The 55,481-nt window shown below is 72.2% G+C and carries 53 protein-coding genes (1 of these 53 only partly in view); 18 read left to right on the forward strand and 35 right to left on the reverse strand.

Annotated features, from left to right (window positions below):
- Positions 1–1,175: the start of a penicillin acylase family protein gene (locus tag ACIP5M_RS31090; protein WP_401202886.1), read on the reverse strand. 1,681 nt of this gene lie to the left of the window's left edge; the window shows 1,175 of its 2,856 coding nt (coding positions 1–1,175); the start codon lies at positions 1,173–1,175; the stop codon falls past the left edge of the window.
- Between the two features lie 278 nt (positions 1,176–1,453).
- Here ACIP5M_RS31090 and ACIP5M_RS31095 point away from each other — a divergent pair, with 278 nt between their 5' ends.
- The 4 genes from ACIP5M_RS31095 (at position 1,454) to ACIP5M_RS31110 (ending at position 6,006) form a co-directional block, all read left to right on the forward strand.
- Positions 1,454–2,926, forward strand: a complete 1,473-nt coding sequence (locus tag ACIP5M_RS31095; RefSeq protein ID WP_401202889.1) for a potassium/proton antiporter — start codon at positions 1,454–1,456, stop codon at positions 2,924–2,926.
- Positions 2,927–3,377: 451 nt separating this feature from the next.
- On the forward strand, positions 3,378–4,712 hold the full coding sequence (locus ACIP5M_RS31100) for an MFS transporter (protein WP_401202892.1): 1,335 nt from the start codon (positions 3,378–3,380) through the stop codon (positions 4,710–4,712).
- A gap of 67 nt (positions 4,713–4,779) precedes the next feature.
- Positions 4,780–5,097, forward strand: coding sequence for an FmdB family zinc ribbon protein (locus tag ACIP5M_RS31105; protein WP_401202894.1), 318 nt, complete (start codon positions 4,780–4,782; stop codon positions 5,095–5,097).
- Between the two features lie 75 nt (positions 5,098–5,172).
- Positions 5,173–6,006: an S-methyl-5'-thioadenosine phosphorylase gene (locus tag ACIP5M_RS31110; RefSeq protein ID WP_401202895.1), complete on the forward strand. Its 834-nt coding sequence runs from the start codon at positions 5,173–5,175 to the stop codon at positions 6,004–6,006.
- A gap of 490 nt (positions 6,007–6,496) precedes the next feature.
- Here the strand turns inward: ACIP5M_RS31110 and ACIP5M_RS31115 are convergent, their stop codons facing one another.
- Positions 6,497–6,727 (reverse strand): hypothetical protein, encoded by a 231-nt coding sequence (locus ACIP5M_RS31115; protein ID WP_401202897.1) that lies wholly within the window; start codon positions 6,725–6,727, stop codon positions 6,497–6,499.
- On the opposite strand from ACIP5M_RS31115, the gene ACIP5M_RS31120 reads away from it, so the two are divergent.
- Positions 6,720–6,965 (forward strand): hypothetical protein, encoded by a 246-nt coding sequence (locus ACIP5M_RS31120; protein ID WP_401202900.1) that lies wholly within the window; start codon positions 6,720–6,722, stop codon positions 6,963–6,965. The two genes, ACIP5M_RS31115 and ACIP5M_RS31120, sit on opposite strands and share 8 nt — an antisense overlap.
- 120 nt (positions 6,966–7,085) lie before the next feature.
- The gene (gene mscL, locus ACIP5M_RS31125; protein WP_401202903.1) at positions 7,086–7,583 is read left to right on the forward strand and encodes a large conductance mechanosensitive channel protein MscL; all 498 of its coding nucleotides are present in this window, start codon (positions 7,086–7,088) and stop codon (positions 7,581–7,583) included.
- Positions 7,584–7,626: 43 nt separating this feature from the next.
- On the opposite strand, the gene ACIP5M_RS31130 is transcribed toward mscL, so the two are convergent.
- The 10 genes from ACIP5M_RS31130 to ACIP5M_RS31175 all read right to left on the reverse strand — a co-directional run bounded on the left by ACIP5M_RS31130 (position 7,627) and on the right by ACIP5M_RS31175 (position 19,187).
- The gene (locus ACIP5M_RS31130) at positions 7,627–7,842 is read right to left on the reverse strand and encodes a hypothetical protein (RefSeq protein WP_401202906.1); all 216 of its coding nucleotides are present in this window, start codon (positions 7,840–7,842) and stop codon (positions 7,627–7,629) included.
- 37 nt (positions 7,843–7,879) lie between these two features.
- A complete protein-coding gene (locus ACIP5M_RS31135; protein ID WP_401202909.1) occupies positions 7,880–9,307 on the reverse strand; it encodes a NarK family nitrate/nitrite MFS transporter in 1,428 nt (475 codons plus the stop codon).
- A gap of 2 nt (positions 9,308–9,309) precedes the next feature.
- On the reverse strand, positions 9,310–9,678 hold the full coding sequence (locus tag ACIP5M_RS31140; RefSeq protein WP_401202911.1) for a hypothetical protein: 369 nt from the start codon (positions 9,676–9,678) through the stop codon (positions 9,310–9,312).
- Positions 9,675–10,334 carry a ubiquinol-cytochrome c reductase iron-sulfur subunit gene (locus ACIP5M_RS31145; protein WP_401202914.1) on the reverse strand — a complete coding sequence of 220 codons (660 nt, stop codon included), beginning with the start codon at positions 10,332–10,334 and terminating at the stop codon, positions 9,675–9,677. The genes ACIP5M_RS31140 and ACIP5M_RS31145 overlap by 4 nt, the downstream gene beginning before the upstream one ends.
- Complete coding sequence (locus ACIP5M_RS31150; protein WP_401202915.1) at positions 10,331–10,930, reverse strand: 4Fe-4S dicluster domain-containing protein; 600 nt, start codon at positions 10,928–10,930, stop codon at positions 10,331–10,333. The genes ACIP5M_RS31145 and ACIP5M_RS31150 overlap by 4 nt, the downstream gene beginning before the upstream one ends.
- 6 nt (positions 10,931–10,936) lie before the next feature.
- Positions 10,937–13,267 carry a molybdopterin oxidoreductase family protein gene (locus ACIP5M_RS31155; protein ID WP_401202918.1) on the reverse strand — a complete coding sequence of 777 codons (2,331 nt, stop codon included), beginning with the start codon at positions 13,265–13,267 and terminating at the stop codon, positions 10,937–10,939.
- The gene (locus ACIP5M_RS31160; protein WP_401202921.1) at positions 13,264–14,412 is read right to left on the reverse strand and encodes an MFS transporter; all 1,149 of its coding nucleotides are present in this window, start codon (positions 14,410–14,412) and stop codon (positions 13,264–13,266) included. Before ACIP5M_RS31160 ends, ACIP5M_RS31155 begins: the two co-directional genes overlap by 4 nt.
- A gap of 68 nt (positions 14,413–14,480) precedes the next feature.
- Positions 14,481–15,278 (reverse strand): pyruvate formate-lyase-activating protein, encoded by a 798-nt coding sequence (pflA, locus tag ACIP5M_RS31165; RefSeq protein WP_401203128.1) that lies wholly within the window; start codon positions 15,276–15,278, stop codon positions 14,481–14,483.
- An 18-nt stretch (positions 15,279–15,296) separates the two neighbouring features.
- Complete coding sequence (pflB, locus tag ACIP5M_RS31170) at positions 15,297–17,567, reverse strand: formate C-acetyltransferase (protein WP_401202924.1); 2,271 nt, start codon at positions 17,565–17,567, stop codon at positions 15,297–15,299.
- Positions 17,568–17,777: 210 nt separating this feature from the next.
- A complete protein-coding gene (locus ACIP5M_RS31175; protein ID WP_401202927.1) occupies positions 17,778–19,187 on the reverse strand; it encodes an MFS transporter in 1,410 nt (469 codons plus the stop codon).
- A 245-nt stretch (positions 19,188–19,432) separates the two neighbouring features.
- Between ACIP5M_RS31175 and ACIP5M_RS31180 the strand changes: the two genes are divergently transcribed.
- Positions 19,433–20,614: a low temperature requirement protein A gene (locus ACIP5M_RS31180; RefSeq protein ID WP_401202930.1), complete on the forward strand. Its 1,182-nt coding sequence runs from the start codon at positions 19,433–19,435 to the stop codon at positions 20,612–20,614.
- Positions 20,615–20,725: 111 nt separating this feature from the next.
- Positions 20,726–21,979 (forward strand): cytochrome P450, encoded by a 1,254-nt coding sequence (locus ACIP5M_RS31185; RefSeq protein ID WP_401202933.1) that lies wholly within the window; start codon positions 20,726–20,728, stop codon positions 21,977–21,979.
- Between the two features lie 99 nt (positions 21,980–22,078).
- Here the strand turns inward: ACIP5M_RS31185 and ACIP5M_RS31190 are convergent, their stop codons facing one another.
- Both ACIP5M_RS31190 and ACIP5M_RS31195 read right to left on the reverse strand, forming a co-directional pair.
- A complete protein-coding gene (locus ACIP5M_RS31190; protein ID WP_401202936.1) occupies positions 22,079–22,573 on the reverse strand; it encodes a DUF5949 family protein in 495 nt (164 codons plus the stop codon).
- 67 nt (positions 22,574–22,640) lie between these two features.
- On the reverse strand, positions 22,641–23,243 hold the full coding sequence (locus tag ACIP5M_RS31195; RefSeq protein ID WP_401202939.1) for a DUF4352 domain-containing protein: 603 nt from the start codon (positions 23,241–23,243) through the stop codon (positions 22,641–22,643).
- A gap of 167 nt (positions 23,244–23,410) precedes the next feature.
- Here ACIP5M_RS31195 and ACIP5M_RS31200 point away from each other — a divergent pair, with 167 nt between their 5' ends.
- Positions 23,411–23,857, forward strand: coding sequence for a DUF6299 family protein (locus ACIP5M_RS31200; protein WP_401202942.1), 447 nt, complete (start codon positions 23,411–23,413; stop codon positions 23,855–23,857).
- A 117-nt stretch (positions 23,858–23,974) separates the two neighbouring features.
- Here the strand turns inward: ACIP5M_RS31200 and ACIP5M_RS31205 are convergent, their stop codons facing one another.
- The 5 genes from ACIP5M_RS31205 to ACIP5M_RS31225 all read right to left on the reverse strand — a co-directional run bounded on the left by ACIP5M_RS31205 (position 23,975) and on the right by ACIP5M_RS31225 (position 29,434).
- Positions 23,975–24,142 carry a hypothetical protein gene (locus tag ACIP5M_RS31205; protein WP_401202944.1) on the reverse strand — a complete coding sequence of 56 codons (168 nt, stop codon included), beginning with the start codon at positions 24,140–24,142 and terminating at the stop codon, positions 23,975–23,977.
- Between the two features lie 71 nt (positions 24,143–24,213).
- Positions 24,214–26,301 (reverse strand): SpoIIE family protein phosphatase, encoded by a 2,088-nt coding sequence (locus tag ACIP5M_RS31210; RefSeq protein WP_401202947.1) that lies wholly within the window; start codon positions 26,299–26,301, stop codon positions 24,214–24,216.
- A 12-nt stretch (positions 26,302–26,313) separates the two neighbouring features.
- Complete coding sequence (locus tag ACIP5M_RS31215) at positions 26,314–26,652, reverse strand: hypothetical protein (protein WP_401202950.1); 339 nt, start codon at positions 26,650–26,652, stop codon at positions 26,314–26,316.
- A 12-nt stretch (positions 26,653–26,664) separates the two neighbouring features.
- On the reverse strand, positions 26,665–27,933 hold the full coding sequence (locus ACIP5M_RS31220; RefSeq protein WP_401203131.1) for an NAD(P)-binding domain-containing protein: 1,269 nt from the start codon (positions 27,931–27,933) through the stop codon (positions 26,665–26,667).
- Positions 27,934–27,991: 58 nt separating this feature from the next.
- Positions 27,992–29,434 carry an ATP-grasp domain-containing protein gene (locus ACIP5M_RS31225; RefSeq protein WP_401202952.1) on the reverse strand — a complete coding sequence of 481 codons (1,443 nt, stop codon included), beginning with the start codon at positions 29,432–29,434 and terminating at the stop codon, positions 27,992–27,994.
- A 295-nt stretch (positions 29,435–29,729) separates the two neighbouring features.
- Between ACIP5M_RS31225 and ACIP5M_RS31230 the strand changes: the two genes are divergently transcribed.
- Positions 29,730–31,439 carry a glycosyl hydrolase gene (locus tag ACIP5M_RS31230; protein ID WP_401202955.1) on the forward strand — a complete coding sequence of 570 codons (1,710 nt, stop codon included), beginning with the start codon at positions 29,730–29,732 and terminating at the stop codon, positions 31,437–31,439.
- A 5-nt stretch (positions 31,440–31,444) separates the two neighbouring features.
- On the opposite strand, the gene ACIP5M_RS31235 is transcribed toward ACIP5M_RS31230, so the two are convergent.
- The 9 genes from ACIP5M_RS31235 to ACIP5M_RS31275 form a co-directional block, all read right to left on the reverse strand.
- A complete protein-coding gene (locus ACIP5M_RS31235) occupies positions 31,445–32,587 on the reverse strand; it encodes a GNAT family N-acetyltransferase (protein ID WP_401202957.1) in 1,143 nt (380 codons plus the stop codon).
- Positions 32,584–33,402: a lipopolysaccharide biosynthesis protein gene (locus ACIP5M_RS31240; protein ID WP_401202959.1), complete on the reverse strand. Its 819-nt coding sequence runs from the start codon at positions 33,400–33,402 to the stop codon at positions 32,584–32,586. Before ACIP5M_RS31240 ends, ACIP5M_RS31235 begins: the two co-directional genes overlap by 4 nt.
- Positions 33,395–34,627: a glycosyltransferase gene (locus ACIP5M_RS31245; RefSeq protein WP_401202962.1), complete on the reverse strand. Its 1,233-nt coding sequence runs from the start codon at positions 34,625–34,627 to the stop codon at positions 33,395–33,397. Before ACIP5M_RS31245 ends, ACIP5M_RS31240 begins: the two co-directional genes overlap by 8 nt.
- Entirely contained in the window at positions 34,624–35,400 is a 777-nt protein-coding gene (locus ACIP5M_RS31250) for a polysaccharide deacetylase family protein (RefSeq protein ID WP_401202964.1), read from the reverse strand. The genes ACIP5M_RS31245 and ACIP5M_RS31250 overlap by 4 nt, the downstream gene beginning before the upstream one ends.
- The gene (gene murJ, locus ACIP5M_RS31255) at positions 35,390–37,279 is read right to left on the reverse strand and encodes a murein biosynthesis integral membrane protein MurJ (RefSeq protein ID WP_401203133.1); all 1,890 of its coding nucleotides are present in this window, start codon (positions 37,277–37,279) and stop codon (positions 35,390–35,392) included. The genes ACIP5M_RS31250 and murJ overlap by 11 nt, the downstream gene beginning before the upstream one ends.
- A gap of 242 nt (positions 37,280–37,521) precedes the next feature.
- Positions 37,522–38,982 carry an O-antigen ligase family protein gene (locus ACIP5M_RS31260; protein WP_401202967.1) on the reverse strand — a complete coding sequence of 487 codons (1,461 nt, stop codon included), beginning with the start codon at positions 38,980–38,982 and terminating at the stop codon, positions 37,522–37,524.
- Positions 38,982–40,508: an exopolysaccharide biosynthesis polyprenyl glycosylphosphotransferase gene (locus ACIP5M_RS31265; RefSeq protein WP_401202970.1), complete on the reverse strand. Its 1,527-nt coding sequence runs from the start codon at positions 40,506–40,508 to the stop codon at positions 38,982–38,984. Before ACIP5M_RS31265 ends, ACIP5M_RS31260 begins: the two co-directional genes overlap by 1 nt.
- Positions 40,505–41,701, reverse strand: coding sequence for a glycosyltransferase (locus tag ACIP5M_RS31270; protein ID WP_401202972.1), 1,197 nt, complete (start codon positions 41,699–41,701; stop codon positions 40,505–40,507). The genes ACIP5M_RS31265 and ACIP5M_RS31270 overlap by 4 nt, the downstream gene beginning before the upstream one ends.
- A 19-nt stretch (positions 41,702–41,720) precedes the next feature.
- Positions 41,721–42,821 carry a DUF3344 domain-containing protein gene (locus ACIP5M_RS31275; RefSeq protein WP_401202975.1) on the reverse strand — a complete coding sequence of 367 codons (1,101 nt, stop codon included), beginning with the start codon at positions 42,819–42,821 and terminating at the stop codon, positions 41,721–41,723.
- 174 nt (positions 42,822–42,995) lie between these two features.
- Between ACIP5M_RS31275 and ACIP5M_RS31280 the strand changes: the two genes are divergently transcribed.
- The 5 genes from ACIP5M_RS31280 to ACIP5M_RS31300 all read left to right on the forward strand — a co-directional run bounded on the left by ACIP5M_RS31280 (position 42,996) and on the right by ACIP5M_RS31300 (position 46,105).
- A complete protein-coding gene (locus ACIP5M_RS31280; RefSeq protein ID WP_401202977.1) occupies positions 42,996–43,238 on the forward strand; it encodes a chaplin in 243 nt (80 codons plus the stop codon).
- Positions 43,239–43,356: 118 nt separating this feature from the next.
- Positions 43,357–43,767 carry a rodlin gene (locus tag ACIP5M_RS31285; protein WP_401202978.1) on the forward strand — a complete coding sequence of 137 codons (411 nt, stop codon included), beginning with the start codon at positions 43,357–43,359 and terminating at the stop codon, positions 43,765–43,767.
- Positions 43,768–44,007: 240 nt separating this feature from the next.
- Positions 44,008–44,241, forward strand: a complete 234-nt coding sequence (locus tag ACIP5M_RS31290; protein WP_401202982.1) for a chaplin — start codon at positions 44,008–44,010, stop codon at positions 44,239–44,241.
- Between the two features lie 121 nt (positions 44,242–44,362).
- Complete coding sequence (locus ACIP5M_RS31295; protein WP_401202984.1) at positions 44,363–45,562, forward strand: chaplin; 1,200 nt, start codon at positions 44,363–44,365, stop codon at positions 45,560–45,562.
- Between the two features lie 192 nt (positions 45,563–45,754).
- A complete protein-coding gene (locus ACIP5M_RS31300) occupies positions 45,755–46,105 on the forward strand; it encodes a hypothetical protein (RefSeq protein WP_401202986.1) in 351 nt (116 codons plus the stop codon).
- A gap of 86 nt (positions 46,106–46,191) precedes the next feature.
- Here ACIP5M_RS31300 and ACIP5M_RS31305 read toward each other — a convergent pair whose 3' ends face one another.
- Both ACIP5M_RS31305 and ACIP5M_RS31310 read right to left on the reverse strand, forming a co-directional pair.
- Positions 46,192–46,431 (reverse strand): chaplin, encoded by a 240-nt coding sequence (locus ACIP5M_RS31305; protein WP_401202989.1) that lies wholly within the window; start codon positions 46,429–46,431, stop codon positions 46,192–46,194.
- Positions 46,432–46,576: 145 nt separating this feature from the next.
- On the reverse strand, positions 46,577–47,029 hold the full coding sequence (locus tag ACIP5M_RS31310; RefSeq protein ID WP_401202991.1) for a hypothetical protein: 453 nt from the start codon (positions 47,027–47,029) through the stop codon (positions 46,577–46,579).
- Positions 47,030–47,298: 269 nt separating this feature from the next.
- On the opposite strand from ACIP5M_RS31310, the gene ACIP5M_RS31315 reads away from it, so the two are divergent.
- Entirely contained in the window at positions 47,299–47,709 is a 411-nt protein-coding gene (locus ACIP5M_RS31315; RefSeq protein WP_401202994.1) for a rodlin, read from the forward strand.
- Positions 47,710–47,806: 97 nt separating this feature from the next.
- Here ACIP5M_RS31315 and ACIP5M_RS31320 read toward each other — a convergent pair whose 3' ends face one another.
- Entirely contained in the window at positions 47,807–48,448 is a 642-nt protein-coding gene (locus ACIP5M_RS31320; protein WP_401202995.1) for a vitamin K epoxide reductase family protein, read from the reverse strand.
- 192 nt (positions 48,449–48,640) lie between these two features.
- Between ACIP5M_RS31320 and ACIP5M_RS31325 the strand changes: the two genes are divergently transcribed.
- Entirely contained in the window at positions 48,641–49,414 is a 774-nt protein-coding gene (locus ACIP5M_RS31325; protein ID WP_401202998.1) for a DUF6227 family protein, read from the forward strand.
- A 58-nt stretch (positions 49,415–49,472) separates the two neighbouring features.
- On the opposite strand, the gene pfkB is transcribed toward ACIP5M_RS31325, so the two are convergent.
- The 3 genes from pfkB to ACIP5M_RS31340 form a co-directional block, all read right to left on the reverse strand.
- On the reverse strand, positions 49,473–50,444 hold the full coding sequence (gene pfkB, locus ACIP5M_RS31330) for a 1-phosphofructokinase (protein ID WP_401203001.1): 972 nt from the start codon (positions 50,442–50,444) through the stop codon (positions 49,473–49,475).
- Positions 50,441–51,202 carry a DeoR/GlpR family DNA-binding transcription regulator gene (locus ACIP5M_RS31335; protein WP_401203003.1) on the reverse strand — a complete coding sequence of 254 codons (762 nt, stop codon included), beginning with the start codon at positions 51,200–51,202 and terminating at the stop codon, positions 50,441–50,443. Before ACIP5M_RS31335 ends, pfkB begins: the two co-directional genes overlap by 4 nt.
- A 135-nt stretch (positions 51,203–51,337) precedes the next feature.
- A complete protein-coding gene (locus ACIP5M_RS31340) occupies positions 51,338–52,912 on the reverse strand; it encodes an MFS transporter (protein WP_401203005.1) in 1,575 nt (524 codons plus the stop codon).
- Between the two features lie 62 nt (positions 52,913–52,974).
- On the opposite strand from ACIP5M_RS31340, the gene ACIP5M_RS31345 reads away from it, so the two are divergent.
- Positions 52,975–53,913 (forward strand): helix-turn-helix transcriptional regulator, encoded by a 939-nt coding sequence (locus ACIP5M_RS31345; RefSeq protein WP_401203008.1) that lies wholly within the window; start codon positions 52,975–52,977, stop codon positions 53,911–53,913.
- Between the two features lie 446 nt (positions 53,914–54,359).
- Here the strand turns inward: ACIP5M_RS31345 and ACIP5M_RS31350 are convergent, their stop codons facing one another.
- A complete protein-coding gene (locus ACIP5M_RS31350; protein ID WP_401203010.1) occupies positions 54,360–55,337 on the reverse strand; it encodes an RNA polymerase sigma factor RpoD/SigA in 978 nt (325 codons plus the stop codon).
- Positions 55,338–55,481 lie beyond the last annotated feature (144 nt).

Raw genomic sequence — 55,481 nt, forward strand, 5'->3', positions numbered from 1 at the left:
ACGCCGGGCATGCCGGAGAAGGTGTAGCCGGCCACGTCGTACTGGCACTGCGCCGAGGCGGCGCGGCAGTGCAGGCCCATCTGGTACCAGACCGAGGGCAGCTGCGGGGACAGGTGCGGGTCGTTCGCGAGGAGCGGCTTGCCGGTGGTCGTGTACTTGCCGGAGACGACCCAGGAGTTCGAGCCGATGCCGCTGCCGTTGGGGCCGAGGATCGCGGGGATCTCGTCCAGGGTCGCGGCGAGGGAGGTCAGCTTGCCGCGCAGGCCCACGGTCGCGCCCTGGGCGCTCGCGTTGTCGGCGAGGCCGGTGACGGTGGGGGTGCCGGGACCGGTGTTCACGGAGGTCTGGGATCCGACGGCGCCGCCGGAGCCGGTGCCCCCGCCCGCGGAACCCGAACCGCCGGCGGCGGCGCCCTGCGGCGTGTACTTGCCGCCGTCGGTCTTGCCGCCCTCGACGATCGGCTTGTTCCGGTCGAAGGGGTACGGCGGGTAGAGCTCGTCGATCTGCGCCGGCGAGAGCTTGCCCGACATCAGCGCACGGTCGATCTCGTCCTGCATGTTGCCGCGCAGGTCCCAGGCCATCGCCTTCAGCCAGGCCACCGAGTCCACGGGCGACCACTGCTCGGGCTGGTAGTCACCGCTGAGCTTGAGGGCGGCGTGCTCGACGGAGAGGTCCTTGCCGGACTTGCCCTTCAGGTACGCGTTGACCCCGTCGGCGTAGGCCTGGAGGTACTTCTTCGTCTCGGGGGACAGCTTGGTGTCGTACTCGGCCTGCGCGACCTGGCGCCAGCCCAGCGTGCGCAGGAAGGCGTCGGTCTCGACCTGACCGGCCCCGAACATCTCCGAGAGCCGCCCGGAGGTCATGTGGCGGCGTACGTCCATCTCCCAGAAGCGGTCCTGCGCGTGGACGAAGCCCTGGGCGCGGAAGAGGTCCTCGTCGTTGTCGGCGTAGAGCTGGGGGATGCCGTGGGCATCGCGCTTGACGTCGACGGTCCCGGTCAGGCCCGGCACCTTGAGGGAGCCGGTCGTCTGGGGGAAGGAGGCGCGCACGCTGTCCACGCTCCAGTACGCCCCGTAGCCGAGGCCCGCGAAGAGGGCCAGGACCAGCACGAGCACGATCAGACGGGCGCGTCGTCCCTTCTTCTTGACGGGAGGAGCGGTTTCGTTGGCGGGCATCGCTGTCCTTAGAGGGGCAGGGTGGTCCTGGGAGTGCTGGGAGCAACCATAGGCGCAGGACCGCCTTCGTTGATCCGCCAGGGGTCGAGGTCCGAAGGACAGGGACGAACAGGCGTTTCACAATGTGGTTATCGCGTAAAGGGAGCGTCAACTATTAGGTAAGGTAACGAAGTACTTGCCGAACTTGTCGCCAGGAGGAACGATCCGCCAGGCGCGTTGAGGAGGGCCGCCCGCTGACCGTCCACACGCTCAATGAGCTTCTGCTGGTCTGCTCGCTCGTGCTGCTCGTCGCCGTCGCGGCGGTACGCATCTCTTCACGCAGCGGCCTCCCCAGCCTGCTCATCTACCTCGGCATAGGCATCGCGATAGGCCAGGACGGCATCGGCAACGTCGTATTCGACAACGCCGAGCTGACGCAGGTCATCGGTTATGCCGCACTCGTCGTGATCCTCGCCGAGGGTGGTCTGGGCACCAAGTGGAAAGAGATCAAGCCGGCCCTGCCGGCGGCCATCGTGCTGTCGCTGGTGGGTGTCGCCGTCAGCGTGGGGGTGACGGCGGCGGGGGCGCACTACCTGGTCGGACTGGAATGGCGGCAGGCCCTGCTGATCGGCGCGGTCGTCTCCTCGACCGACGCAGCGGCCGTCTTCTCCGTCCTGCGCAAGGTCCCGCTCCCCGCCCGGATCACGGGCGTCCTGGAGGCGGAGTCCGGCTTCAACGACGCACCCGTCGTCATCCTCGTCGTCGCCTTCGCGACCGTCGGCCCGGTCGACGACTGGTACGTCCTGCTCGGCAAGATCGCCCTGGAGCTCGCCATCGGCGTCGCGATCGGCCTGACGGTGGGCTTCCTCGGGGCCTACGGGCTGCGGCACGTGGCACTGCCCGCCTCCGGCCTCTACCCGATCGCCGTGATGGCCATCGCCGTCGTGGCGTACGCGGCCGGCGCGCTCGCGCACGGCTCCGGCTTCCTCGCCGTGTACCTGGCGGCGATGGTGCTCGGCAACGCGAAGCTCCCGCACTGGCCGGCCACCCGGGGCTTCGCCGACGGACTCGGCTGGATCGCCCAGATCGGCATGTTCGTGCTGCTGGGCCTGCTGGTGACCCCGCACGAGCTGGCCCAGGACTTCTGGCCGGCCGTGATCATCGGGCTGGTGCTCACGATGGTGGCGCGGCCGCTGGAGGTCCTGGTCAGCCTGCTGCCCTTCCGGATCCCGTGGCAGGAGCAGGCCCTGATGTCGTGGGCCGGCCTGCGCGGAGCCGTGCCCATCATCCTGGCGACCATCCCGATGGTGTCCGGAATCGAGGGCAGCGACCGCGTCTTCAACATCGTCTTCGTACTGGTCGTCGTCTACACCCTGGTGCAGGGGCCGACCCTGCCGTGGCTGGCGCGCAAGTTGAACCTCGGGGACTCCTCCGAGGCGGCCTCGGACCTCGGCATCGAGTCGGCGCCGCTGGAGAAACTGCGCGGGCACCTGCTGTCCTTCTCCATACCGCCGGCCTCGCGGATGCACGGCGTCGAGGTGAGCGAGCTGCGGCTGCCGCCGGGGGCCTCGGTGACGCTGGTGGTCCGGGACGCGAAGAGCTTCGTACCGGCGCCCTCGACCGTGCTGCGGCACGGCGACGACCTGCTGGTGGTCGCGACGGACCAGGTACGGGACGCGGCCGAGGCGCGGCTGCGTGCGGTGGCCCGGGGCGGCAAGCTGGCGGGGTGGCTGGGTACCGGCGGGAACGGGTCGACCCGGCTCCACCGGTGAGGGGCCGACGACCTGCCGACCTGACCTGACGACCTGACGCATCTGGGCGTCGAAAATCGGACGCCGAGTGGCCGAAACCGGTTAGAGCAGCGTTCTAATTCGGCATTTTCGGTGTCGTATGTCCAGATTCGAACGGATTTATGTGAGCCTCGAATGCGAAGCTCCCGTTAATCACAGGTGAAGACACATCTTGTCGTCGTAATCACAGGGCGTAGTAGCACACATCCCTGTATGATGAAGGCACACCAGATCGAACCAACTCTGCCTGACGCAGAGCTGGCGCGACCGCAAAGCGGCCGTGGCACCCTCCCGCAGTGGGCGCCCAGGTATCACTCGGTTCTGCGCAAGAGGACAGCTCTCGGGGCTCCCACATGTACGGGTGCGGTCGCTCACAAGGCGAAGCACCGTCCGCAGACGGGGACGCTCTACCAGGCAGCGGAAAGGCCAGGCCGTGACATCCGCGGTCACGACCGACAAGTCCGCCCGCCCCGGCTACGGGCAGCTCCTGCGCACGCCCGGCGCCCTCAGTTTCGTGCTCCCCGGCTTCGCCGCCCGGCAGCCCTTCGCGATGCTGACGATCAGCATCGTCCTGCTCGTCCAGCACACCACCGGATCCTTCGGCAGCGCCGGCATCGTCGCCGCCGTCACCGGCGTCTCCATGGCGCTCTTCGCCCCCCAGATGGGCAAGCTCGCCGACCGGCTCGGCCAGAGCCGCGTCCTGGTGCCGGTCGTCCTCGCGCACGCCGCCGCAGTGAGCGCCCTGACCGCGCTCGCCCTGCTCGGCGCACCGCTGTGGGCGCTCGCGCTCGCCGCGATCCCCGCCGGCGCCTCCGTCCCGCAGGTCGGACCCATGGTCCGGTCGCGCTGGGCCGCCAAGCTGGAGGGCTCCCCGCTGCTGCCGACCGCGGCCGCGTTCGAGTCCGTCACCGACGAGTTCACCTTCGTGGTGGGCCCGGTGCTGGCGACCTTCCTGTGCACCGCGATCCACCCGTCGGCCGGCCTCATCACCGAGGCGACGCTGACGATCGTCGGCGGCCTGCTCTTCGCCGCCCAGCGCGGCACGCAGCCCAAGCCCGTCGCCCGCGCGGCGAACGGCGAGAAGCACGCCTCCGCCCTGTCCTTCCCGGGCCTGCGCGTCCTGATCGTCGCCTTCATCGGCATCGGCGCCGTCTTCGGCGGCATGCAGGTCTCGCTCGCCGCCTTCTCGGAGGAGATCGGCAACCCGGGCGCCAACGGCCTGCTCTACGGCATCTTCGCGGCCGGCAACATGATCGCCGGCATCGCCATGGGCGCCATCGCCTGGAAGATCGGCCCGCGCCGCCGCCTGCTGCTCGGCTACGTCGGCCTCACCGCCGCGGCCTCGGTCCTGTGGGCCGTGCACTCGGCGATCGTGCTGGGCGCGCTCGGCCTCGTCGTCGGCCTGTGCATCGCCCCCGCGCTGATCACCGGCTACACGATGATCGAGCAGCTGGTCCCCGCCGCCTCCCGCACCGAGGCCTTCACCTGGCTCACCGGAGCGGTCGCCTTCGGGCAGGCCGGCGCCGTGACCCTGGCGGGCCGTCTGACGGACGCGCACGGGTCCTCGTACGGCTTCCTGGTGCCCATGGCGGCCACCGCGCTCGCGCTGGTCACCCTGGTGGTCCTGCGCGCGAAGCTGGCGCCGAAGGCCCCGAGCCGGATCGTGAACTCCTCCGCCCCGGCCGCCGCCCCGGCGGCCCCGCCCGCCGCCCGTACCCGGGTGAACGAGCGTGGGATCGGTCACCGAGTGCCGGTGACGGTGGACTGATCGGCCGGAATACGTCACCATGGAGCGTCGTTAGCACTCATTGAGTGAGAGTGCCAGGAGGAAATTCGTGCCGACCTACCAGTACCAGTGCACCGAGTGCGGTGAGGGCCTTGAGGCCGTGCAGAAGTTCACCGACGACGCGCTGACCGTGTGCCCGAGCTGCGACGGACGCCTGAAGAAGGTGTTCTCCGCGGTCGGCATCGTCTTCAAGGGCTCCGGTTTCTACCGGAACGACAGCCGTGGCGCCTCGTCGAGCAGCACCCCCGCCTCGAAGCCGGCCGCAAGTTCTTCGTCGTCCACGACGTCGACCGCTGCCGCCGCCCCGGCCGCTTCGTCCTCCTCGACCTCGTCGAGCGCGGGCAGCAGCTCCACGTCGGCCGCCTGACAGCTTCCCCCCGAGGCCCCGCCCGCCCCTGACCGGGCAGCGGGGCCTTCGGCATGCGCGGATAGTCTGGGCGGCATGGTGAACGCAGAGATCGGTGTCATCGGCGGTTCGGGCTTCTACTCCTTCCTCGAGGACGTCTCCGAGATACAGGTGCAGACCCCGTACGGGCCCCCCAGCGACTCGCTGTACGTGGGCGAGCTGGGCGGCCGCCAGGTGGCCTTCCTGCCGCGGCACGGGCGCAGCCACACCGTCCCGCCCCACAAGATCAACTACCGGGCCAACCTGTGGGCGCTGCGCTCGGTCGGCGTCCGCCAGGTGCTGGGTCCCTGCGCGGTGGGCGGCCTGCGGGCGGAGTACGGTCCGGGCACGCTGCTGGTGCCCGACCAGCTGGTCGACCGTACGAAGTCCCGGGCGCAGACCTACTTCGACGGGGAGCCGCTGCCCGACGGGAGCGTGCCGAACGTCGTGCACACCACCTTCGCCGACCCGTACTGCCCGGTGGGGCGGTCGGTGGCGCTGGCCGCGGCGCGGGGGCGGGACTGGGAGCCGGTGGACGGCGGCACCATGGTCGTCGTGGAGGGGCCGCGCTTCTCGACGCGCGCCGAGTCGCGGTGGCATGCGGCGGCCGGCTGGTCGGTCGTCGGGATGACGGGGCACCCGGAGGCGGTCCTCGCGCGTGAGCTGGGGCTCTGCTACACGTCGATGGCGCTGGTCACGGACCTGGACGCGGGAGCCGAGACCGGCGAGGGCGTGTCCCACACCGAGGTCCTGAAGGTGTTCGGCGAGAACGTCGGCCGACTGCGCGAGGTGCTCTTCGACGCGGTGGCGGCCCTGCCCGCGACGGACTCGCGCGACTGCCTGTGCACCCACGCGCACTACGGCTGGGACCTGGGCATCGAACTGCCGTAGCGGCTGCCGCCGTCGTTGTCCGTGGCACCTCCTCACCTGCGGCGATGGGAGATTTCGGGGGGATGGCCGTGGCGCGCTCCACGGTGGCGGACCGGGGCGCCGGTGTTCACGGTGGCGTACCTGGACAGCGAAGTCGGCTTCGTCGAGGCCGTCACCCCGGCCGGAGGCCGCTGGCATGCCCTGCTGAACCGGGACACGGCCGAGGACTACGGGATACCGCTCGACCGTTACCCCGTGGAGCCGGCTGTCCCTTCCGCACCCACGCCTTCGGTTCACGTGCCGCAGGGCGCGGATCCCCGTGAGGGTGACGCGGTTGTCCACAAGGCCGGGTCCGTCCACAGGCGGGAGCGGGATTCCGCGGGAGGCCGGATCGTGGGGTGTGTCCGGGCGTCGGGTCCGGGCGGCTCTGCTGATTCGGTCTGGTGGTGGTTCCCATGTCCCGTACGTGCTCGTCCCCTTCGCCCCTCTCCTCTACGTGTCCCCCCGCGCGTCATGTCCCCTCGTTTCCGCCGCTGCGCGTCGGGAGGGGCGGGGGCCGGCTGCGCAGGGCGCTGCGGCGCAGGCGGCGGGCCGCCGCGGCCGGGCTGGCCGTGGTGGCCGCGGCGCTGGTCGTGGGCGGCACGGAGGCGCAGGCCTCGCGGGGCTCCGCGCCGCCGGAGGTGAGGGCGGTCCGGGCCGCACCGCCCGCGGTGGTGCGGATGGTGTCGGCCCCGGTGCGCATCGCGGACGCGGCCACGGTGCGGCTGCTGCGGCCCGGGGACCGGGTCGATGTGGTCGCGGCGGAGCGGGCCGGGGAGCCCCGGGTGGTGGCCGCGGGGGCCCGGGTCGCCCACGTGCCCGCCGCCGAGCAGGACGTGGGGGACGGCGGGGCACTGGTGGTGCTGTCGGTGCCCCGGGAGACGGCGCGGGCCCTGGTGGGAGCCGGTACGACGGCCCGACTGGCGGTGACGTTGTGTTGATTCGCACGCACGAGCAGTCAAGTCACCGCTATGTGGGCGCCAATTGGACACGCCGGGCCCGGACTGCCGTAGCTTTCGGAAGCGTTGGCTCCGTGTTCTGCACATGCGACGAAAGGCTCAGTGGTGAGCAAGAAGAAGGACAGCGTCCTGGCGGGCTTCAAGGCCTTCCTGATGCGCGGCAACGTGGTCGACCTCGCGGTCGCCGTCGTCATCGGCGCCGCGTTCACGAACATCGTGAACTCGGTGGTCAAGGGCATCATCAGCCCGGTGATCGGCGCCGTCGGCACGAAGAACCTGGACGTCTACAAGACCTGCATCAAGGAGCCCTGCGGCCTCGGCCCGGACGGTCAGCCGACGGGCGTGGAGATCCTCTGGGGTTCCGTTCTCAACGCCGCGCTGACCTTCCTGATCACGGCCGCGGTCGTGTACTTCCTGATGGTGCTGCCGATGGCGAAGTACCTCGCCAGGATGGAGGCCCGCCGCAAGGCCCGGGAGGGCGTCCAGGAGACCATCGAGATCACCGAGCTGGAGGTGCTCAAGGAGATCCGCGACCACCTGGTCGCGCAGCGGACCCCGGGCGGCACCGTCGGACAGCCCGGTTCGCGCGACGCCTTCTAGCCGGAGACCCCCTGGCTGCGGCGGGGTGGGCGGGGCCCGCCGCTCAGATGTGGTGCGGGGGCTTCTCGTCGAGGAAGCGGGCCAGGTCGGCCGCGCTTCCGCCGGCGGTCGGCCGCTCGCCCCAGCCGCGGTCGGTGTCGTCCGAGGACTGCTGGTCCAGCGGGTCGTCGAAGACCAGCCTGGGCTTGGGCTTGGGCTTGGGCTTGGGCTTCGCGGCGGGCTCGGGCTGCGGGTCGTCGGAGGCGGGGGCGCTGCTCATGCCTCCAGGGTACGGCCCGGGCCGGACCGGACCCTGGTCAGCTGGGGGCCTCGGCGCCCGTGCGGGCGTAGAACCACCAGCACACCGCCAGACAGGTGGCGTAGAAGCCGATGAACATCCACAGGGCGTGCGTGACCGCCATGGCGGCGAACATCGCGGGGATGAAGAAGAAGCCGTAGGCGGCGATGGCGGAGGAGAAGCCGGTGACGGCGCCCGCCTCCATCTCCGACTGCTTCAGCGCGGCGGCCTGCGCTTCGGGGCCCAGGCCCCGGGCCTCCCGCATGTGCTGGTTCCGGAAGATCACCGGGATCTGACGGAAGGTCGAGCCGTTGCCGAGGCCGGAGAAGGCGAAGGCCACCAGGAAGCCGGTGAAGAAGGTCCAGAAGCTGCCCTGGTCGCCCTTGTGCGGCAGCGCGAAGATCACCACGATCAGGGCCGCGCCCATCCCGACGAACGACAGCAGGGTGACCTTCGCGCCGCCGATCCTGTCGGAGAGCCAGCCGCCGCCCCAGCGCATGATCGCGCCGATGAAGGGGCCGATCCACGCATAGGTGGTGGCCTGGTAGCCCTGCGTCTCGAAGTTGTTCTTGATGAGCAGGGGCAGGCCGGCGGCGAAGCCGATGAAGGACCCGAAGGTGCCGACGTACAGCCAGGTCATCAGCCAGTTGTGCTTGCGCTTGAAGATGATCTTCTGCTGGCTGAAGGGGGCCGCGGCCACCTTGAGGTCGTTCATCAGGAACCAGGCGAGCAGCGCCATGATCACCAGCAGCGGCACCCAGAGGAAGGCGCCGTTCTGGAGCCAGATGTCGGTGTTTTCCTTCGCGTCGTGCTGAGGACCGCCCGCCGGGGCGCCGAGGACGGCCGCGGTGACCACCAGCGGGGCGACCAGCTGGACCACGCTCACCCCGAGGTTGCCCAGGCCGCCGTTGAGGCCGTTGGCGCTGCCCTTCTCCCGCTTGGGGAAGAAGAAGCCGATGTTGGCCATGGAGGAGGCGAAGTTCGCGCCGCCGATCCCGCAGACGGCCGCGATCAGCGCCAGCTCCCAGTAGGGGGTGCCGGTGTCCTGGAGCGCGAAGCCCAGCCACAGCATCGGCACGACCAGGACGACGGTGCTGAAGGCGGTGAACTTCCGCTCGCCGAAGATCGGTCCGATGAAGGTGTACAGGATCCGGAAGGTGCCGCCGGTGATGCCGGGGATGGCGGTCAGCCAGAACAGCTGCGACTTGGAGAAGCCGAAGCCGACGTCGTTCAGCTTGACCACGGTGACCGACCAGACCTGCCAGACCACGAAGCCGAGCATCAGCGCCGGGATCGAGATCCAGAGGTTGCGCTGGGCGACCTTGCGGCCGGTGGACTGCCAGAAGCCGTCGTCCTCGGGACGCCAGTCGCCGATGGTCGCGCCGGGCTTGTAGGTCTCCGCCCGGTGCGAGCGCGCCGGGGAGTCGGTGTTCGTGCGCAGGGACATGGTCATCGGTCCTTCGGGTCGAGGAGCCACAGCGCGATCACGACGAGGAAGGACAGGAGCAGGAACCCCGCACCCCACCAGGCCGTGCCGGTATTGCCCTTCATCCACTCGTTGACGGTCACGGTCAGCGCCCAGAGCTGTCCGATGACCACGGTGAGGGCCAGGACCAGACGGGCGTTGAGCTTGGAGGACCGCTCCGGCTCCTGTTCGGTGCCGGCGCCCGGGCCGGGGCCCGTGTGCCGGATCCGCGGGTCTCCGTAGCCGCTGGTGGAGCGGATCTGCGGATAGCGCTCGTGCACCGGCCGGTTCAGCCGGGGCCGGGCACTGCCCGGGTGGTAGTCGGGGCGTGGAGGCAGCTGTGCGTCGCTCACGTCCGCCCGCTTTCGTTCGCGGTGGCGCGATTCGCTCCGGGGCAGCCCAGTTGGCGGGTCGTCTCGGGGCGGGAATCGCCGAACTGCCGGCACAGGGCGTCCTTGGCCGGCTCCCCCGACCGGGCGGTGGCGATGGCCCAGACACTGCCGTCGGCCTGCTCGGTCAGGAAGACCATGGGGAGTGGGCGGGGCGGCGGCCCCGCGGTCACCTCGCCGGTGCGGACGTCGAAGACGCCCTCGTGGCAGGGGCAGTACAGCTCTCCGTCCAGGCCGCGGTCCTCGCGCCAGAGCACGCCGCAGGCCAGGTGGGTGCAGACGGCGGAGTATCCGACGAGGGTGCCGTCGGCCAGCCGCACCGCCAGGGCCCGGTCGTCGTCGCCGGGGAAGCGGAAGGCCACGGACTGGCCCGGCGCCAGCCGGTCGGTGACCTTCTTCGGCGGGGGCAGGGTCTCGCTGTCGCCGTGCCGGTGCAGGATGCCGGCGGCGACGCCGACCCCGCCGATGGCCAGGCCGCCGGAGACGGTGGCGACGATCCGCAGGTAGTCACGGCGGGTGGTGAGGGAGTCGGCGCTGATCCGGTCGCGCAACCGGTCGGCTGCGGCGTCGGCGTCGGGGTCGGAGCCCGGTGCGGGAGCGGGCTGTTCGGTCACGCTCATCGGACGTCCACTCCGTTCACCTCGACGATGGGGAGGCCGCCCGGGACGGGCCACTGGACCTTGTCGGCGGGCACGACCATCGCCACGCCGGTGGAGACGACCACGTCGCCGAAGACGAAGGAGTCGGCGACCTGCACGCCGGGGCGCTCCGCCTGGAGCTCCTCGAGGGTTCCGTAGAAGAGGGCGCCGGTGGGGCAGACGGTGGCGCACATGGGGGCCAGGCCGTAGGCGGTGCGGTCGTAGCAGAGGTTGCACTTCATCTGCAGCTTCGCCTGGAGGTCGATCTTCGGGACACCGAAGGGGCAGGCGTTGACGCAGTTGGCGCAGCCGATGCAGCGGGTGGTGTCGGCCTGTTGGACGACGCCGTCGGCGGTCACCAGGATCGCGTCGGCGGGGCAGACCTCGGCGCAGGGGGCGACCGGGTCCTCACAGTGCATGCAGACGGTCGGGAGGGAGGCGACGGACGTACCGGGGTCGGTGTAGTCCAGGTGGATCATCGACTTGCCGCGGTGGGAGTCGCATTCGCGGCAGGCGGAGACACAGGCCTGGCAGCCGATGCAGCGACCCGGGTCGATGAAGATGGTGCGGCCCATCATGGCGGGTCAGCTCCTCTCCGCCGTGCCACGGCCCTGCGGGGACGTGGGGGGCAGGGGGTCGGTGCGGGAGACCTGGGTCTCCGGGTAGGCCTCGTGGCCCGGCGCGGTGGGCGGCGCGGGGACCTCGTCGATCCGTTCGGCGGCTTCGATCCGCGCGGCGCAGACCTTGTACTCGGGGATCTTCGAGCGGGGGTCGAGGGCGTCGATGGTCAGGGCGTTGGCGGCCGTCGGTACGGGCCAGTGGTACGGGGTGAAGACGGTGTCCGGGCGGATCGCCTCGGTGACCAGGGCCGGGAAGACCTCGCTGCCGCGGCGGGTGACGACCCGGACCGGGTCCCCGTCGCGGAAGCCGTGCGAGGGGTGGACCTCCACCCACGGACGCGGGGTCTGTTCGACGAGGGCGCCCAGACGGCGGGTCTGGTTGCCGGAGAGGAAGTGGGCGACGGTGCGGCCGGTGGTGAGGGAGAGGGGGTACTCCTCGGTGTAGGCGTCCATGGGCGGATGCCATTCCACGACCTGCAGGTGGATCTTTCCGTCGGGGTGGTAGGTCCGCCCGTCCTCGAACAGCCGGGGGGTGCCCGGATGCTCGGTGGAGGGGCAGGGCCAGGCGATCCCGCCGGTCTCCTCCAGCCGGTCGTAGGTGATGCCGTAGTAGTCGTTGACGGTGCCGGCGGAGGCGACGCGCAGCTCCTCGAACACCTCGCGGGAGCCGGGGAAGTCGAAGTGCCGCCCGGCGCCGAGGCGCTTGGCGAGCTCGCAGATGACCCAGGTGTCGGTGCGCACGCCGGCGGGGGGTTCCTGGGCCTTGTTGTGCTTGACGACGCGGGCTTCGGCGTTGGCCATCACGCCCTCGTCCTCGGCCCAGGTGGTGACGGGGAAGACGACGTGGGCGTTGGCCGCGGTCTCGGAGAGGAAGAAGTCGAACTGGGCGTGGAACTCGGCGGTGTCGTAGCCGTCCTTGACCACGGCGTAGTTGGGGAGGGAGACGAAGGGGTTGTTGCAGATGCCGATGAGCCCGCGGATCTCGCCCCGCTGCATCTGCCAGACCATTTCCATCATGGAGGTTCCGGCGCCGGGCAGTTCGGACTCCTCGATGCCCCAGATCCGGCAGATCTGGGCCCGGTGCTCGGGGTTGGTGATGGAGCGGCCGCCGGGGAGGAGGTCGGACTTCTGGCCGTGTTCGCGGCCGCCCTGGCCGTTGCCCTGGCCGGTGATGGTGCCGTAGCCGGCGCCGGGCTTGCCGATGTTGCCGGTGGCCACGCACAGGTTGATCACGGTGAGGCAGTTCTCGACGCCCTGGGAGTGGTGCTCGATGCCGCGGGCGTGCCAGGCCATGGCCTTGTCGGCGGCGGCGAAGACCCGGGCGACCTGGACGACCTGCTCGGCCGGGATCCCGCAGATCTCGGCGGCGCGCGTGGGCGGGTAGGCGGCGACGGTCTTCTTGACCTCCTCCCAGCCGGTGGTGTGGGCCGCGAGGTAGGCCTCGTCGGTGAGGCCTTCGGCGACGACCACGTTCAGGACGGCGTTGAAGAAGGCGGCGTCGGTGCCGGGCTTGAGCGCGACATGGATGTCGGCGGTGCGCGCCACTGCGGTCTCGCGCGGGTCGACGACGATCAGCGAGGCGCCCCGGTCCCGGGCGCCCCACAGGTACTGGGTCATGACGGGGAAGCACTCCCCCACGTTGGACCCGGCGATGAGCAGGCAGTCGGTGAGGAGGATGTCGGAGAAGGGGTTGCCGGCCCGGTCGATGCCGAAGGCGAGTTTGTTGGCGCCGGCGGCGCTGACCATGCACAGGCGGCCGTTGTAGTCGACGTGCTTGGTCTTCAGGGCGACGCGGGCGAACTTGCCGACCAGGTAGGTCTTCTCGGAGAACAGGCTGGCACCGCCGAGCAGCCCGAAGGCGTCGTTGCCGTGGGCGCCCTGGATGCGCTTGATCTCGGAGACGGTGAAGTCGAGGGCCTCCTCCCAGGAGGCCTCCCTGAACTCCTCGTCGCGCGAGCGGCGCATCAGCGGGGCGGTCAGCCGGTCGGGGTGGTTGACCTGCTGGTAGGCGTTGATGCCCTTGGGGCACAGCCGCATGCGGTTGATGTCGTGGTTGCGGGGCTCCACGCCGAAGACCTTGCCGTCCCTGGCCACGCGCAGGTACATCCCGCACTGCACACCGCAGAAACAGCAGTGGGTGGGGACGAGGGTCTCGCCGTTCTGGTCGGCGTGCCACTGGTCGGCCGGGATGCCGCCGGCGTCGCGGAAGTTGCGGGTGCCGGGCGGGGCGATGGAGGGGTCGAGGGGGAGGTGCACGGGCCGGGACGCGGCCTTGGCGGGGTCGGTCGCGGTCACTTGAAGCCCTTCTTGACGTGGGTCAGGTAGGCGTTGCCGCGCAGCACCCGCTTGCAGCGCGGGCAGTATTCGACGAAGGCGTTGAAGTCGAGCTTGAGGTCCTGCATGGTGCCGCGCAGGTTCTCGACGTACGGGGTGGTGTCGATCGGCTCGCCGCAGCGCTTGCAGGCGAAGACCTGGTCGTCCTGACGGGCCGTGTACTTGAAGAGCTGCATGCCGACGGCGGCCGGGCGCTGGACGATGTGGAAGAACTTCCCGAACGGGATGTAGATGAGGGTGAACACCACCGACACCATGTGCAGGATCGCGAGGAACTCGTATCCCCCGCCGTGCAGGAAGATCGACGAGAAGGTGAGCAGCAGCCCGGTCACGGAGATCACGATCAGGCAGATCAGCGGCAGCAGGTCGTAGGCGAAGCGCTGCCCGGTGATGGCGCCGCGGTCCTTCATCCGGCGCCACAAGAAGTAGGAGGCGCCGGGGATGACGAGCACGGCGGCGAGGTCCAGGCCGTGGAACATCAGCCAGCCCACGAGGTTGAGCGAGTTGAAGCCGAGGATCTTGAAGCCCCAGATCCGCATCTCGTAGCCGGGCCCCGAGCCGCTGTCGCCCGTGAAGGTGAACCAGCCCCAGGTCAGCGGGAAGGTGATCGCGGCGGCCAGCAGGCAGCCCCAGAAGATCAGCTGGTGGGCGGCCCAGCGGGAACGGGAGCGGGCACCGAGGAACTTCTGGAAGCCGAGGTAGGTGGCGATCATCTTCGGCAGGGCGGTGGGGGCCTTCTTGAAGTTCTCGGCGGAGAAGAAGCTGCCGAAGCCCTTCTTGAAGAGGCGGCGGGCGCCGGGCGCGGAGACCCAGACCGTGTACCGGTAGGCCACGCCGAAGGCCAGGAAGACGGTGGCGACGGCGTACGGCAGCAGCGCCGAGTCGAAGTCGCGCAGCAGCCGGCTGCCGAGCACGATCGCGGCGATGAGCAGCAGCGATACGACAGTGCCGGCCAGGGTCGCGCGTGCGGTGACGGACCGGTGGTGCTCCGGCGCGGTCGGCGCCGGTGCCGGTGCCGGTGGGCTCCCGGTGGCGGCATCGGCGGGCGCCCCCGACGCGCCGGCGGTCGGGGGCGAGGACGTGAGGGCTTCTGAGGGCTCGGGCACAGCCCCACGCTAGGTGGTCTGTGCCGTTTTAGCCCGCTGTGGGGGATTTACGGTTAGGCCGAACGGGTTCACACGGCAGTAAGGCCCTGCGCCGCGAAAACCGCTCTCGCCTCGGCCACCTGCTCCGCGCTGGGCGAGGGCGTCCCGTGCAGGGTGAACGGCATGCCCAGGGCGTCCCATTTGCCCTCCCCCAGCGTGTGGAAGGGCAGGACGTCAACGCGCGAAACGTTGCCGAGGCTCCCCGCGAACGCGGCCACCCCCTTGACGTTCTCCTGGGCGTCGGTCAGCCCCGGCACCAGCACGAAGCGCAGGTGCACCTCCTTGCCGAGGCCGGCGAGGCGCCGGGCGAAGTCCAGCGTCGGCTGCAGCGGGCGGCCCGTCACCTTCCGGTACGTCTCCCGGTCCCAGGACTTGATGTCGAGCAGGACCAGGTCCACATCGCGCAGCAGCGCGTCGGTGGCCCGTGCGCCGAGGAAGCCCGAGGTGTCCAGGGCGGTGTGCAGGCCCAGCTCGTGCTTCATCCGGTGCAGCAGTTCCCCGGCGAAGACGGGCTGGAGCAGCGGCTCCCCGCCCGAGACGGTGGCGCCGCCGCCGGATGCGGCGATGAACCTCCGGTACTTGGCGGCCTCGGCGATGACCTCGTCGGCCGAGGTGCGCTTGCCGCTGCGCATCTTCCACGTGTCGGGGTTGTGGCAGTACAGGCAGGTCAGCGGGCATCCGGAGAGGAAGGTGACGAAGCGCGTCCCCGGGCCGTCGACGCCGGTGGACAGGTCCCACGAGTGCACCGAGCCCTCGCTCGGCCGCCGGGTGGCGGCAGCCGCGGGAGTCGCGGCGCGGGCGGTGTTCGAGCCGAGCAGGACGGTCATGGCGGGCATCCCCGATCCCTAGAGCGAGCCGTGGAAGGTGCGGTTCAGCACGTCGAGCTGCTGGTCCCTCGTGAGGCGGACGAAGTTCACCGCGTAGCCGCTGACGCGGATGGTCAGCTGCGGGTGGTTCTCGGGGTGCTCCATGGCGTCCACGAGGGTGTCGCGGTCCAGGACGTTGACGTTCATGTGGAAGCCGCCGACCGCCGTGAAGCCGTCAAGTACGCCCGCCAGGTTCTCGATCCGCTCCTCGGGGGTGCGGCCCAGGCCGTCGGGGGTGACGGTGTTGGTCAGCGAGATGCCGTCCTCGGCGTCCTCGTACGGGAGCTTCGCGACCGACAGCGCCGAGGTGACGTAGCCGTGCGTGTCGCGGCCGTTCATCGGGTTGGCGCCCGGGGAGAACGGTTCGCCGGCGCGCCGCCCGTCCGGGGTGTTGCCGGTCTTCTTGCCGTAGACGACGTTCGAGGTGATGGTCAGCACGGACTGGGTGTGCTCGGCACCCCGGTACGTCTCGTGCGCCCGCACCTTCTTCATGAACTCCTCGACCAGCCGGACGGCGATGCCGTCGACGCGGTCGTCGTTGTTGCCGTACGCCGGGTAGTCGCCCTCGACGACGTAGTCGGTGGCCAGCCCGGTCTCGTCGCGCACCGCGGTGACCCTGGCGTGCTTGATGGCGGACAGCGAGTCGGCGGCCACCGCCAGGCCCGCGATGCCGCAGGCCATGGTGCGGCGCACGTCGCGGTCGTGCAGGGCCATCTCGATGCGCTCGTAGGCGTACCGGTCGTGCATGTAGTGGATGACGTTCAGGGCGTGGACGTAGGTGGCGGCGAGCCATTCCATCTGCGCGTCGAACTTGGCCATGACCTCGTCGTAGTCCAGCACCTCGGAGGTGAGGGCGCCCGTCTCGGGGCCGACCTGGTCTCCGGACTTCTCGTCCCGGCCGCCGTTGATCGCGTAGAGGAGGGTCTTGGCGAGGTTCACGCGGGCGCCGAAGAACTGCATCTGCTTCCCGACCGGCATCGCCGAGACGCAGCACGCGATGGCGGTGTCGTCGCCGAAGCGCGGGCGCATCAGCTCGTCGGACTCGTACTGCACCGAGGACGTGTCGATCGAGACGCGGGCGCAGAACTCCTTGAAGCCCCGGGGCAGCCGCGGCGACCAGAAGACCGTCATGTTCGGCTCGGGGGCCGGGCCGAGGTTGTAGAGGGTCTGGAGGTACCGGAAGGAGGTCTTGGTGACCAGCGGACGGCCGTCCTCGCCCATGCCGGCGATCGATTCGGTGACCCAGGTCGGGTCGCCGGAGAACAGCTCGTCGTACTCGGGCGTCCGCAGGAAGCGCACGATGCGGAGCTTGATGATGAAGTCGTCGACGAGTTCCTGCGCCTGCTCCTCCGTCAGCAGGCCCGCCTCGATGTCGCGCTGGAGGTAGACGTCGACGAAGGTGGAGGTGCGGCCGAGCGACATGGCCGCGCCGTTCTGCTCCTTCACGGCGGCCAGGTAGGCGAAGTACAGCCACTGGATGGCCTCGCGTCCGGTGGCGGCCGGGCGGGAGATGTCGTAACCGTAGGAGGCGGCCATCGCCTTGAGCTCGGCAAGGGCGCGGAGCTGTTCGGAGAGCTCCTCGCGCAGGCGGATCGTCTCCTCCAGCGAACGACGCCCCGCGGGGAGGGAGCCCAGCTCCGCCTTCTCCTGCTTCTTGGAGGCGATGAGGCGGTCGACACCGTAGAGGGCCACGCGGCGGTAGTCGCCGATGATGCGGCCGCGGCCGTACGCGTCCGGGAGGCCGGTCACGACCCCCGCCTTGCGTGCGGCGCGGATCTCGGGTGTGTAGGCGTCGAAGACACCGGCGTTGTGGGTCTTGCGGTACTCGGTGAAGACCTTCTCCAGGTCCGCGGAGACCGGGTAGCCGTAGGTCTCCAGCGCGCCGGCGACCATGCGCCAGCCGCCGTACGGCATGATCGCGCGCTTGAGCGGGGCATCGGTCTGGAGACCGACGATCAGGTCCTTGTCGCGGTCGATGTAGCCGGGGGCGTGCGCGGTGATCGACGAGGGAACGTCGTACGCGACGTCGTAGACGCCCTTCTCGCGCTCCTGCGGGAACTTGTCCGTGATGGCCTTCCACACGGCCGTGGTGCGCTCGGTGGGGCCGGCGAGGAAGGTGTCGTCACCCTCGTAGGGCGTGTAGTTCTGCTGGATGAAGTCGCGGACGTCGATGGCGTCGCGCCACAGCCCGCCCTTGAAGCCCCCCCAGGCTTCGCCGCTCCTCGTGGTCTCCGCAGCGGTGGCAGTCATCGCCCGCACCTTCCTCAGTCGCCTCGTTGCTTGTGTCCATTGCACGCCGTTTGATCGATCATTTGGCGCCGCGTTGGTCCCGAACCGGAGCCCGAAGGTCCCGCGACCTCTGCGCCTGCGCCTCACCTACCGGTCCTGACCTGGCGTTTTCGTCGGGCCGAAGGTCCTTCGTGCACTTGTGAAAACATTCACAAAATAGCCAACGGTTTTTTAACTGGGGGCTTCCGCGCCCTTGCGGGCGTAGAACCACCACGCCACCACCACGCACGAGGCGTAGAAGCCCACGAAGCCCCACATCGCGCTCGTCACGGCGAAGTTCGCGAACATCGCCGGGATGAAGAAGAAGCCGTAGGCGGCGATGGCGGCGGTGAAACCGGTGACCGCGCCCGATTCGATCTCCGCCTGCTTCAGCGCGGCCGCGTACTGCGGCGTGCCCTCCGTCAGGCCCTTCAGGTGCTGCCCCCGGAAGATGACGGGGATCTGCCGGAAGGTGGACCCGTTGCCGATGCCCGAGAAGAAGAAGGCCGACAGGAAGCAGAGGAAGAAGCCGGAGAACCGCCCCGGAGAGGAACCGGACGGGAGGAAGCCGATCACGCCGATGATCGAGAGCGCCATGCCCGCGAAGGACAGAATCGTCACCCGCGCGCCGCCCAGCTTGTCGGCGATCCAGCCGCCCGCCCACCGCGCCAGCGCGCCCAGCGCCGGGCCCATCCAGGCGTAGGTGGCCACCGAGTACGCGGGGAAGGTGGTCTTGATGAGCAGCGGGAGGGCCGCCGCGAAGCCGATGAACGAGCCGAAGGTGCCCACGTAGAGCCAGGTCATCAGCCAGTTGTGCTTGCGCTTGAAGATGATCTTCTGCTGGCTGAAGGGGGTGGAGGCCACCTTCAGGTCGTTCTGGCCGAACCAAGCGACCACGGCGAGGACCACCAGCACCGGGACCCACACGAAGGCGGCGTTCTGGAGGTGGATCTCCGAGCCGTCGGCCGTGCGCCGGCCCGCCCCGACGGCGAGGACCGAGGACGTGATCAGGATGGGCGTGAGCAGCTGGACCACCGAGACGCCCAGGTTGCCCAGGCCGCCGTTGATGCCGGTCGCGTTGCCCTTCTCCTGCTTCGGGTAGAAGAAGCCGATGTTGGCCAGCGAGGAGGAGAAGTTCGCGCCGCCGACGCCGCACAGCGCGGCGATCGCGATCATCGTGCCGTACGGGGTGTCCGGGTCCTGCACCGCGAAGCCGAGCCACAGCAGTGGTACGACCAGCACGACGGTCGAGATCGCCGTGAAGCGGCGCTGGCCGATCCTCGGGCCGAGGAAGGTGTAGAAGATCCGGGCCGTGCCGCCGGTGATGCCGGGGACCGCGGTCAGCCAGAACAGCTGGGACTGGCTGAAGGCGAAACCGACGTCCTTCAGGCTGGTCGCGGTGATGCTCCACACCTGCCAGACCACGAACGCCACCAGGAGGGCCGGCACCGCGATCCACAGATTGCGGGTCGCGACCCGCTTTCCGGTGGACCGCCAGAAGGCCGGGTCCTGCGGCGTCCAGTCCGTGATGGTGCGGCCCGGGCGGTACTGCGCCGGATCGGCGAGCACCTCCGGTGCCTGCGGCAAGGTGGCGGAACTCATGGCGTGGTCCTGAACGTTGGGAGAGCAGTGACCGCTCCAGACTCCGTCCCGGGGCCCACCCGGCGGCAGGGGCGAACGTCGTGCGGGCGACAGGACAAGGTCCCGTCCCGGAGCAGCCGGCCGGCCCTCCGCCGCCGGCCCGGCTCGTGCACGGAGCGCCCCGAACCCTCCGCGCGGGGCACCGGCGCCCGGAGGACCGCGCGCCTGGCCCGCCGGGCAGGGCATCCTCTGGTCTGCTTTCCGCCATGGCCTACTCCCCCATGACCGCCCGCAGCCGCGACGAGCAGCACCGCGCGGCCACGCCGCTGGAGCTGTTCTTCGACCTCTGTTTCGTCGTCGCGATCGCGCAGGCCGGCGCCCGGCTCGTGCACGCGCTGGCGGAGGGCCATCCCGGCACGGGGGTCCTCGGCTACTTCTTCGTCTTCTTCGGCGTGTGGTGGGCGTGGATGAACTTCACGTGGTTCGCCTCCGCCTACGACTGCGACGACGTTCCGTACCGGGTGGCGACCCTCGTCCAGATCGCCGGGGTCCTCGTCTACGCGGCCGGGGTGAGCCGGGCCTTCGACGGGAACGACTGGACCGTCGCCGTCATCGGCTACATCATCATGCGCGTCGCCCTGACGGCTCAGTGGCTCCGGGCCGCCGCCGGCGAGAGCGGCGCGGCCCGCACGGCGGCGCTGAAGTACGCGGCCGGGCTGGTGATCTGCCAGGCCGGCTGGGTGGGACTGCTGTTCGCACCCGAGTCCGCCAGGCGCTGGCTGTTCCTGGTGATGGTCGCGGCCGAGCTGATGGTCCCGCTGCTGGCCGAGCGCGGACACCAGACGCCCTGGCACGCCCACCACATCGTGGAGCGGTACGGGCTGTTCACCATCATCGTGCTCGGCGAGACGATCGCGGCGGCCACGGTGGCGGTCAAGTCGGCGATCGACGAGCACGAGGCGCTGGGCGAGCTGCTGCCCATCGCGGCGGGTGGGCTGCTGATCGTCTTCTCGGCGTGGTGGATCTACTTCGCGGTGCCGATGCACGAGCGGCTGAACACCAACCGGGAGGCCATCCCCTGGGGGTACGGCCACCTGGTGATCTTCGCCTCGGGCGCGGCGATCGGAGCGGGCATCGAGGTCGCGGTCGAGCACGCCGTCGGCAAGGCGCACCTCTCACAACTCGCCGCCAACGCCGCCGTGACCGTCCCGTCCGCGGTGTTCCTCCTGACGGTGTGGTTCCTGCACTCCCGCCACTTCAAGCGCGGCCTGGCCCAGCAGCTGACCCTCCCGCTCGCGGCCGTGGCCGTCCTAGCCTGCACGTGGGCGGGCCCGTACGCGGTCCTCTACGCGGGCGTGGTCACGGCGGCGACGGTGGCGATCGGCATGGCCCTGTCCGCGGGCACCTCCCGGCCTGCGCCGGCCGGACCCGGCCCCGCCGGCGTCTGAGGCCCGGGCTCCGGGGCGTAGCCCGGCAACGGTGCCGCGCCGAACCGTCACTCCCGCGCCCCCGCACCCGTTTTCACGCAGAACGCCCCCGCCGAAGGAAGAGGCACGGCCATGACACTCCCCGCACCACGCCCTGGCAAAGACCCCGGCAGGGAACTGGCCGAGCCCGGCTTCTGGCAGGCTCCCCCCGCCCACCGCCTGGAGGTGTTCGCCCGCCTCCGCGCCCTCGAGTCCCCCGTCTTCGTCCCCGAGGGGACCGCCGCCGGCCACTGGGCCCTCGTGCGCCACGCCCAGGTCCAGGAGGCGAGCCGCCTCCCCAAGGTGTTCGCGAGCGCCCCCGGCGTCACCACCCCCGAGCCGCCCCGCTGGGTCCGCGCGCTGTTCGGGGACTCCATGGTCAACCTCGACGGCCCCGACCACGCCCAGCTCCGCAAGATCGTGCAGCGGGCCTTCACCCCGCGCCTGCTGGCGGCCGCCGAGGAGGACATCCACACCGTCGCCGCCCGCATCGTCGACGACGTACTGGCCGACCGGCCCGACGAGTTCGTGTCGGCGGTGGCCTCCCGGCTGCCCCTGGAGGTCATCTGCAACATGATGGGCATCCCCGAGCGCCACCGCGCCGAGATCGCCGACCGCGTCAACCACGCCTCCGAGAACATCGGCGTCGAACGCGGCCTGGCGGCCCGGCTGCGGATGCCCGGGCGCGGCCTGCGGGCCCTGGCCCGTATGCAGCGGATGGTGGCCGGCATCGGGCGGGAGCGGCGCAAGAACCCCACCGACGACCTGATCTCGGCCCTGGTCTGCGCGAACGTGGACGGCCAGGCCCTCGGCGCCCGCCAACTCGGCGCCTTCTTCTCGCTCCTGATGGTCGCCGGGGTGGAAACCACCCGCAATGCGATCACGCACGGGCTGACCCTGCTGACCGACAACCCGGACCAGCGCGACCTGCTGCTCTCGGACTTCGAGACGTACGCGGACGGCGCGGTGGACGAGATGATCCGCCATTCGACGCCGATCATCCAGTTCCGCCGGACGGTGGCCGCCGAACACACCCTGGACGGGCACTTGTTCCGCCCGGGCGACAAGGTGGTCCTGTACTACGCCTCCGCCAACCGCGACGAGGCGGTCTTCCCCGACCCCGACGCCTTCGACATCACCCGCTCGCCCAATCCGCACCTCGGGTTCGGCGGCGGCGGCCCGCACTTCTGCCTCGGCGCGCACCTGGCCCGGGTGGAGATGAAGGCCCTCTTCCGGGAGCTGCTGACCCGCCCGGTCGGACTGCGCGCGGTGGGCCTGCCCGATCTGGCGGGCTCGAACTTCGACAACCGGGTCCGCTCGCTGAAGTTCGCGTTCGAACGGCCCTGACCGGCACGACCGGCCACCGGGCAGGCTGGGAGCCCGGCGGCCGGAGCTGTGCGTCGCCACGTGCCGCGGCGGCGGCCACCGCCGCGGCTCCCGCCGGGCCTACTGCAGGGTCTGCACCGCGAGGACGCAGTGGGCGCTGCTGGTGAGCACCTCTTCGTCGCCCGCGAACGCCTGGAGGACTTCCGCGGTCACCGGCTTGCCCGGAGCCGCTTCCGGCCAGGCGCGCGTGGCGAAGAGGAAGTAGGCCTGTCCGCTCTCGAGCGCGGCGGCGACCCACTCCTTGGGGGCGGTGCACGTGGCGTTCAGGCCGGGCATCGTCAGCGTGACCTGGTCGCCCGCCATGAGCACGATCTGCACCGCGAAGGTGCGCGGGCTGCGGGTGCCGTCCATGACGACGTCACCGATGGGCAGGCCGATCTCCTCCAGCAACCCGCGGGCCGCCGCCTCGCCGGCCTCCCGGCCCTGCGGGCCGTCCCCGAGGCTGTAGGCGAGGAGGTACGGGATGTCGTGGGCCTCGGAGGGGTCGCCGATCCAGGCGAGCACCGAAAGGGTGCCGAGCTGGGACCGGTCGATGTCGGCTTGAGTAGAAGTCATGCGCCGCACCCTAGTGGTCCCGCACCCGGCCCTTTCACGGCCTTTCACCCGGGCGGGCTAGACGCGTTTACACGGACCAGAATCCCTCTCCGGAATTCGCCTGGATGTTCGCGTCCTGGTACTGGAGCCGCTCGATGCGCGCGTTTTCCGGGACTTCGAACACCACCCATCCCTCGGCCCGCTCACCGACCGCGAGGGAATCGAAGACGAGCGTTTTGCCGGTCGTCAGTTCACCGGTCGGCACCACCGGATGGCGCTGCCCCGCGCTGTCGAGCGCCCACATGCGCCCGAGCGCCCCGTACGAGGCCCCGCCCACGTTGACGAAGGACATCGAGGCGGCCACCCAGCGCGTGCCCGCCTGCGGGGCGTAGTTCTTCTCGACGCCGACCGCCGGGTCGACGTACGCGTTCAGCACCACCTGCAGGTGGCGGCCGACCTGCTGCCCGTGCACGCGTACGGCATCACCCACACGGGCGCCCTTCGCCCCGGCCCGGGCCGGGGCCTCCTCGGCGCCGGGCGCCCCGTCGTCCACCGGGACCGCGGGCGCGGCGGCGGGGGCGAGCGCGGCCCCCTCGGGAGCGCTCTGGCAGGCCGTGACGCCGAAAAGGAGCAGGGGGAGTACGGCGGCGGCGAGGACGGGGACGTGGCGGCGGACGGCGGACTGACGCATTCGAAATCCCTTCGGGGATGTATTTCGGTCAGTCTCACGCCCCCGAGCGGGCAATTGCACTCACCGACACGGGTGCGCCGGGGGAGTGTGTGCGGCCGGTTGCGGCCAACTGCCAGCACAATGCGTTCCGGCGGATTACCGCCGGCACTCATCCACCCGGAGGAACAATGCGCATTCACGCGACCCGCATGGCCCTGGCAGCGCTCTCGGCAGTGGCCGGGGCGGCCGTTTTCACCGCCCCCGCCACCGCCACCTCTTTCGACCAGGGAATTTCCGTACAGCCATACGCTCACATTTCCGAGGACGGCACGATCACTCTTTCCGGGACGTACCACTGCACCGTCCCGTCACCCATGGGGGCGACGCTCCAGATCTCGGCGGGCGTGTACCAGGACGGCACGCGCATCGGCCTGGGCGGCGGCCAGGCGCAGTGTGACGGCGCCGAGCACGAGTGGCGGGCCAGCGGCTCGCTGCGGCTCACCCCGAACGTCCACCCGGGGCCGGCGCTGGCCGAGGCCCAGCTCAACGAGGTCCAGTTCTCGGGCCTGATGCCGCGCTCCATCGACACGGTCGCGGAGGACCGGCGGGAGATCCGACTCGTCGGGCAGGAGTAGGCCCGCGGGGCCCGTCGCGTCCCGGCCCATTCGCGTCCCGGCCCGCCCGCCCCCGGCCGCTCCGCCCGTACGGGCCACGACCTGCGGGCTGCGGGCCCACGGGTCCGGTAGCCGCCGCTACCGGCACTCGGGCGCGACGCCCGTCATCGACATGAACGCCACCGACTGGCACCCGGGGACCGCGTGCGGGCGCCCCGCCGTCCGGTCCACGACGGTCGGTACTCCGGCGGCCAGCAGGAGCAGGGCCAGGGCGCCCGTCACGGCGCCCCACCTCAGCCTGCGCACAGCACGTTCCGTTCCATGGTTCGCATCATCACTCCACCCCCGGAGCCCCACAACTCGGCGTGACCGCCGCGTCACGCCGTGCTCCGCGGGTTGCCCGCGGCGTCGAACTCGCACCACACCGCCTTGCCGTCGCCCCGGGACTCCACCCCCCAGTGCGAGGCCAGCGCGTCCACCAGCAGCAGCCCGCGCCCCGTGGTGGCCGCCTCACCCGGTGTGCGCCGCCGCGGCCACACGCTGGAGCGGTCCTTGACCCACAGCCGGATCCGCCGCACCGGCTCCGGCAGCACCTCCATGGTCAGCACCGCCCCGCCGTCGGTGTGCAGGAGGGCGTTGACCAGCAGTTCCCCGGCCGCCAGCTCCACGTCGTCGGCGAGTTCCGGCATGCCCCAGTCGCGCAGGGCCTGGCGCAGGGCGTAGCGGGCGTCGGAGAGGCCCTCGGGGTCCGCCTGGTGGACGTACTGGTGGATGCGCGGCGCCCGGTGGGTGCCCGGGTCGGGGGCCCGGCGCAGCACGAGCAGGGCCACGTCGTCCCCCGAGCCCCAGCGCTCCCAGAGCCGGTCCAGGAGGTGGTCGGCGAGCGCCCCGGCCCCCTGGGGGCCGCTGCGCACCGCGTGGGCCAGGGCCTCCATGCCCTGGCTGATGGCCGTTCCGGGCTCTTCCACCAGGCCGTCCGTGCACAGCACCAGCGTCTCCCCGGGGACCAGGTCGAGGCGGGTCTCGGGGAAGTCCTCCTGCTCGAACACGGAGGCCAGGCCGAGCGGCAGCCCGCCGCGCACGTTGGGCCAGCCCGTGCGCCCGTCCGTGTGCCGGATCAGCGGGCCGAGGTGGCCCGCGCGGACCGCCCGTACGCCTCCGGTCTCCAGGTCCACCTGCGCGTACATGCAGGTCGCGAAGCGCTCGGTGTCCAGCTCGGCGAGGAAGCGCGAGGCGCGCGCCAGCACGGTGGAGGGCGGATGGCCCTCGCCCGCGTACGCCCGCAGCGCGATCCGCAGCTGGCCCATGATGGCCGCCGCGTGCGTGTCGTGGCCCTGTACGTCGCCCACCACGATGCCGACCCGGTCGCGCGGCAGCGCGATCACGTCGTACCAGTCCCCACCGACCTCCCGCCCGCTCCACGCGGAGTGGTAGCGGACCGCGATCTCCCCGCCCGTGATCTCGGGGATCCGGCGGGGCAGCATGGCGGCCTGGAGGCCCGTGGCGAACTCGCGCTCCTGGTCGAAGAGGAGCGCCCGCTGGAGGGACTGCGCCACGATGCCCGCGAGGCCCAGGCAGAGGTTCTTCTCCTCCGGGCTGAACTCCGTGCGGTGCCGGTAGAAGAGGACGAGCCCGCCGATGGCCTTGGCCTGCGCGATCAGCGGCAGATAGGCGGCAGCGTCGTACCGGATGCGGCTCAGGTAGTCACTGAGCAGCGGGAATTCCTCGCCGAGCGCCGCGAGCGAGGTGACGAAACGTGCCTGCCGGGTGATCACCGCCTGCGACAGCGGCAGCGAGCCGTCCAGCCGGGTGAACCGCCGCTCGCTGAGGATCTCCAGCGACTCCCCGCTCAGCGCGATGATCTTGATCGTGCCGCCCTCGACCAGCCCCAGCGCCAGCCCCTCCGCGCCCAGGCGCTCCAGCGCGCCGGCTCCGGTCAGGGCCGCCGTGACGTCGTCGACCGTCACCGCCCGCGACAGGACCTCCGTGGTCCGCTGGACGATGGTCGTCTGCTTGGCGCGCGCCGACTCCAGCTTGCGCAGCTGGGTGGCCTGGGCGAGCTCCCCCGTCGCGTCCCGGACGATCCCCAGGATGCGGTGCGCCCGGCCCTCCTCGTCGCGAAGCACCCGGCCCTGCGTGTGCGTCCACTGGTCGCGGCCGTCGCGCCGCTGCACCATGAAGTACGCGCCGTACGTGTCCGCGCCGCGCTCCAGCACGTCCGAGACGGTCTCGCTCAGCCGGGCGGCGTCCGCGGCCGGGATCCGCAGCCCGAGCGCCTCCGGGGTTCCGTCGACCTCCTCCGGGTCGAGGTCGAAGACGGCCGCCCCGGCCTCGTCCAGCTCCAGCGTCCCCGCGCCCAGGTCCCAGTCGAAGCTGCCCATGCCGTTCAGCGCGAGCCGCTCCCCGGGGCCGGTCCCGGGGGGCTTGCGGCCCTGCTGCGACCACTCGTGCTCCGCCGCTGCCACGAGTCACACCACCTAACGCCCGGGCCAGCACGGCTGGGAGATCAGCCGCTCCCACTCCTCGTCAGGATGCCCCGGAAGAGTGCGCCCGGCCTCTCGCCAGCGTTTGACGAGGGTGAGGTAGATGGTGGGCTGGACGATGTGGGGGGCCGTCGCGTACGGGGCGTGGTCGTAGGCGGCGGACCTGGTGTCGTACCCCGTCGCCTTGTCGTACGCCGGCGCCTTGTCGTACCCCGACGTCCTGTCGTACCCGGACGTCCTGTCGTACCCCGCGGGTCTGGCCGTGGCGGGCTGTTCCCCGCGGCTGGCGGGAATGCGTACCCAGCCGCGGCCCTGTGCTCGCTCCGCGCTCATCGCGGACCCCTCTCACCGCAGATACGTCTGGGGTTGCCCGGCGGCAGCCCGGTCGTAGGTCGTGGTGGAACCCGGCAGCGGACCCCTGGCGCCGAGGCGCTTGCGGACTCCTCTCACCAGTCTCCCCGCCGTGAAGCCCGCACCGTGCACGAATCGCATGGAAGGGCCGAATGAGGGAGCCGTCAGCAGGCCCGCGAAGAACAGTCCCGGCCACGAGGACTCGAAGCCGGGGCTCAGCTCCGGCGTCCCGCTGTCGCCGACGGTCGCCAGCGCGGCCCGCAGCCCCGCGTCGAGCAGTTCCAGCCGGGCCAGGTCCGGGCTGAAGCCGGTGGCCGCGATCACGTGCGCGGTGTCCAGCACCACCGACTCCCCCGCCCTGGTGGTCAGCCCGAGCCGGGTCCGGCCGCCCACCGCGACGGCCCGTTGCAGGTGGTGGCCCAGCATCACGGGCACGCGCCGCTCGAAGCGGTCCCGCAGCCACCACGCCCCGGCGGGGCCCAGTGCGGTCGCCGCGATCCGCTCCCGGGTGGCGGCGGGCAGCCGGCGCACCGCCCAGGGCAGCTCCGACCACACCCAGCTGCGCCAGCCGGTGCCGAGCCCGCTGTGCGGTTCGCGCAGGGCGCGCAGCGGCGGCCGGCTCAGGGGCTGCGGCACGGTGTTCCAGTTCAGCCGGGAGCGCCGGGCCACCAGGCAGGGCCGGGCGCCCTGTTCGGCCAGCAGTGCGGCCGTCTCCAAGGCCGCCTGCCCGGCCCCGAGGACGGCGACCTCGCGGTCGGCGAAGCGGGCCAGGTCCCGGTGGCCGCTGCTGTGCGAGTAGTGGGTCGGCGGCAGGTCCCGCAGCGCAGCGGGGAGCTGGACGAAGGGCATCACCCCGACCGCGAGGGCGACCGTGCGCGCGAGCAGCGGCGGTCCCTCGGCGGTGCGGACGCGGAAGCCGTCGCCCTGCGGGGTCACCTCCGTGACGGTCACCTCCTCCACCTCGGGCGTCGCGTGCCGGGCGAACCACATCCCGTACGCGCTGAACGTGCCGATGGGCAGCGGAGTGCCGTGTTCCGCGACCAGACCGCGGGTGGCGCAGTAATCGGCCAGGGTGTAGCGGCCGTCCGGCGCGGACAGGTTGGAGGACCAGGGCTCCGACTTCAGGTACATGCCCACGGGCATGTGGTCGCGCCAGGAGGCCATGGGCCGCCCCAGCAGCCGTACGTCGAGCCCCGCGCCCGCAGCGTGCGCGGCGATCGACAGCCCGTACGGGCCCGCGCCGATCACCACGAGATCGTCCATCCGCGTCACGGCTGTCCCTTCAGCTCCATCGTCTGCGTACTCGGCCCGGTCGGTGTCGCTACCGGGTGACCAGCTCGTCCGGCGCCGCCGGGGCCTCCGGCGGGGCCGGACGGGAGGCCGTACCCCCCAGGGCGGCGGACGGCTGCTCCGCGCCGCGCTGGCGCGGAGTGTGCGCCGGCGCCTTGGCGGTGTGCCGCCCGTCTGCCTGGGCGGGGACGCCCCGCAGGGCGCGCGCGCCCTTGCCGAAACCGCGGCCGAGGAAGGCGCCGAGCATGGCCAGGAAGGGCAGCAGGTCGTCGGCCGCGAACCAGGCCGTCTCCACCCGGCCCCGCTCCCCCGCGGGCCCCCACCCGGCCCGGCCCCACCGGGTCGGCCCGGTCGGAGCGGCCTCGGCGGCACGGCCGCTCCCGGCCGCCTGGACGGGATCCGGGCCCGCGGTCGCCGCACCCGGCGCGCTGCGCTGGGCGGCCACGGCCGGGGCGGCCTGGGCGGTCCGGGGGGCCTGGGCGGTCCGGGACGGCGGAGCCACCGGGGCCGCAGCGTGTGCGGGGCCGGCCGCCGGGCGACGCGGCAAGGAACCGCCCCGTACCGCCGACAGGAGGGCGTAGTTCTCGGCGACGAACACCCGGCCCGGTCCCCCCGAGGACTCCGGGACCCGCTGGTCCGTCAGATCCAGGTACATCGCCTGTACGACGTCCAGCCCGGCGTCGTCCGTGAACAGCCGGAACTGCGCCCCCGGCCGGGGGTTGAAGTCCACCAGCCGGAAGGTGCCGCGCTCGTCGCGGCGGAAGTCCATGTCCAGGATCCCCTGGTAGCCGAGGCGTTCGGCCAGCCGCAGCCCCGCCTCCTCCACCGCCGGATCCGGCAGCCAGCGCCCCACCGCCGTCAGCCCCGTCCGCACCGGCCAGGAGAGCTCCTTGCGGCCCGACCCCGCGAGCAGCGGGCGCCCGCCGCGGCCGAAGGCGCCGTGGAAGAACCAGTCCGTGTCCGGCCCGGCCGGCAGGAACCGCTGGAGCAGCAGCCGGCTCCCGGCCTCGGCGGAGCGCTCGTACAGCCGGCGCGCCTCGGCGGCGGAGTCCACCAGCGTGGTGCTCCGCAGCCCGGCGCCCCCGGCCGGCAGCAGCCAGGGACGGCTCCACTTGGCGACCACGGGCAGGCCGAGCCGCCAGGCGGCCTCCGCCGCCTCGGCGCCGCTCGCCGGGACGACGGTCTCCGGATGCGGGACGTCCCAGCGCGCACACAGCCCGGCCAGCTCGGCCTTGTCCGCCACCCGGGCGGGCAGGTTGTCCGGCTGATGGGGGATCCGGTAACGGCCCATCAGCATCGGCGCGACCCGGGACACCGCGATCGCGCTCAGGTCGTCCATGGCGACGAGCACGGCCGGCCTGCCGATCCGCTCCGAGACCCCGGTCAGGCACTCCAGGAGGGCCTCCGGCGCCTCGGGGTCCAGCCCGCCGTCCGGCCCGGCATGCAGGGCGTGCAGATAGCGCGAGCGCCCCATGGGACCTCCCCCGGCCTCGACGACGGCATGGACCTCCACGCCCCTGCGGCCAAGGGATCTGACGGCGCCAAGGGTTCCGTGGTGGAACGGATTGCGATCGAGTCTGAGCAGAACTGCGGGCACATGGTTGAGATACGCGTGCATGGCAACGGCGTCTTTCACCTAGTCGGACCAAGCGGGTAAGGGTGCGCAGATGCGAATGGCCTAGGCAGCTGTCACCGGACAGGCCAATCGTCCGATCTGATGCCTAACGTCTTTGGTAAGCACACCGGTTCAGGAGAGCTCGGGAGACGCCATGCCCAGACAACACCGCCGACTGGCGAGCACCTGCATCGGTACGGTCGCGGCCGGACTGCTCGCGACCGGGGCCGCGATCGCGGCCCCCGAGAAGGACCCGCCCCAGGGCGCGGACATCGCCATGGGCGCCTATCTCGACTACGGCCCGCCCGGGGTGGCCCGGATCCCGTACCTGTCGCGGTGGCTGGGCGGCAGGGAGATCCGGGTCGGCCACACCTACCTCCCCGGTGACAGGTGGGCGGGCATCGAGGGCAATGTCGGCTTCCTGGAGGACTGGGCCGAGTGGCGGCAGGGCGAGGACGACCGGATGTTCGTCCTCAACGTGCCCATGCAGGCCGGGAACGAGGACCGGGTGCCCGACCGCGAGGTGGCCCGGCTGATCCGGGCCGGCGCGGCGGGCCACTACGACCGCCACTTCAGGAGGCTCGCCGAGCGACTGGTGTCGCTGGGCGTCCCGGACACGGTGATCGTCCTCGGCTGGGAGATGAACGGCGTCACCTACACCCACCGCTGCGGGCCCGATCCCGAGAACTGGAAGGCGTACTGGAGGCGCGTCGTCACCACGATGCGCGAGGTGCCCGGGCAGGAGTTCAAGTTCGACTTCGCCCCGAACCGGGGCAGGGACGCCATCGGCTGGACCAAGTGCTACCCCGGCGACGACGTGGTCGACATCATCGGGATGGACTCGTACGACCAGGGTCCCGGGCGGAACTTCGACGACCAGATCAGCCAGCCGTACGGGCTCCAGAAGCACGTCGACTTCGCGAAAGCACACGGTAAGCCGATCTCCTACCCGGAGTGGGGGCTGTTCCGGCGCGGGGACAATCCGGAGTACGTGCGGCGCATGCTGGAGTGGATCGCGCAGCACAGGCCGATCTACCACACCATCACCGACTACTGCCCGCACGGTGTCTGGCAGTGCAAGGAGAACCCCGAGTCCGCGAGGGTCTTCCGCGACGCGCTGGTCCCCGACAGGCCCGGTCCGGTGGTCCCGACCCCGGTGGTGCCCACGCCCGTGGTGCCGACCCCGGTGGTCCCGACGCCCGTGGTGCCCACGCCGGTCGTGCCCACACCGGTCGTCCCGACACCGCAGATCCCGACGCCCGAGATCCCCACACCGGTCGTCCCGACACCGCAGATCCCGACGCCCGAGATCCCCACGCCCGAGATCCCGAAGCCGCAGATCCCGACACCGCCGGTCCCGAGCCCTCAGGTCCCGACGCCCGAGGTCCCCAAGCCCTCGCCCGCGGCACCGCTCCCGGTCAGCCCGAGCCCGGTGACCCCGAGTCCCGTACGCCCGAGCCCCGTGCGCCCCAGCCCCGTGCGCCCCAGCCCCGTGACCCCGGGCCCGGTGACCCCGAGCCCGGTCGTCCCGTCGCCGCAGGCGCCGCTGCCGGTGAGCCCGAGTCCCGAGGCACCGAGCCCCGTGACCCCGAGCCCGCTGGTCCCCACACCCGGGGTCCCGACGCCCAAGCCCTCGCCCGTCGCGCCGAGCCCCCTGGTGCCGAAGCCGGTACCCACGCCCACGCCCACGCCGAAACCGACGGCGCCCGCACCGACGCAGCCCGCGCCGGTGGACCCGCCGGTCAACGCCAAGCAGTGGTGCCTGCCGCTCGACTTCGGCGAGTGGCTCTCCAAGCTCGTCGGCAAGCAGTCGGTCTGCGTCCGGCTCGACTGGGGCAAGGAGTCCGGCTTCTGGCCCTTCTAGACGGGTCATCGCACCCGCAGTTCGTTGAGCCGCGCCCGCCAGTCCCTGGCGGCCGGCAGCGCCTCCCGCAGCGCGTCCACCGCCCGCTCGCGCCCCGTCACCTGCGACTCGTGCAGCCGCAGCAGGGGCGCGAGCGCCGTGGTGGCCAGCAGGAACCGCCCGTTCACCACCGTCTCGGGCCGCCAGTGGTTCTTGTACGGCTCGTTGCCGCGCAGGAAGCTCACCACCGGCCGGCCCTCCGCGAGGGCCCGCCCGGCCTCGTAGCGCAGCAGCAGCGTCGCCACGTCCACCTTGCGCGCCCGCAGGTCCGGGTCGGCCCCGTACAGATAGCCGCCGCTCAGCCCGGCCGACAGCAGGGTGACGTTGGCCGCCACCACCTTCCCGTCCAGGCGGAACTCCGTCAGCCGGCCCTCCCCGGCCCGCACCATCCGCCGCGTCGCCCGCGTCAGGTGCTCGGCGAAGCGGGGCCGCAGGTGCTCCGGGGTCACTCCGCGGCCGCGCCACTGCTTCTCGTGGAGGCGCAGCAGGGTCCGTACGGCACGCGGCACCTCCTGCTCGGCGACCTCGTGTTCCTCGATCCCGGCGGCGTCGGTCTTGCGGAGCTTGGCCCGGACCCGCTGGGCGCCGGAGGCCGGCATCCGCTTGACCAGCTCGTCGAAGGGCAGCGCGGGCAGCTCCATGCAGGTGGAGTCGGCGAGCCGGGCGCCGACCCCCGGCCAGTGCTCGGCCAGCTGCTCGACGGCGGCCCCGGGACGGACCTCGCGCAGGTCGACGACCGCGCCCCGGGCGGCCCGGTGCAGGCCGCGGGCCAGCGCCGGGACGACCTGTTCGGCGTACTCCGCGACCACGAGCACGTCGAAGTAGTCGGTGATGTTGCCGCCGAGCGGCACCAGCAGCGGGAGCGGCCGGTGGACGAGCATCAGCGCGGCCGCACCGACGAGTTCCTCGCCGCGCCGCACGAGGACGAGCCGGAGCCGGCCCTCCTTCCCGTACGACAGCCACCAGGAGTGCAGCCAGGCATGGCTCTGGAACGGGGTGGCGGTGGGACAGCTGCGCAGGAGCCGGTTCCACGGCTCCTCCAGCGCGGCGAACTGCCGGGGGTCGCGGCACAGCGTCACCGACAGGGCCCCGGCGGAGCCCGGCGTCATCGCACGGACTCCTTCTCCTTGGTCTCGCTGTGCTCACCCTGGGCGGGGAGCGAGGCGTACTCCTCGACGAGGGTCTCGCGCCGCTCGTCGACCTCCGCCACTGCCTCGGGAGCGACCGCCGCCTCCTCTTCCTGCGGCTTGCGGCGGCCGGGGCGGGCGAGGAGCCACAGCCCGCCGAGCAGGCCGCCGGCGCACATGCCGACGGCGCCGCTGATGGGCGCGGAGGGGGAGGCGGGGTCGGTCGGTGCGACGGCCTGGTTGAAGAGGATCAGCTGTACGCCGGTGTTCTTCGCGGCCTGGTTGCTGCTCAGCGACAGGGCGTCGGCGACCGCGTTGGCGATGTCGGCGGCCTCGGCGGGGCTGGTGGAGGTACCGGTGATGGCGATCATCGGGGACTCGGGCGAGGTTTCGGCCCGTACCTGGGTCCGCAGCTTCTGGACGCCGAGGCCGGCGCGGGGCTGGGCGTAGGCGAGGGTGGAGCTGCTGGTGGCGATCCGGGCGTAGGCCTGCGCGAAGCCGAGGGCGGTGGCCGGTTCGGTGGTGTCGTCCGGCACGGCGACGACGTAGCTGGTGGCGGCGTACTCCGGGGTCTTGAGCACCCCGTACGCCCCGCCCAGGGCGAGCCCGAGCAGCGCACAGGCCGGCAGGGGCCACCAGGCAGGGGGCACCAACCGGCGGCGGACGCGTCGCGCGCGCCTCTTCGCGCCACCCTCGCTCCTCTCCACTCTGCCCTGCTCCGTCCGCTGCTCGGTCCTCTGCTCGGTCTTCTTCTCGGTCTTCTTCTCGGTCTTCTTCTGATCGGCGGTGTCAGCCATGAGCGTGCTCACTTCCTGGGTGGAGGGAGTTGTCGGTCGGGTCCGGATCCCCCGGCGGGTGGGGCGGCACTGCGCCGCCCCCCGGGTGCCGGGGGGTGCGGTGGGGTGGGGAGGCGAGGGCCAGGTCGTAGACGTCCAGGAGCCTGCGGGCGCTGTGCGCGATGTCGTAGCGGCGGACGACCGGCGGCGGCGGCAGGCGCCGGGCGCCCGCCTCCATGTGCCCCCGCAGGGCCGCGACCAGCTCCTCCGTGCCGGTGCCGATCCGGCGGGCGCCCGGGGCCTGCGCCGCCGGCAGGTCGTCGATCGCCGGGCACGTCACGTGCAGGACCGGGAGCCCTGCGGCCAGGGCTTCGACGACCGCCAGCCCGAACGCCTCCTCCCGGGACGGGGAGACGAAGACGTCCATGGCGGCCAGCAGCGCCGGGATGCCCGGTGTGCGCCCGTCCGTGCTGTCGCCGAGCGGATCGCGCTCCCCCAGCAGGTGGATCCGGCTCTGCGCGCCGAGTTCCGCCGCCAGGGAGCGCAGGAAGGCGCGCTCGGGCCCGTCCCCGGCCAGCAGCAGGTGCGCCCCCGGCAGCGCCGCGACCGCGCGCACCAGTACGTCGAACCGCTTGCCCGGGACCAGCCGCCCCACCCCGCCGACCACGAAGGCCCGCTCCGGCAGCCCGGTCCGGGCCCGGGTGGCCCGCCGTACGCCCTCGTCGAAGCGGAAGCGGACGGCCTCGATCCCGTTGGGGACCACGTGCACCCGCGCCGCCGGCACCCCCCACGCCTCCAGCCGGGCCGCCACGGTGTCGGAGACGGCCACGGTCGCCGCTCCCAGGCGCTCGCTCGCCAGGTACAGGGCCCGGACCCCGCCCGACAGCGGCCGCCCCTCGATCTCGCCCTCGCCGAGGGAGTGTTCGGTGGCCACCGCCGCCCGGGCGCCCGCGAGCCGGGCCGCGAGGCGCCCGTACACGCAGGCCCGGTACAGGTGCGTGTGGACGAGGTCGTAGCGGCCGCGCCGGATGAACTTCACCAGCCGGGGCAGCGCCCCCAGGTCCCGGTTGCCGCGCATGCCCAGGTGCACGACCCGCACCCCGTCGGCGCGCAGCCCCTCGGCCACCGGCCCGGGGTTGGTCAGCGTCAGTACGTCGCACCGCATGGGCATGTGCCGCAGCAGCAGCCGCAGTTGCTGCTCGGCGCCGCCGACCCCGAGCCCGGTGATGATGTGCAGGGCCTTCACGTGCGCACCCCCCGCCGCAGCTCCCGCGCCCGGTGCCGGAGCTGCTTGACCCGCAGCCGGGCTCCCCCGTCGGCCTGGCTGATGTGCGTACGGGGCAGGGCGTGCGGGCCCGCGAGCCGCCCGGGGTCGATGGCGCAGGCGTACGCGTAACCGGCGTCCCGGGTGGCGGCGACGACGCGGGCGTCGAGGTGCCCGTACGGGTAGCAGAACCCCTCGGGCAGCGTCCCGGTCAGCTCGCGCAGCAGGTCGCGGCTGCCCCGCAGCTCCTGCTGGAGCACGTCGTCGGCGGCCACCGTGAGGTCCTGGTGGAGCAGCCCGTGCGAGCCGATCTCCTGCCCGGCCGCGGCGACTTCGCGGATCCCCTCGGCGGTGAGCAGGGACTTGCGGGGGCCCAGCGGGTCCCAGACGTTGTCCACCCCGAGGCGCCCGGGCAGGACGAAGAGGGTGGCGGTGCAGTCGTAGCGGTCCAGCAGCGGCAGCGCGTGGGTGAGGAAGTCGGTGTAGCCGTCGTCGAAGGTCAGCCCGACCAGCCCGCCCCCGCGCCCGGCCGCGCGGGCCCTGAGCAGTTCGCCGACCGACACCCCGCGCAGGCGGCGGGAGCGCAGCCACAGCAGCTGGTCCTCCAGGGTGCGGGGGGTGACGGTGATTCCGTACGGGTCCTCGGCGGGGTCGGTGAACTCGGCGACCGAGTGGTACATCAGGACCCACGGCGATGCGGTCCGGCGGGCGGGGACCACCACGGCGGCGGGCGCCGAGTCGGTGTCAGCGGACATTGCGGAACCTCTGCGTGAACTGGGAGGAGAACCGGGCGATCTGGTCGGGCAGGGCGATGACTTCGATGGCGCGTATGGCCATGCCGGTGGCGCCGAACATGGCGGGGACCAGCAGGCAGCCGAGGGCCGCGCTGAGCATCGGGTCGGGGATCATCGGCCCGGCGATGCAGCCGGTGCCGCAGGCGGCGGCCGCGGAGACGGCGAGCCGGCCGATGCTGACGGCGACCCGGCGGACCTGGATGGCGATGATCCGCGAGCCGAGGCCGGTCAGCAGGAGCACGGCGCTGGTGGAGATCCCGGCGGCGTTGGCGGCGGCGATGCCGTAGGTGCCCCACCAGCCCACGGCGAGGGCTCCGGCCACGATGTTGACGAGGAGCCCGGCGCCCATCGCGCACGCCGGGAACCACATGGGCCGGGCGGTCGAGAAGAAGGGCCGCGACAGCGCCCCGACGAGGCAGTGACCGAGCAGCCCGAGTCCGTAGACCCGCATGACGGAGGCGGTGGCGAGGGTGTCCGCGTGGGTGAAGGCGCCGCGTTCGAAGAGGACCTGAATGATCTGGGGCGCGTAGCCGATGACGAGGGCCGTGCCCATCAGGACGGCGAGCGCGGCGAGCGCGAGGTCCTGCTCGACGCGGCGCCGCGCCTTCTCGCGCCCCCCGCCGGCCATGGCCTGGGCCACGACCGGGAAGGTGACGGTGCAGATCATCAGCGACAGCACCATCGGCATCTGCGCGACCTTCTGCGCGTAGTTCAGGTGGGAGATCGCCCCCGGAGGCAGTGAGGCGGCCAGGAACCGCTCCACCAGGACCTGCGACTGCCGGAACACCGCGAAGAAGATGACGGGGGCGATGACCCCGAAGGCGATCAGGGTGGGCCGGTCGCGTTCGCGCCGGCTGCGCGGGGCGCCCGCGGGGTCTGCCTCTCGGATCAGGCCGGGCCCGCGGCGTCCGCCGCGCACGGCCGATCCGGCCTGGTCCGAGGGACAGACACTCGCCCGGCGCGGGCCGAAGCCGACGTTCCGGATGAAGGCGGGCAGCTGGACGAGGACCATCAGCAGCCCGCCGACGGCGACGCCCGCCGCGGCGGCCCGCACGCCCCACAGGGCGTGGAGCGCCAGCATCGTCCCGATGATGCCGACGTTGTACGAGACGTAGATCGCGGCGGGCGGCACGAAGGAGCGGTGCGCCCGCAGCGCGGCGCTGAAGTACCCGGCGACACCGAAGGAGAGCACGGTCAGCGCCGTCATACGGGTGCACTGCACGGCCAGGTCGGAGTCGGGCAGGCCGGGGGCGATGACCGCGACGACGACCGGGGCGGCCACGATCAGTACGGAGGCCACGGCGGCCAGGAACACGGCGAGCCGCGGCAGGGTCGCCCCGACGAGCAGCCGTACGGGGTCCTGCGCCCGGGCCTCCTTGCGGGTGAGGCCGGCCCGGGCGGCGGCCCGCCGGGCCAGCGCCTGGCTGAAGGCGGGCACCATCAGCAGCGCCATGGCGTCCTCGATGAGCAGCGTCGAGGCCATCTCCGGCACGGTCCAGGCGATCAGGAAGGCGTCGCTGTCGTGACCGGCCCCGAAGAGGTGCGCGATGGTCTGGTCGCGGACCAGCCCGAACACCGCCCCGGCGGCGGTCAGTCCGGCGGTGACGGCCGCGGCCTTGGCCAGGAACCGCCCGAGCGGAGCGCTCCCGGCGGCCGGAGCCCGACCGGGGGGCCCGTCGGCCAGGCTCCGGCCGCCGCCCGCGACTCCCCGCCCCGGCACACCGCCGACCACGAACCCGGGGTCCGTCGAAGCCGGCGCCGGACCGGGCAGGACCGGGCGCCGGGAGACCGTTCGGGGGCGCGGCTCCGCCGGGGCGGCGCTCCGGCCCGGCCGGGGCATGGCCGGCACGGACGGTTCATCCCCCGAAAGGGGAGCCACGGCGGCGGAGTTCCACTCGGGGGCGACCGTCGCGACGAAGCCGGGGTCCGGCGGAACCGGGGGGCGGCCGGGCAGGACCGGGTCCCGGGGCGGGCCCGGGACCGGCTCCGGCCCGGTGCCGGTGTCGGCGGGGCCGCCCGGTACGCGGGCGGGGCCCGCCCCGGCCGGAGGGCCGGAGGCGGGCCGCCAGGGCGTGGTGTCCGTCACCGGCCGCTCGAACCCTCAGGGACCGCGCCCCGTACGCCCGCGCCGAAGCGGTCCCCGTACCCGGCCGGCATGCCAGCGCCGGCGCCGGAGGCGGCCCGTACGGCCGTGCCGGTGCCGACCGCGTCGGCCGGGGAGGGGAGGGCCCACCAGGCCGCCAGGCCGATGATCACCCCGGTCAGGACGGTGGACGGGCCGCCGATGTCCGCGTAGAGGAAGTCGGTGAGCTGCCACACGAACAGGCCGGTCGCCACCAGCCCGCAGTCCCTGACCGAACCGGCCGCGCCGGCGCCGCCGGACGACGCGTACCGGCGCAGCCCCGCCACCAGCAGCGCCGCCCAGCCGCCCGCGAGCGCGGTCAGCCCGATCAGCCCCTGCTCGCTGAGGATCAGCAGGTACATGTTGTGCGGGGAGAGCAGCGGCTGGCGGACGTACGCCTGCCCCGCGCCCGCGGTGTCGCTGCCGGAGGAGAGACCCAGCGAGGAGTGCCCGTCGCGGTGGGCCGGGAAGCCCTTGAGCCCGACCCCGGCCGCGGGCCGCTCGCGCCACATCGACTCGGCGGCGGCCCACATGGTGTAGCGGTCGGTCACCGACTGGTCGGGGGCGCTGGAGACCTGCGTGATGGAGGTCAGCCGCTCCGCGACCATGTCGGAGCCGACGCCCAGCCCGCCCACCAGGACCACCCCGGCGGCGGTGAGCGCGAGGAGGACCTTCAGCGCCCGCCGGATCCCGGCCATGGCCATCACCAGCACCGCCGCGCCGAGGGTGGCGATCCAGGACCCCCGGCTGAAGGACAGGACCAGCGGCAGCACCAGCGCCAGCGCCGAGACCCCGGCGATCCGCCGGACCCGCTGCGGCAGCCCCGGCGCCAGTGCGACGGCTGTGGCGACCACCAGCCCGTACGCCACCACCGTGGCCATGCCCATGACGTCACCGGGGCCGAAGGTGCCCACGGCCCGGATGTCCTCGCCCTGGTACGAGGCCCCGGTGTGGGTCACGAACTGCACGACCCCGACCGCACCCTGCACCAGCGCCAGCACCACGAAGCACCAGGCGGCGATCCGGAACTCCGCCGCGTCGCGCACCAGCAGCACCACCGCCGCCGGGACCAGAACGAAGACCTGGAGGTAGCGCACGAAGCCCGGCAGGGCGGCGTACGGATCCCCCGCGGTCATCGTCGCGACGGCGAGCCCGACGGCGGGCAGCCCGAGCACGAGCACGCCCAGCGGCGTCAGCTCCCGCACGCGGCCGCGCAGCGCCTGCACCGCGCAGACGAACACCAGCGCCAGCGAGGCCGCGTCGGCCGGGCCGACCTTCCCGGAGGCGGTGGCGTCCCCGGCCGGGAGCGGGGCGAGCAGGAAGAGCACGGTCGCGGCGAGCGGCAGCAGCGGCCAGTGGTCGCGCAGCAGCCCCGGCACATCGGGGCGCCGGGCCCGGGTCACGGATACGGCAAGGCTCATCAGCTGCCCCCCAGCCGGAAGCGGAAGAAGGAGGCCGCGGTGCGGGCGAGGATCCACAGGTCCTGCCACAGCGACCAGGTGTCGATGTAGTGGTTGTCGAAGCGGGCCCGGTCCTCGATGGAGGTGTCCCCGCGCAGCCCGTTGATCTGGGCGAGGCCGGTGATGCCGACGGGCATCCGGTGCCGGGCCTCGTACCCGGGGTGGACGGTGGTGAACTTGGCGACGAAGAAGGGCCGTTCGGGCCGCGGGCCGACCAGGCTCATGTCACCCCGTACGACGTTCCACAGCTGCGGCAGCTCGTCCAGCGAGGACTTGCGCAGGAAGGAGCCGACCCGGCTCATCCCGCGGTCCCCGGCGACCGTCCAACGGGTCGCGGACTCGTGCTCGTCGGCGCGCAGCGTACGGAACTTCAGCAGCGTGAAGGGTCGCCCGTACAGGCCGACCCGCTCCTGCCGGAAGATCACCCCGGGGCCGTCGCAGAACCGTACGGCGAGCGCGCACGCGGCCATCACGGGAGCGGCGGCGACCAGGGCGACGAGCGCGAGCACGGCGTCGAGGCCGCGCTTGGCCCAGCGTTCGAGGGGCCGCGCCGGGCGGGGCAGCAGCGGCTGGACGGCGTAGCCCCACAGCTGGTCGGCGGGGTGCGCCACCCGCATGCCGGTGACCTTGGCGGTGCCGGCCGGGTCGGCGAGCCAGAGCCGGCAGCCGTGGTCGTGGAAGAGCCGGACCAGGGAGGCGGTGCGTTCGTCGGCTTCGGGCGGGCGGGTGAAGACGGCGTGGCGCACGGAGTTCTGGATGACCGCCCGCCGGATGTCCTCGTGGGTGGCGAGCACCGGCATGACGCCGCTGTCGGCGCCTTCGGCCGCGGCGGTGTCGGCGAGCCCGACGGGGCGCAGCCCGTACTCGGGGCGGCCGTGCAGGGCGGCGGCGACCGCGGCCGCCCCGGTGCCGGGTCCGACGACGAGGGCGGAGGCGGGCCTGCGGACGGTGGCGCGCCGGTGGAGCCGGTTGACGGACCCGCGTCCCGCGCAGGCCAGTACGGCCTGCAGGCACACGGCGGTGAGCAGCACGCTCCAGCCCAGGGCCCGGCCCGGGTCCACCGCGGCCACGACCGCGCCGGTCCCGCACCACAGGACGGCGGCCCGTCCGGCCAGCGCGGGCAGTTCGAGCAGGGCCGAGGGCGCCAGCCGCGGCCGGTACAGCCCGGCCTGCGCGTGCAGGGCGGCGAGCAGGAGGGCGAGGGGCACGGCGGCGAGCAGCGGCATGGCCCCTGCGGGCAGGGCCGTCGCGGTGAGTACGGCGGCCAGCGCGTCGGCGGTGAGCAGCGGGAGCACACCGTCCCTGCGGCGGACCCGCCGCACGCGTGCGGCGGGGCGGGCCTGTTCGGCCCTGGGTCCGCGCGGAGGGTGGATGGCGGTCGCGGAACGGCGGGCTCCGCTGAGTGGCGCGGGCGCGAAGGCGCTGCCGCCGGCGGGCCCCGTGCCGCCCTGCGCGGTGGGCCGGGCGGGTGCGCTGTCCATCGTCATCGGCTGATGCGCTCCTGGTTCATGGGCCGGGGCCTGCCCAGCAGTTCGTGGTACAGGCCGGTGACCGCGTCCGTGGTCCGCCGCACGTCGAAGTCGGTCCGGGCGTGTTGCCGGGCCTGCTCCCCGAGTTCGGCGAGCAGCCGCGGTTCGGCGAGCAGCCGTCCCAGGGCCTTGGCCAGCGCCGTCGGGTCCTCCGGCGGTACCAGGCACAGCCGTCCCTGGCCGGGCGGCAGGCTCTCCCGCGCACCGCTGACGTCGGAGACCAGGACCGGGCGACCGCAGGCCATGGCTTCGAGCGGGGCGAGCGCCATGCCTTCCCACCGCGACGGCAGTACAACGAGATCGGCGGCCCGAAGCCACGGTCGGATGTCGGATGCGGCGCCCGCGAAGAACACGCTCGTGCCGGACAGCGCCGCGGTTCGGCGCAGCCGCTCGGTGTCGGGGCCGTCGCCGACGAGGACCAGACGGGCGTCGGGGACGGTGCCCAGCACCTCCGGCCAGGCCCGCAGCAGGATGTCCTGCCCCTTCTGGAGGCAGATGCGGCCCACGCAGACGGCGAGCGGTCCGTCGCCCCGGAAGGCTTCGGGCAGCGGCAGTTCGGCTCGCGCGCGGGCTTTGTCCTGGCCGGGGCCGGGGGCTCCCGGCCCGAAGTGGTCGAGGTCGACGCCGTTGCGGATCACCGACCAGCGGGCGGCGATCCCCTCGGACTCACCGGCGCGGCGCTCGGCCTCGCTGACGCAGAGCACCCGGTCGGCCCACCGCGCGCCGTACCTCTCCCAGCGCAGTGCGAGTGCGGCGGTGGCTCCGCCGACGGCGTCGAAGGACCAGGCGTGGGGCTGGAAGACGGTGGGTACGCGGCCGCGGGCGGCGAGCCGGCCGGCCAGTCCGGCCTTGGCGCTGTGGGCGTGCAGGAGGTCGGGGCCGACCCGGCGGAGCAGTTTCCGGGCACCCATCACCTCGGCGGGAAGTCCGGGCCCGGGGGCCCGTCCGGCACGCCAGGTGAGCACCTCGGCGCCCGCTTCCCGGGCGGCGGCGGCGAGCATGCCGCCGGCCGGGCAGCCGACGACGGGGCGCAGGCCCGCCGCGGCCTGTGCGCGGACGAGGTCGAGGACGACGCGTGCGACACCGCCCTCGACGGGCTGGGTGAGATGGAGGACGGTCGTGGGCTGTGCGGCCCCATGCTGTGTGGGCACGAGCAGTGGTCTCCTGCGTTCAGCGGCGCGCGTCTGTCTGAACGAAGAGCACACCGAGGAAATGACCCTGACCTTCACCCGTGAACCTGAAACTCAGACTGCGGGCGCCACCGGACAGGGCCGGACTCAGGTCGTACACGTCCGCGTCATATCCGAGATTATTCATATAATCCGGCTGCCGTACGGACGTTTGATGCCCGAATTCCGTGATGGTGGAATTCATAACATCATTAAAAGGATTTTCTGCATCGCTGAGACTGACCCGGCGGCCACTGTCGGCCGTCACCGTGAGTGAGTCACCGAGGGTGCCCCGGTCCCCGTCATAGGCGACGACACCGACCTTCCCCGCCGACCCGGCCGGTGCGTCCAGGCCCTCCAACTCGACCAGGGCGTCCCCGGCGCCCGGGCGGCCGGCGAGCCCCTCGAAGCCGTCCCACACGGAGATCCGGCGCACCGGCTCCTGCGGGTGTTCGTAGGCGACGACCAGGGTCCAGCCGCCCCAGGCCCCCACCTCGGAGTGGCCCATGGCGATGTTCAGCTGGGACACCGTCCACATCCCCGCGCCGCCCTTGCGCACCAGCGGGGTCACATCGGCCGAGGCCTGGTAGGCGTCGCTGCCCGCGTCCGAGCGGTGGCCCATCACCGTGTCGGCGATGACCTCCTTGTACGAGCCGCCCGGCTCGGCGACCAGCACCCGGCCGTTGTCCTCGGGCGGCTTCTGCTCGCCCACCCGCAGGTTCCCGCCCCAGTAGAGCCGGGCGTAGGAGACCTTCGCGCCCTGCGGGACCTTGAGCTCGGCCCGGGTGGAGTTGTAGGTGTCCGGATCCTTGTCGACCTCGCTGTAGAACATCTCGAAGTCGCTGTTCACCCCGGCCGCACCCCGCTTCACGTCGGCGCACGGCTCCGCCTGCGGCGACTCCTCCCGGCGGCAGCTGATCCCGGAGTTGGAGGCGCGCACCAGCCCGCCGTGCTGCACGGCCTGGTAACGCTGGGTGAACGGAAGGCGGGGCAATTCCTTGGGAGCCGGGGCTGCGGCCGCCGCCGGAACGTTCCCGGAAAGTGCGAGGCAGGACAGCAGACCGAGCGTGCCGAGGATTCTGCGGGAGGAACCCATGCCCATGACCCTGTCTCCATTTTCGATCAAGGGGACAAAACAGGAGTGAACTTTGTCAGAAATCGGGCTGGAAATCACGTCGGACTCGCTCGTACGGCCTTTTGGGCGATGACACGCACCCTCGAAGCGGGCGAGTCGTTAAGAGGTGCACCATTGTTCGAAGCGAAAGGAAAAACGGAGATGAAGAAGATGCTGGCACGCAGCACCGCCCTGGCCGTCGCGGGCGCCGCCCTGCTGCTCGGCGGCGCGGGCGTCGCCTCCGCGGACGCATCGGCGCACGGCGTCGCGGCCGGGTCCCCCGGCGTCCTGAGCGGCAACGTGGTCCAGGTGCCGATCCACATCCCGATCAACGTGTGCGGCAACTCCGTGAACATCATCGGGATCCTGAACCCCGCGTTCGGCAACACCTGCGTGAACGCCTGAGCGTCAACCACGCCGTACGAAACGGCGGCATCCGGGTGAAGTCACGCAACCGGAACCGGTGGCGAGGCGTTGATCCGGGTGCTCCAGCACCGGGCAATCCTGCAAAAAAGGGACGACAATGATCAAGAAGATGATGGCAACGGCAGCGGTTGCGGCCTCGGTCGTGGGCATGGGCGCCGCGATGGCTCCGCAGGCGATGGCCATCGGGAACGACGAGGGCATCAAGACGGTCAACGGCAACGGCGCCGCGCAGATCTACGGCAACCAGGCCACCTACGGCAACATGAGCCCCCAGATGGCGCTGATCCAGGGCTCCTTCAACAAGCCCTGCATCGCCCTGCCCGCCAAGGCCAACGTGCAGTCTCTGCTCGCCCTGGTCAACGTCGGTGTCCAGGACATCCCGGTCCTGTCGAACCCGCAGAACCAGCAGTGCGTCGAGAACTCCACCCAGGCCAAGGGTGACGAGCCGCTCTCGCACATCCTCGACAACATCCCGGTCCTCTCCGGCAACGTGTCCCAGGGCAGCTGACCCGAGGCCCGCGCCAGCGAGGCCGTCGCGCACCTCCGGGTCGCGGCGGCCTCGCCGCGTTCAAGGCCCGACCGCGGCCTTTCTCATGGCGAATCAAATGCGCCGGACACCACCTCGAATTCGCACAGAGCGTTGGGGTGAATTACCGGCCGACCGCCGAAAAAGTGCGGTTTCTTTTTACCCGGCCACTCGTTGTTGTTTCTGCAGTGGATACGCCTCTGCGGGAAGGAAAGAATTCAAATGACGTACAAGAAGGCAGTGGTTCTGGCCGCCGGTGTTCTGATGGCCGCCGGTGCCGCCGCCCCCGCCATGGCCGACTCCGAGGCCGTGGGCACCGCCGCCGGCTCCCCCGGTGTCATCTCGGGCAACCTGATCCAGGTCCCGGTCCACGTGCCGATCAACGTGTGCGGCAACACCGTGAACATCATCGCGCTGCTGAACCCCGCGTTCGGCAACGTCTGCATCAACCACTGACGCAGCGCTTGCGCCCGCAAGGGCAGACCTCCTCGGGGTGGCCTCGGAGTGCACGGCGGTGCACTTCGGGGCCACCTTCGATTCAGCACCGGCGTCCGTGCCGGTAGACAGGGAAGGACCCATGCGACAGGTACTGAGCCGACAGGTACTGGGCAAGGGGATGCTCACGGCGGCGGCCGCTTCGAGCCTGCTCTCGATCGCGGCCGGCGCGGCCTACGCACACCCCGGAGCGACGGCCGAGGCCTCGCATTCGCCGGGTGTGCTGGCAGGCAACAGCGTCTCGGTACCGGTCACCTTCGCGCCGAACGTGTGCGGGAACAGTGTGGACGGCGGTGCGGCGCTCAACCCCGCGATGGGGAACACGTGCGCCACGTCGACCGGTTCGCACACCGACGACGGCTACGACTACGGGCGCTACCTCAGCCCCGAGAACGCCGAGGCCTTCGAGCGCTACCTGCAGGAGCGCGAGGGGCACCACGCGGTGCCGGAGCAGCGCCGGGAGGAACCGCACCCCCAGGGCGGCTACGACGGCCCCGGTGAAGGGCAGCACGACGAGCAGCCCCGGGAACACCAGCACGAGCAGCAGCACGAGCAGCCGGCGGAACAGCCCCGCGAGGAACCGCACCACCAGGGCGGCGCGCACCACGAAGACGGCGCGGACCACCAGGGCGGCGCGGACCACCAGGGCGGCGCGCACCACGAGGACGGTGCGCACCACGAAGGCGGCGCGGACCACCAGGGCGGCTACGGCGGTCCGGGCGAGGAGCGGCACGAGGAGCAGGGCGGGGAGGAGTGCGACGACCACCCCGCGGCCACGCCGCCGGCGCAGCACGCGCCCCCCGCGCCGGAACGCCCGATGCCGGAGCCCCGCCCGGCCCCGGTCCCCGTCGAGGAGGCGCCCGCGCCGCCCGGGGAGGAGCAGCCCGTCCCCGCGCCGGTCGAGGAGGCGCCCGTAACGCTGCCGGCGCCGGCGCCCGCACCGGAGGCTCCCCCCGTCTGGGAGGACGCTCCCGTCCGGCCCCCGCACGGGAGCCAGCCCGTGGAACACCCGGCCCCGGCGCCGGCCGACCAGCCCCCGGCCGCCCCCGCCGGTGACCTCCCCGTCCACCTGCCCGCGGCGCCCGCCCCGGCGCCGGCTCCGGCACCCGCACCGGCTCCCGCGCCCGTCCCGGCGCAGCAGCCCGAGGCCCCCGCGCCGGCGCACGTGAGCGCGCCCATGCTGGCCGAGACGGGTGCGGGCCAGCCCGCGGCCGCGGCAGCCCTCGCCACGGCCCTGATCCTGGGCGGCGCGATTCTTTACCGGCGGTCGCGTATCGCCTGACCGGCCTTACCGGTAATCAGAAGAAATATCGGCCGGAGAATCCCTTGTCGGATTCTCCGGCCGCTGTCATGCCCGCGTTCCCCGTCACCCCCGAGCGCGTTTCCGTATCGGGAGGGAATCGTTAGCAGTGCGAAAGCGGCGCGACGGTCGCCGCTGACCCTCTGTCCACGAAATAGAAGAGGATTTCTGACAATGAAGCTCAAGAAGGTCGCCGCTGTCGTCGCCGGATCCGTCGCCGCCCTCGGCGCCTCGGCTCCCGCCTTCGCGGCCGAGGCCCAGCCCCCGATGCCGCCCATGAGCCTGACCAGCGGGGTGACGGAGACCCTGGACTCCCTGGTCCCGGTCACCGACCAGCTCCCGCAGACCGTGGGCGCCGGGCTGGCCGAGCAGGGCGAGGGCATCAACAAGGTCGTCGGCACCGTCCAGAAGGTCAACAAGGTCCGCAACGACGTACCCGGTCACGTGCTGGGTCTCGCGAACGGCGCCACCCAGTCGTCCCCGATGCTCGGCGGTGTGCACCTCAACGGCGGCGGCAACGGCTGAGCCGGTCCCTCGCGGAGGGACACCCGGACAAGACAGTGGGCGCCACCGGCGAGGCCGGGGCGCCCACTGTCGCGTGTGCCGCGTCGTCAGTCGTTGACGCAGACGTTGCCGAACGCGGGGTTCAGCAGCGCGATGATGTTCACGGTGTTGCCGCACACGTTGACGGGGATGTGGACCGGGACCTGGACCAGGTTGCCGGAGATGACACCGGGGGAACCCACGGCCGCACCCTCGGCCGTCGAGTCGGCGACGGCGGAGCCGGCGGCGCCGGCCGCGGCGAGACCGGCGGTGGCCAGAACCAGGGCGGCCTTCTTGGCAGAGTTCATGGGAAGTGCACCTTCTGTTCGATGTCCTGCCCCGATGCGGGGCTCACACCGAGCGAAACGGCCCAGCGTCCCCTGACGACACGGGTTGGTCCGCGATCCGACCTGTTCAGCTCAATCGCCGTAACCGCGGTACCACCCGGTGCCGTTACGAAGAGCCTCTCTGTGCGTCCTGGAGGCCGGGGACCTCGAAGTCCGGGATCTCGACGTCCGGGATCTCGGGGATCTCCGGCACCAGTTCCACCGGCGCCGCCGGATCGGGCAGCGTGGGCGGTACGAGCGGCGGCAGCTTCGGGAGCTCCACGCCGGGGATCTTCGGGAGTTCCACTCCCGGGATCTCCGGCAGCTTGATCTCGGGAAGCTTGATCTCCGGGATGTTGATCGGCGGCAGGCTGATGCCCGGCGGCAGCAGCGCCTTGATCTGGTCCAGGATGCTCTTGATGAGGTCGTCGACCGGACCGGCGGCCGCGGCCGCCTTGGCGGGCGCCGCACGCGATCCGTCGTCGAGGGCGCTCGCGGGGGCCGCCGCGCCGGTCAGTATGGCGACGGCGAGAGCCGAGGGGACAAGGAGGCGGGCGCGGGACGGCTTCGTGCGGTGCATGGGGGTTCCTTACGCGTGGGGACACACGGCGGACCCGGGCGGTCCGCTCCTTACTCACCGTGCGAACACCTCGCACGGACCGCAACCGGATCTTGAGCCGTTGCGGGCTGCGTACGGGCTTCGCGCAGGCGTCCGGAGGGCGCTCACCCGGGCCGGGGAAAACCTCGTGCCCCGCAGGCCGTTTGAGTGAAGCAGCGGAACCAACCCCCTGATCGGGCAGTTGACCAGGGCGCTCCATTGGCGGGCACTCGTGCGACAAAAGGATCAAGATGTTCAAGAAGTTCATGACCGCCGCCGCGGTCTCCGCCGTTGCGGTCGGTGCGGGCGCTGCTGCTGCGGCCCCGGCCATGGCCATCGGGAACGACAACGGCGTCACCACCGTCAACGGCAACGGTTCCCAGCAGATCTACGGCAACCAGAAGACCCACGGCGAGATGAGCCCGCAGCTCGGCCTGGTCCAGGGCACCCTCAACAAGCCCTGCATCGGCCTGCCGGCCAAGGTCAACGCCCAGTCGCTGGTCGCCCTGCTCAACATCGGTGTCCAGGACATCCCGATCGCGTCCAACCCGCAGAACCAGCAGTGCGCCGAGAACTCCACCCAGGCGAAGGGTGACGAGACGCTCTCGCACATCCTCAGCAACATCCCGGTCCTGTCGGGCAACGTCTCGGCCGGCAGCTGACGTTCCGCTCCCCTGCGGGGAGCGAGGTGACGAGGGCCCCGGCAGCGTCCAGCTGCCGGGGCCCTCGCACGTGCCGCGCCGTCGGCGCCGTCCGCGCTCACCCGGTCCAGAAGTCCCACCACCGGGTCAGGACGAGCATGCCGATCACCCCGATGTGCAGGGCGGGCGGGGCCCAGCCGAACTCGGTGAAGAAGCCCCGTACCGGGCCGGGAGCGGGCAGGACGCCCGTACGGACGTTGTACGCGGTGACCGCCCAGAACATCAGCAGGGTGGCCACCCAGGCCAGGCAGCACCACAGGCAGAGCGCGTTGATCTCGTACAGCGACTGCACCATCAGCCAGCTGCAGAATCCGACGCCGAAGACGGTGCCGGCGTTCAGACCCAGCCAGAACCAGCCCCGGTAGCGGGCGCCGGCCAGCAGGCCGGCGCCGACGCACACTACGACGGCGTACGCGACCAGCCCGAGCATGGGGTTGGGGAAGCCGAAGGCCGCCGCCTGCTCGCTCTGCATCACGCTGCCGCAGGAGACGACCGGGTTGAGACTGCAGGCGGGCTTGAAGTCCGGGTCCTCCAGCAGGAGGAACTTGTCCAGGGTGATCACCCAGGAGGCCAGCACCCCGGCCGCCCCGGTGAGGACCAGGAGCCAGGCCAACCCCCGGGGCACCGCTTCCTGTTCGCTCTGGTGTCGACTGCCGGGCCGTCCCTGCTGGCGGGGGACGCCCACTGTGTTCGTTGCCATGCGGCCCATGGTCCCGCGCTCCCCCACGGAGCGGACCTGACCATGCCCATTCGTACGCAAGTTGACCTGAAGGGGTGGCGGGAACCCCTGATGCTTCCCGGACGTTTTACCGAACCCCGGACGTGATGTCAGAGCCAGGGGCTACGTTGAGCTTCCGCGAAGTCACAAGCTGCGACGGCCTGGAGACCCACCTTGAGCGATCCGTACGAGACAACCGAGGCGCACCTCGGCCGACTCCTCGGCCGCGCCCTGAACTCCTTCGACCTTCCGGACCGGTTGGTCGAGCGCCTCGGCACGGCGCTCGCCCACAGCTCTTCGCTCTGCACCACCCACCGGATCCCGGCGGCGGGGGTCTGGCGGGAGATCCGCCGGCACACCTACCTGCTGGCCGACGGCGGTGCGGTGTCGCTGTGGGAGCTGACGTACCGGCAGGAGGGCGACCGGACGGTACGTCACGAGGTCTTCGCGAGCAAGGCGGAGACCTGTCTGGCCGTGTCCCGGCTGTTCGGGGAGGCCGCCGCCGAGACGGTCCTGGATCCGGCGCAGCCGCTCGGCGACGACGAGGGGGACCAGGATGACGTGTCGGGGCTGAGCGCGCTGCTGGCGGCTTCGGCCTCGGTGGGGCGCCACCGGGAGTACGCGGTGGAGCAGTCCGCCGACCACGCCCGGCGGGTGCTGCGGCGCGCGGAGAACGCGGACCGGCCCGGCGAGACGGTGGCGGCGCTGCTGCGTTCGGCGTACGGCCACCAGATCACGCAGGCGTTCGGGCCGCGGCAGTGCCGGTCGGACGGGCGGGACGCCGGTTTCAGCCTGTACGAGCACGCCTTCGTCCTTCTGGACGGGCGCGAGGTCAGCCTGTGGGAGGTCGAGCACACGGCGACCCCGGACGGGCGGCACATGTGCGAGGTGTACGAGAGCGAGGAGGCCGCGCGCGAGGCGATGGAGCTCCGCGCGCGGGTCCGGTGAGAGCGCCGGTCAGGTGAGAGCGCCGGTCAGGTGACGGCGCGGGCGGGGAGACCGCCCGTCAGGCCGTACCGGCGGCCTTTCCCGGCCCGGCGGACAACAGGAGGTCCAGGGGCAGGTCCCGGGTGATACGGACCGCTTCGGGGCGCAGGTCCGAGGGGGTCGGCATGGCGCTGCCGGGGAGCTGGACCGCGGCCGCGCCGTGGGACAGGGCCGAGGCGAGGGCGTCGGGGCCGGCGCCTCCCGCGATCAGGAAGCCGGCCAGGGCCGCGTCGCCCGCCCCGACGTTGCTGCGGACCCGGTCCGGGGCGACCGGCGCCGTGCCGTAGTAGGTGCCCTCCGCGGATGCGAGGAGCTGGCCGTCCCCGCCGAGGGAGGCCAGTACGGCGCCCGCGCCCAGGGAGCGCAGCTCTTCGGCGGCCTTGACGGCGTCGCCGAGGGTGGCCAGGGGCCGGCCGACCGCTTCGGCGAGTTCCTGCGCGTTCGGCTTGATGACCTCGGGTCGGGCGCGGAGGGCGGCCGGGAGGGCCGGGCCCGAGGTGTCCAGGGCGATGCGGGCGCCGGAGGCGTGGGCGCGGTCCACGAGCTCGGCGTACCAGGCGGGGCCCAGGCCGGGCGGGAGGCTGCCGCAGCAGGCGATCCAGGCGGCGTCCCCGGCGCAGGCGCCGACCGTGTCCAGGAGGAGGGCGGTTTCCTCCCGAGTGAGTTCCGGGCCGGGGGCGTTGAGCTTGGTGAGGGTGCCGTCCGGTTCGGCGATCGAGATGTTCGAGCGGGTCCGGCCGACGATCGAGACGGCCGTGACGTCCACGCCCTCCGCGGTGAGGAGTTCCGCGAGCAGGGTGCCCGCGGCGCCGCCGAGCGGGAGGACCGCCGTCGTACGGAACCCGGCGGCGGCCACCGCGCGGGAGACGTTCACGCCCTTGCCCCCGGGGTCCACCCGTTCGCCGGTGGCGCGCAGGACCTCGCCGCGGTCCAGCGCGGGGACCTCGTAGGTCCGGTCGAGGGAGGGGTTGGGGGTGACGGTGATGATCATACGAGCACGACTTCCGTACCGGCGGCCTCGATCGCCGCCTTGTGGGCGGGGGCGAGCCCCGTGTCCGTGATGAGCAGGTCGACGTCCGCGAAGGAGCCGAAGCGGGCGAAGTGCTCCTGTCCGGCCTTGGCCGAGTCGGCGAGGAGCACGACGCGGCGGGCGGCGGCCACCGCCGCGCGCTTGACGGCCGCCTCGGCCAGATCGGGCGTGGTGAGGCCGCCTTCGGCCGTGAACCCGTTGGTCGCGAGGAAGAGGACGTCGGCGCGGATCTCGGCGTAGGCGCGCAGGGCCCAGGCGTCGACGGCCGCGCGGGTGCGGTGGCGGACGCGGCCGCCGACGAGGTGGAGGTCGATGCCGGTGTGGTCGGCGAGGCGGGCGGCGACGGGCAGCGCGTGGGTGACGACGGTGAGCGCGGTGTCGACGGGGATCGCGGCCGCGAGGCGGGCGATCGTACTGCCGGCGTCGAGGACGACGCTGCCGCCGTCGGGGAGTTCGGACAGGGCGGCGGCGGCAATACGGTTTTTCTCCCCGGCGGCGGTGGTCTCGCGCTCGGTGAGGTCCGGCTCGAAGTCGAGGCGGCCGGCCGGGATGGCCCCGCCGTGCACGCGGCGGACCAGACCGGCGCGGTCGAGGGCCTTGAGGTCGCGGCGTACGGTCTCGGCCGTCACCTGGAACCGGTCGGCGAGGGAGAGCACGTCGACCCGGCCGCCCTCATGGGCGAGGCGGAGGATCTCCTGCCGGCGCTCCGGCCCGTACATGTGGATTCGCCTCCGTTCGATGCCCGTCTCTGTTGCTTTTCCCTACCATATGCCGAAAGTGGGACCAAAACAAAGAGAAACGGACATGCCCGGCCAACGGAAGCGGGCATGTCCGTGAGGGGGAACCGAAGGACCTCAGGCCACCGGAACCTTCTCGGCGACGGGACCGCCGTGCTCGGCGCCCCCCTCGCGCTGCGCGACCGGGATGGACTTGCGCGGCAGCATGAACATCACCGAGAAGATCACGACCAGCACGGCCACGACCCACCACAGCGCGCCGCGGAAGGCGTCGACGTACGGCGCCCCGAGGACCATGTCGTCGTCGATCAGCCCGAAGAAGACGACCGCGGTCAGGCCGAGGCCGAGCGCGTTGCCCATCTGGCCGGTGGTGTTGATCAGACCGGAGGCCGATCCGGCGTGCTCGCGCGGCACCTCGGACAGCACCGTATCGGTGAGCGGGGCGACGATCAGGCCCATGCCGATGCCCATGACGACCAGCGGGGCCGCCATCTGCCAGGAGGCGATCTCCATGCCGTAGTGGCCGGACTCCCAGATGTAGAGGAGCAGACCCGCCGCCATGATCAGGGCACCCGCCTGGAGCACCTTGCGGCCGAAGCGCGGGACGAGCTTCTGGACGGACATGCCCGCGGAGGCCGAGACGGCCAGCGAGAAGGGGATGCCGGTGGTGCCGGCGCGCAGGGCGCTCCAGCCGAGGCCCATCTGCATGTACAGCGTCCAGACCAGGAAGAAGATGCCGGTCGCGATGCCGAAGGTCAGCTGGACGGCGATACCGCCGGCGAAGCTCTTGACCTTGAAGAGGGAGAGCTCGACGAGCGGGGAGCCGTCCTTCTGGATCTTGTACTTCTCGTACGCGATGAAGCCGGCGAAGACGAACGGCACGGCCGCCATCGACACGAAGCCCCACAGCGGCCAGTGGTTCTCCCGGCCGTGGGTGAGCGGGAAGATCAGCATGACCAGGCCGAGGGTGGCCAGCACGACGCCGACCAGGTCGAGGCGCAGGGCCTGGGGGGCCTTGGACTCGGTGATGAACGTGCGGCCCAGGAGCACGCCGGCGATGCCGACGGGCAGGTTGATCAGGAAGATCGGGCGCCATTCGAGGCCGAAGAGGTTCCACTCGGTGAGCAGCGCGCCGAGCATCGGGCCCGAGACGGCGCCGAGGCCGACGATCGCGCCGAACATGCCGAAGACCTTGCCGCGCTCGTGCGGCGGGAAGGTCACGTGGATGATCGCCAGCACCTGCGGGACCATCATCGCCGCCATGGCGCCCTGGAGGATGCGGGAGGCGACGAGCATGGAGGGGTTCGCCGCGATGCCGCAGAGCAGCGAGGCGGCGGTGAAGCCGGCGATGCCGATGAGGAAGAGGCGCTTGCGGCCGTAGATGTCACCGAGACGGCCACCCGTGATGAGACCGGCGGCGAAGGCGAGGGCGTAGCCGGCGGTGATCCACTGGATGGCGCTGGTGGAGGCACCGAAGTTCTGGCGCATGCTGGGTATCGCTATGTTGACGATCGTGACGTCGACCAGGTCCATGAAGGCCGCGGTCATCACGATGGCGAGCGCCAGCCAGCGGCGGCGGTCGGCCGGGGTCGCCGGTGCTTGCGGGCTGGGTGTGGCTGCGTCGGTCCGCTCTTCTTCTCGTACGGGCCCGTTCTCACTTTCGGGCGATTTCCTGGGTGTCTCGGTGGTCATGGAGAGAAACCTAGACGGGAAGTAGGTCAACACGTGTCCTATTTCGCTGGCAATCTGAGCGCATGACCGACACCCCGGCACGGCTCCTCTCCCTGCTGTCCCTCCTCCAGACCCCGCGCGAGTGGCCCGGGAGCGAGCTGGCGGAGCGGTTGCGGGTGAGCTCGCGCACCATCCGACGGGACATCGAGCGGCTGCGGGACCTCGGGTATCCGGTGGAGTCCACGCTGGGCTCGGAGGGCGGGTACCGGCTGGTGGCGGGGGCGGCCATGCCGCCGCTGCTGCTGGACGACGAGGAGGCGGTGGCGATCGCGGTGGGGCTGCGGGCGGGTGCCGGGCATGCGATCGAGGGGGTGGAGGAGGCCTCCGTACGGGCCCTGGCCAAGCTGGAGCAGGTCCTTCCGTCGCGGCTGCGGCACCGGGTGAGCGCGCTGCAGTCGGCCACGAGTGCGCTGACCCGGGGGGACGGGGCGAGCGTGGATCCGCACACGCTGACGACGATGGCTTCGGCGGTGGCGGGGCCGGAGCGGCTGCGGTTCGCCTACCGGGCGGGGGACGGGGCGCGGTCGCGGCGGCTGGTGGAGCCGTACCGGCTGGTGAGCACGGGGAGCCGGTGGTACCTGGTGGCCTTCGACCTGGAGCGGGAGGACTGGCGGACGTTCCGCGTGGACCGGGTGGCGGAGGCGTTCGCCACGGGGGCGCGGTTCGCTCCGCGGGAGCTGCCGATGGATCCGGTCGCGTTCGTACGCAGGGGGTTGCGGGGCGGGGAGACGTACGCGGTGGAGGTCAGCTTCGCGGCGGAGCCGGGGGCGCTGCCGGAGTGGCTGCGGTCCATGGCCGTGCCGGGCGACGGGGCGCGGACCCTGGTCCGCTTCGACAGCGGGGACGCGCCCGAGTGGCTGGCGGCCCGTCTCGCCCTGTCGGGCCTGTCCTTCACGGTCCACGGCCCGCCGGTCCTCGCGGCGGCGGCCCGCGAACTCGGCGCCCGCCTGACCGCGGCCTGACCTGGCCTCCTGGGGCTCCTGGGGCTCCGCCCCATGCCCCGCGCCTCGCCGCACCGCGGGCAGCGCACGCGCGGCTCAAAGCTCCGGGGCTCCGCCCCGTACCCCGCTCCTCAAACGCCGGAGGGGCTGGATTTTGCTCCTGCCGTCCGCCTGGCTCGGGCCTGGAGAGGCTGGATTTGGCACCTGCCGTCCGCCTCGTTCGGGCCTGGAGAGGCTGGATTTCGCACCTGCCGTCCGCCTGGTTCGCGGCGCATCCAGCCCCGCCGGCGTTTGAGGCGCCGCCGGGGGCAAGTACAGCCTCGCCGGCGTTTGAGGCGCGGGGTACGGGGCGGAGCCCCGGGGCGGCCGGAGGCCGCTGCGTTGGCGCCCCCGCCACTGGGGGACCCGGGTAGGGGGGAGCCCCGGCGCCTGGGGGGGGGAGGCACCGGGGCTCGTTCGGGGGCGGGTCAGGCCACGGCGTCGAAGCCCGTGTCGCGCGCCATTCGCTTCAGCTCCAGCAGCGCGTGCTTCTCGATCTGCCGGATCCGCTCCCGGGTCAGACCGTGCTGCTTGCCGACCTCCGTGAGGGTCCGCTCGCGGCCGTCGTCGATCCCGTACCGCATCTTGATGATCGACGCGGTGCGCTGGTCGAGCTTGCCGAGCAGGTCCTCCAGCTCCTCGCTGCGCAGCAGGGAGAGGACGGACTGCTCCGGGGATATCGCGGAGGTGTCCTCCAGCAGGTCGCCGAACTGCGTGTCGCCCTCGTCGTCCACCGACATGTTGAGGCTGACCGGGTCGCGCGCCCAGTCCAGTACGTCACCCACCCGCTTCTCCGTGGTGTCCAGCTCGGCGGCGATCTCGGCGTGCTCCGGGTCGCGGCCGTTCTCCCGGTTGAACTCGCGCTGGACGCGGCGGATCCGGCCGAGCTCCTCGACCAGGTGGACGGGGAGGCGGATGGTGCGGGACTGGTCCGCGATGGAGCGGGTGATCGCCTGGCGGATCCACCACGTCGCGTACGTGGAGAACTTGAAGCCCTTGGTGTAGTCGAACTTCTCGACCGCCCGGACCAGGCCGGCGTTGCCCTCCTGGATCAGGTCGAGGAGCGGCAGACCGCTGCGCGGGTAGCGGCGGGCGACGGCCACCACGAGGCGGAGGTTGGAGCGAATGAAGATTTCCTTGGCGCGCTCGCCTTCGGCGGCCACGGCCTCCAGCTCCTCGCGGGAAGGGGTCTTCCCGGACCTCTCGACCAGCCCGTCGAGGATCTGCTGGGCGTAGACGCCCGCCTCGATGATCTGGGAGAGCTCCACTTCCTTGGCGGCGTCGAGCAGCGGGGTGCGCGCGATCTCGTCCAGGTACATGCCGACCAGGTCGCGGTCTGCGATCTCCCCGCCGGCAGCGCGAGCGCTGCTCGTGGACTGACTGCGGGCGACGGCGCGGGTTGCCATGCGTGCTCCCTTGCGATGAGTTCGGTCGCGGTGCGGCTGCCGGACGCCACCGGTGATGCGGTGGGGCGTCCCCGGACACTCTCCCGAGTGCCCGCATCCGAAGGAAACAACGACTGGAATCGGGACAGAATTCCCACGTCGCCC

Source organism: Streptomyces sp. NPDC088762, from assembly GCF_044750905.1.
GTDB lineage: Bacteria > Actinomycetota > Actinomycetes > Streptomycetales > Streptomycetaceae > Streptomyces.

Bases quoted from the DNA above. Each gene is read 5' to 3' on its own strand.
- ACIP5M_RS31110 (WP_401202895.1), top strand. From the start codon at position 5,173: ATGGTGAACGCAGAGATCGGTGTCATCGGCGGTTCGGGCTTCTACTCC.
- ACIP5M_RS31115 (WP_401202897.1), bottom strand. From the start codon at position 6,727: ATGCGCACCGGGGCCGACACCATCCGCACCACCGCGGGCGGTGCGGCC.
- ACIP5M_RS31130 (WP_401202906.1), bottom strand. From the start codon at position 7,842: ATGAGCAGCGCCCCCGCCTCCGACGACCCGCAGCCCGAGCCCGCCGCG.
- ACIP5M_RS31135 (WP_401202909.1), bottom strand. From the start codon at position 9,307: ATGTCCCTGCGCACGAACACCGACTCCCCGGCGCGCTCGCACCGGGCG.
- ACIP5M_RS31145 (WP_401202914.1), bottom strand. From the start codon at position 10,334: ATGAGCGTGACCGAACAGCCCGCTCCCGCACCGGGCTCCGACCCCGAC.
- ACIP5M_RS31150 (WP_401202915.1), bottom strand. From the start codon at position 10,930: ATGATGGGCCGCACCATCTTCATCGACCCGGGTCGCTGCATCGGCTGC.
- pflA (WP_401203128.1), bottom strand. From the start codon at position 15,278: ATGACCGTCCTGCTCGGCTCGAACACCGCCCGCGCCGCGACTCCCGCG.
- pflB (WP_401202924.1), bottom strand. From the start codon at position 17,567: ATGACTGCCACCGCTGCGGAGACCACGAGGAGCGGCGAAGCCTGGGGG.
- ACIP5M_RS31175 (WP_401202927.1), bottom strand. From the start codon at position 19,187: ATGAGTTCCGCCACCTTGCCGCAGGCACCGGAGGTGCTCGCCGATCCG.
- ACIP5M_RS31180 (WP_401202930.1), top strand. From the start codon at position 19,433: ATGGCCTACTCCCCCATGACCGCCCGCAGCCGCGACGAGCAGCACCGC.
- ACIP5M_RS31185 (WP_401202933.1), top strand. From the start codon at position 20,726: ATGACACTCCCCGCACCACGCCCTGGCAAAGACCCCGGCAGGGAACTG.
- ACIP5M_RS31190 (WP_401202936.1), bottom strand. From the start codon at position 22,573: ATGACTTCTACTCAAGCCGACATCGACCGGTCCCAGCTCGGCACCCTT.
- ACIP5M_RS31195 (WP_401202939.1), bottom strand. From the start codon at position 23,243: ATGCGTCAGTCCGCCGTCCGCCGCCACGTCCCCGTCCTCGCCGCCGCC.
- ACIP5M_RS31200 (WP_401202942.1), top strand. From the start codon at position 23,411: ATGCGCATTCACGCGACCCGCATGGCCCTGGCAGCGCTCTCGGCAGTG.
- ACIP5M_RS31215 (WP_401202950.1), bottom strand. From the start codon at position 26,652: ATGAGCGCGGAGCGAGCACAGGGCCGCGGCTGGGTACGCATTCCCGCC.
- ACIP5M_RS31220 (WP_401203131.1), bottom strand. From the start codon at position 27,933: ATGGACGATCTCGTGGTGATCGGCGCGGGCCCGTACGGGCTGTCGATC.
- ACIP5M_RS31225 (WP_401202952.1), bottom strand. From the start codon at position 29,434: ATGGGGCGCTCGCGCTATCTGCACGCCCTGCATGCCGGGCCGGACGGC.
- ACIP5M_RS31230 (WP_401202955.1), top strand. From the start codon at position 29,730: ATGCCCAGACAACACCGCCGACTGGCGAGCACCTGCATCGGTACGGTC.
- ACIP5M_RS31235 (WP_401202957.1), bottom strand. From the start codon at position 32,587: ATGACGCCGGGCTCCGCCGGGGCCCTGTCGGTGACGCTGTGCCGCGAC.
- ACIP5M_RS31240 (WP_401202959.1), bottom strand. From the start codon at position 33,402: ATGGCTGACACCGCCGATCAGAAGAAGACCGAGAAGAAGACCGAGAAG.
- ACIP5M_RS31250 (WP_401202964.1), bottom strand. From the start codon at position 35,400: ATGTCCGCTGACACCGACTCGGCGCCCGCCGCCGTGGTGGTCCCCGCC.
- murJ (WP_401203133.1), bottom strand. From the start codon at position 37,279: ATGCCCCGGCCGGGCCGGAGCGCCGCCCCGGCGGAGCCGCGCCCCCGA.
- ACIP5M_RS31260 (WP_401202967.1), bottom strand. From the start codon at position 38,982: ATGAGCCTTGCCGTATCCGTGACCCGGGCCCGGCGCCCCGATGTGCCG.
- ACIP5M_RS31265 (WP_401202970.1), bottom strand. From the start codon at position 40,508: ATGACGATGGACAGCGCACCCGCCCGGCCCACCGCGCAGGGCGGCACG.
- ACIP5M_RS31275 (WP_401202975.1), bottom strand. From the start codon at position 42,821: ATGGGCATGGGTTCCTCCCGCAGAATCCTCGGCACGCTCGGTCTGCTG.
- ACIP5M_RS31280 (WP_401202977.1), top strand. From the start codon at position 42,996: ATGAAGAAGATGCTGGCACGCAGCACCGCCCTGGCCGTCGCGGGCGCC.
- ACIP5M_RS31285 (WP_401202978.1), top strand. From the start codon at position 43,357: ATGATCAAGAAGATGATGGCAACGGCAGCGGTTGCGGCCTCGGTCGTG.
- ACIP5M_RS31290 (WP_401202982.1), top strand. From the start codon at position 44,008: ATGACGTACAAGAAGGCAGTGGTTCTGGCCGCCGGTGTTCTGATGGCC.
- ACIP5M_RS31295 (WP_401202984.1), top strand. From the start codon at position 44,363: ATGCGACAGGTACTGAGCCGACAGGTACTGGGCAAGGGGATGCTCACG.
- ACIP5M_RS31300 (WP_401202986.1), top strand. From the start codon at position 45,755: ATGAAGCTCAAGAAGGTCGCCGCTGTCGTCGCCGGATCCGTCGCCGCC.
- ACIP5M_RS31305 (WP_401202989.1), bottom strand. From the start codon at position 46,431: ATGAACTCTGCCAAGAAGGCCGCCCTGGTTCTGGCCACCGCCGGTCTC.
- ACIP5M_RS31310 (WP_401202991.1), bottom strand. From the start codon at position 47,029: ATGCACCGCACGAAGCCGTCCCGCGCCCGCCTCCTTGTCCCCTCGGCT.
- ACIP5M_RS31315 (WP_401202994.1), top strand. From the start codon at position 47,299: ATGTTCAAGAAGTTCATGACCGCCGCCGCGGTCTCCGCCGTTGCGGTC.
- ACIP5M_RS31320 (WP_401202995.1), bottom strand. From the start codon at position 48,448: ATGGCAACGAACACAGTGGGCGTCCCCCGCCAGCAGGGACGGCCCGGC.
- pfkB (WP_401203001.1), bottom strand. From the start codon at position 50,444: ATGATCATCACCGTCACCCCCAACCCCTCCCTCGACCGGACCTACGAG.
- ACIP5M_RS31335 (WP_401203003.1), bottom strand. From the start codon at position 51,202: ATGTACGGGCCGGAGCGCCGGCAGGAGATCCTCCGCCTCGCCCATGAG.
- ACIP5M_RS31340 (WP_401203005.1), bottom strand. From the start codon at position 52,912: ATGACCACCGAGACACCCAGGAAATCGCCCGAAAGTGAGAACGGGCCC.
- ACIP5M_RS31345 (WP_401203008.1), top strand. From the start codon at position 52,975: ATGACCGACACCCCGGCACGGCTCCTCTCCCTGCTGTCCCTCCTCCAG.
- ACIP5M_RS31350 (WP_401203010.1), bottom strand. From the start codon at position 55,337: ATGGCAACCCGCGCCGTCGCCCGCAGTCAGTCCACGAGCAGCGCTCGC.